Genomic DNA, 56829 nt, shown 5'->3' with positions numbered 1-56829 from the left:
CATCACTTACGGCGAAAACTACGGCGGCGGAAAGATGGGCGAGGGCACGGCCCGCTCCGGCATGGAACAGCCACTGCACCACTGGACACCGTCCATCGCCCCTTCGGGCATGGCGTTTCTGACCAGCACGCGCTACGGCACGGCGTGGCAGGGCAGTTTGTTCGTCGGGTCGCTCAAGTTTGGTACCCTGCACCGGCTGGAAGTGTCTGGCGGCAAGGTGCAAAAGGAGGAGCGGCTGTTGCAAGGCAATGGCGAGCGCATCCGCGACGTACGCCAGGGGCCAGACGGCTTGTTGTACCTGCTGACCGACAGCCCGCAGGGACGGTTGCTGCGCTTGCAGCCCGCTGCGGCCCCATGACCGGTTTTGCTTGATGCAGGTCAAGCAAGCCCGGAGATGGGTGACCGAACCGGCGGACCCGGGGTGATCCCGCAGGCTGGGCGCGTATTTTCGGTATAGGCTGGCGCGATGCATGCTGAGCCCACCACCTCTTCCCCTGCCACGCCCACCGCTCCTCCTGCGACCTCGGTCAATCCGGGCACCGCGCCCGACGATCTGGCGAGCACGCCCGCCCGGTCCCAGCTGGCCCTGCGCCGTGTGGCGATCGACACCTGGCGAGAAAACGTCGCCTATCTGCACCGCGACTGCGCCGTATACCGCGCCGAGGGCTTCCAGGCGCTTTCCAAGATCGAGGTGCGCGCCAACGGCCGCCGCATCCTGGCCACGGTGAACGTGGTGGACGACCCTGCCATCGTGGGCTGCCACGAGCTGGGCTTGTCGGAAGACGCGTTTGCCCAGCTCGGCGTGGACAACGGCCACACTGTGTCGGTGGCCCAGGCAGAGCCACCCGAGTCCATGGGCGCGCTGTTCCGCAAGATTGCCAGCGAGCGCCTCACGCGGGAGGACTTCGGCGCCATCGTGCGCGACATTGCCGACCACCGGTATTCCAAGATCGAACTCACCGCCTTTGTGGTGGCTTGCCACCGCAACGAGCTGGACCGGGAGGAGGTCTTCTTCCTGACCGATGCCATGGTGGCCAGCGGCCGGCGGCTGGACTGGCACGAACCGCTGGTGGTGGACAAGCACTGCATCGGCGGCATTCCGGGCAACCGCACCACCATGCTGGTCGTGCCCATCGTTGCGGCGCACGGCATGTTGTGCCCCAAGACGTCTTCGCGCGCCATCACCTCGCCCGCCGGCACGGCCGACACCATGGAGGTGCTGGCCAAGGTGGAGCTGCCGCTGGAGCAGCTGGCCGACATCGTGCGCGACTACCGGGGCTGCCTGGCCTGGGGCGGCACGGCCAACCTCTCGCCCGCTGACGATGTGCTGATCTCAGTAGAGCGGCCGCTGTCCATCGACTCTGCCGGGCAGATGGTGGCGTCCATCCTGTCCAAAAAGGTGGCGGCCGGTGCCACGCACCTGGTGCTTGACATTCCCATCGGCCCCACGGCCAAGGTGCGCTCCATGCCCGACGCACAGCGCCTGCGCCGCCTGTTTGAGTATGTGGCGCGGCGCATGGGCCTGTCGCTGGACGTGGTCATCACCGATGGCCGCCAGCCCGTGGGCAACGGTGTGGGCCCGGTGCTGGAGGCGCGCGACGTGATGCGCGTGCTGCAGAACGACCCGCGCGCGCCTGACGACCTGCGGCAGAAGGCGCTGCGCCTGGCCGGACGCCTGATCGAGTGCGACCCTGATGTGCGCGGCGGCGACGGCTACGCGATTGCGCGCGACATCCTTGACTCCGGCCGGGCGCTGGCGCGCATGAACGCCATCATTGCGGCCCAGGGCAGCACGGGGTTTGACCACAACCACCCGGCACTGGGTGTGCTGACGCTGGACGTGGTGGCGCCCGCCAGCGGCGTGGTGGCGGGCGTCGACAACTATCAGATCGCCCGCGTGGCCCGGCTGGCCGGGGCGCCCAAGGTGCCGGGCGCCGGGGTGGACCTGATGCACAAGCTGGGCGACACCGTGGCGGCGGGCGACCTGCTGTACCGCGTGCACGCCAGCTACCCGGCTGACCTCGAGTTTGCGCGCCACGCGTGCGAGCGGGACAGCGGCTACCGCTTGGGCACGGCCGACGAGGTGCCACGCGTGTTTGTGGAGTTCTGACCATGACACCGCCCGAAGCTCCCTGTGTGCTGTATTTCGATGACGAAGCCGCACCTGCGCTGCGCCTGGCACAGGCCGCCGGTTTGCCTGCCCAGGCCATCGAACGCCACCGTTTTCCCGATGGCGAACTCAAGCTGCGCCTGCCGGTGAACGAGACCACTGGCCGCCTCCCACGGCACGCCCTGCTGCTGCGCAGCCTGCACCAGCCCAATGAAAAGCTGGTGGAGCTGCTGCTGGCCGCGCGCACGGCCCGCAGCCTGGGTGTACACCACCTCACGCTGGTGGCGCCGTACCTGGCCTATATGCGGCAGGACTTCGCCTTCCACCCCGGCGAGGCCGTGAGCCAGCAGGTGGTGGGCGGGTTTCTGGCCGGGCTGTTCGACGCGGCGGTCACCGTGGACCCGCACCTGCACCGCATCGAACGGCTGGAGCAGGCCATCCCCGTGCCGCAGGCGGTGGTGCTCAGCGGCGCCGAGCCGCTGGCCGACCTGATTGCCCAGCGCCGCCCGAATGCTTTGCTGGTGGGGCCCGATGGCGAATCCGCCCAGTGGATTGCCCAGGCCGCCGCGCGCCACGGCTTTGACCATGCCGTGTGCACCAAGGTGCGCCATGGTGACCGCCATGTGGCCATCGAACTGCCCGCGCTCAACGCCCAGGGGAGGGCGGTGGTGCTGCTGGACGACATGGCCAGCACCGGCCGCACGCTGGCGCTGGCCGCGCGGCTGCTGCTGCAGGCGGGTGCCGCCTCGGTGGATGTGGCGGTGACGCATGCGCTGTTTGCGGGCGATGCGCTGCAGGTGTTGCATGAAGCCGGGGTGGAGGAGGTGTGGAGCACGGACTGCATCCCGCACCCGAGCAACGCCGTGGCCATGGCCGGGCCGCTGGCCACGGCGCTGCAGTCTGTCCTTCGCACCTGAAAACCCCGGGCTCGGGCTGCGACAATGCGCCATTGACTTCCTCGCTGCGCCCGCACAGCGATTCAACGAACACAGAAACGATCCCACCATGCTGCTTGACGCCACCGAATCCCAACTCGTCCTGGTTGATTACCAGGAGCGCCTGATGCCCGCCATCTTTGAGGGCCCCGCCGTGCTGGCCAACGCCCGCCGCCTGGCCGAGATCGCCCGCATGCTGGACGTGCCCGTGTGGGGCACCGAGCAAAACCCCTCGCGCCTGGGCGCCAACGACGCCGCGCTGCGCGCCCTGTGCCAGAAGACCCTGGCCAAGATGCACTTTAGCGCCGCCGAAGAAGGCCTGGGCGAATGGCTGCGCCCTCCCGCCAAGCCCCAGGGCGGCAACGCGCGCAGCCTGCCCAAGCACCTGCAAAAGCCTGCCCCGCTGGCGGCAGAGCGCGGCACCATCGTCATTGCCGGGTGCGAAGCCCATGTCTGCCTGCTGCAGACCGCGCTGGACCTGATTGACGACGAGTTTGAAGTGTGGGTGGTGACCGACGCCTGCGGCTCGCGCACCGAACGCAACCGCGACGCCGCCTTTGACCGCCTGGCCGGCGCAGGCGCCGAGTTGGTGACCACCGAGATGGTGGCGTTTGAATGGCTGGGCAGCTGCGAGCACCCGGCGTTCAAGGATGTGCTCGGGCTGATCAAATAGCGCTTTTCAAGCCAAATTGGCTGCTAGCGCATGATTTTCATGCGCTGGCAGCTATCAAAATAATAGTGACTGATGCAGGTTCCGGTCAGGCGAAGTAGGGCGTTGCCAGCTTGACTGCCAGGCCCACCAGGGCACAGCCGCCCAGCAGCGGCATGACGCCCAGCTTGAAGCGGAACAGTGCCACCAGCGCACCCACGGCGATCACCGCCGACACGGCATCGAAGTGGCCGCCAAATCCTTGTGGCCACAGCAGGTGGTAGGCAAAAAACAGCGCCAGGTTCAGGATCACGCCCACCACAGCAGCCGTGATGGCTGACAGTGGAGCGGTAAATCCCAGCTTGCCGTGCGTGGCCTCCACCAGCGGGCCGCCCGCCAGGATGAAGATGAACGAGGGCAAAAAGGTCACAAAGGTCACGACCGTGGCCGCAGCCACGGCGCCTGCAAAGAGGGCGTCCTGCCCCCACACCTGTTGCAGCCAGCCGCCCACAAAACCTACAAACGCCACCACCATGATCAACGGGCCAGGAGTGGTCTCGCCCAGGGCCAGGCCGTCAATCATCTGCGGGCCGCTGAGCCACTGGTAGTGCTCCACCGCGCCCTGGTACACATAGGGCAGCACGGCATAGGCGCCCCCAAAGGTGAGCATGGCTGCCTTGGTGAAGAACCATCCCATCTGCGTGAGCGTGCCTTGCCAGCCCTGGGTGGCCACCAGCAGGCCCATGGCGGCGAGCCACAGCGCCAGCCCCGCCGCCAGCACCTTGACCAGGTGGACGCGAGAAAAGCGCGCATGGACAGGCGTTGGCGTGTCGTCATCGATCAGCGCGGGGCCATAGCCCTTGTGGGCATTGGCATGGCCGCCCCCCAGTGCAAACACGGCGGGCCAGCGCTGCGCGCCAAAGTAGCCGATGAGCCCGGCCGCCAGCACGATGGCGGGGAAGGGCGTGTCGAACGCGAAGATCGCCACAAACGATGCGGCAGCGATGCCCCACATCCAGCCGTTCTTGAGCGCGCGGGTGCCGATGCGGTGCGCGGCATGCAGCACCAGTGCCGTTACGGCGGGCTTGATGCCGTAGAAGATGCCCGCCACCACCGGCACATCGCCAAAACGCAGATACACCCACGACAGCCCGATCAGGATGAACAACGAGGGCAGCACAAACAGCGCCCCCGCCACGATGCCGCCCCAGGTGCGGTGCATGAGCCAGCCGATGTAGGTGGCCAGCTGCTGCGCCTCAGGGCCAGGCAGCAGCATGCAGTAGTTGAGGGCGTGCAAGAAGCGGTTTTCGCTGATCCAGCGGCGGCGTTCCACCAGCTCGGCGTGCATGATGGCGATCTGGCCTGCAGGCCCACCGAAGCTGATGAACCCGAGCTTCAGCCAGAAAAGAAAGGCGTCGCGGAACGGGACAGACGTGGGGGCAGGGGACGGTGCTGGGTGCATGGTCCGGGAGTGTGACAGGCCGGTATGACGTTTGCCGACATATCAATATGCCTGCTGCATCTGGAGCCATGGATGACGAGGCAGAGGGTTGGCTGCGTCAGTTTGCCGCAAGCCCGTCATGAATAATTATGAATTCAAAACCTGCTGTCCTGGCAGGGCGAGAGAGATGCCGAGGAGACACCCACAATGACCGCACACAGCACCTACGCCGACTTCTACCGCCAGTCCATCGACCACCGAGACACCTTCTGGAGTGAGCAGGCGAAGTTGATCGACTGGAAGACGCCCCCGCAGCAGGTGTGCGACTACAGCAACCCGCCGTTTGCGAAATGGTTTGTGGGTGGCACCACCAACTTGTGCCACAACGCGGTAGACCGCCATCTGGCCACGCGCGCCAGCCAGGCCGCGCTGGTGGCGATCTCTACAGAAACCGACACCGAACGCAGCTACAGCTTTGCCGAATTGCATGCCGAGGTGCAGCGCATGGCGGCGGTGCTGCAAGGCCTGGGCGTGAAGAAGGGCGACCGCGTGCTCATCTACATGCCCATGATTGCCGAGGCCGCTTTTGCCATGCTGGCCTGTGTGCGCATCGGGGCGCTGCATTCGGTGGTGTTTGGCGGCTTTGCTTCGGGCTCGCTGGCCTCGCGCATCGAAGACGCAGAGCCCGTGGCGGTGGTCAGCGCCGATGCAGGGTCGCGCGGCGGCAAGGTGGTGCCCTACAAGCCGCTGCTGGACGAGGCCATTGCGCTGTCCAAACACAAGCCCGCCGCCGTGCTGATGGTGAACCGGGGCCTGGCGCCCATGCACCTGCAGGCGGGCCGCGACCATGAGTGGGCGCCGCTGCGCGAGCAGCACCTGAACACCGTGGTGCCTTGCGAGTGGGTCGAGTCCACCCACCCTAGCTACACGCTGTACACCAGCGGCACCACCGGCAAGCCCAAGGGCGTGCAGCGCGACACGGGCGGCTACACCGTGGCGCTGGCCGCGAGCATGAAGCACATCTTTGATGCCAAGGCGGGCGATGTGTACTTTGCGACCAGCGACATTGGCTGGGTGGTGGGCCACAGCTACATCGTCTACGGCCCACTGATCGCGGGCATGACCACCATCATGTACGAAGGCCTGCCCACGCGGCCCGACGCGGGCGTGTGGTGGAGCATTGTCGAGAAGTACCAGGTCACCCACATGTTCTCGGCCCCCACGGCGGTGCGGGTGCTGAAGAAGCAGGACCCGGCCTATCTGGCCAAGTACAACGTGAAAAGCCTCAAGGCCCTGTGGCTGGCGGGCGAGCCGCTGGACGAACCCACGGCCCAGTGGATCAGCGACGCGCTGGCCGTGCCCATCATCGACAACTACTGGCAGACCGAAACTGGCTGGCCCATCCTGACCCTGGCCAACGGCGTGCAGCAGCAGACCACACGCTTCGGCAGCCCCGGCAAGGCCATGTACGGCTACCACGTCAAGCTGATCGACGAAAGCAATGGCGAAGAACTGACCGGTGCCAACCAGAAGGGCGTGGTCGCCATCGAAGGCCCGCTGCCCCCCGGCTGCATGCAGACGGTGTGGCGCGATGACGCCCGCTTTGTGAACACCTATTGGAAGAGCATCCCCGGCCGCCTCATCTACAGCACGTTTGACTGGGGCATCCGCGATGCTGACGGCTACCACTTCATCCTGGGCCGCACGGACGATGTGATCAACGTGGCCGGCCACCGCCTGGGCACGCGCGAGATCGAGGAGAGCATTGCCTCCCACCCCAACATTGCCGAAGTGGCCGTGGTGGGCGTTGCCGACAGCCTGAAAGGCCAGGTGGCGATGGCGTTTGCCGTGGCGCGCGATGCGTCAGGGCTTACCGATGACGCTGCACGCCTGAAGCTCGAAGGCGAGGTGATGAAGCAGGTGGACCACCAGCTCGGCGCCGTGGCGCGGCCCTCGCGCGTGTACTTTGTGACCGTGCTGCCCAAGACCCGCAGCGGCAAGCTGCTGCGCCGCGCCCTGCAGGCCGTGGCCGAGCGGCGCGATCCAGGCGACCTGACAACGATGGAAGACCCGGCGGCGCTGCAGCAGGTGAAGGACCTGGTGGGCTGAGTTCAGGCCCGCCCGGGCCGGCGGGTCACTGCAGTGGCCTGGCAACAAATGCCTGTTTACCCTGCCGGTCGAACCCCGCCTGCTCGTAAAAGCGCAGGGTGTTTTCGTCCTTGCGGCCCGTCATCAGCATGACCTTGTAGCAGTGCTCCCGCCAGGCATGGGCCAGGGCGTGCTGCAGCAGCGTATGCCCCCAGCCCTGGCCGCGATGGGCCGAGTGCGTCACGACGTTCTCGATGACGCCGTAGGGACGGCATGCGCGCGTGAGGTTGGGGATGACGGTCAGCGTGCAGGACGAGACCAGCACACCCTCATCCCACCCACCAAAGTACCGAATGCGTGGGTTGGCGAGCGCCTCGGCCCACACAGTCTGCACCTCGGGGAGTGGGGGCAGCGGGTCGTCTAGCGCGTGCAGGTGGGTGTACAGACTGAGCAGGGGGGCCAGGTCTTCGGCGCTGAGTTCACGGATGTTCAAGGCCAGCCTCCAGGGGGCGAAGAGTATGCTTGTTTGCTACCAAACTCATAGCTGCTGACGCATACGATACTAGCGCCTGGCAAGGTTTTAATGCTACAAAACCGGCCGGTTCCGCTGCCACCCCGCAGGCGGCTGCCAGGTGGGCGTCCAGCCGATGAAATCCTCCAGCGGCATGGGCCGGGCAATGCAGTAGCCCTGCGCCTGCAGGCAGCCCAGCTGCAGCAGCATCTGTCCCTGTTCGACGGTTTCCACCCCTTCGGCGATCACCCGGTAGCCGAACGAGCGTGCCAGGCCGATCACACCCTGCACGATGGCCAGGTCCCCCGGGTCGCCCATCATGCCGTGCACAAAGCTCTGATCGATCTTGAGCGTGTCCATGGGCAGGCGGCGCAGGTAGGTCAGCGACGAATAGCCGGTGCCAAAGTCGTCCAGCGCCACCGTCACGCCCATGGCGCGCAAGGCGTTCAGGGTGTCGGCCACCGCGCTCAGGTCGTACAGGGCGGCGCTTTCGGTGATCTCGATCTCGACCAGGTGCGCGGGCACGCGGGGGTGCCGCGCCAGGCAAGCGGCCACCCAGTCGGCAAAACCCGGCTGCTGCAGGTGCTGGGCGGCAATGTTGATGCTCAGCGGCATGGGCATGCCCCGATCCTGCAACTGCTCCAGCACCGTGAGCGCCGCCTCCGCCACCCATTCGCCAAAGCCGATCTCCAGGTCGGTGCCCTCCAGCAGCGGCAGAAATTCGCCCGGTGGCACCAGGCCCCGCTCGGGGTGCAGCCAGCGCGAGAGCACTTCGGCTCCCACCACGGTGCCGCTGCGCATGTCCACCTTGGGTTGCAGGTACAGGGTGAACTGGGCTTGCGCCAGCGCCTCGCGCAGGTAGTGCCCCTGGGCGCGCAGCAGTTGCACGGCGCGTTCCTGGGCGGCGTCGAACTGGTGAAAACGGTTGCGCCCGGCCTGCTTGGCCGCATACATGGCCTGGTCGGCATGGCGCAGCAGGGTGTCGGCGTCGGCGTCGTCCTGCGGAAAGATGGTGTAGCCGATGCTGGCCGTGACGACCACGCGCTCGGTGTCCAGCGTGTAGGGGGCCGAGACGCTTTCCATCACGCGTTCCAGCATGCGTTCGCAGTCGCTCACCGAGCCGAGGCCAGGCATGAGGATCACGAACTCGTCGCCACCCAGCCGGGCCACCGTGTCCAGCGGCTGCAGTGCGCGCGTAAGCCGCCCGGCCACCACCACCAGCAGGCGGTCGCCCGCCCCGTGGCCCAGGCGGTCGTTGACCGGCTTGAAGCCGTCCAGGTCGAGGTAGGCCACACCCAGCTGCTTGCCGGTGTCACGGGCCTGGGCCATGCATTCCTGCAGCTTGCGCGCCAGCAACACCCGGTTGGGCAGGCCGGTGAGGGCGTCGTACAGCGCCAGGCGCTGCAGCATGACCTCCTGCTCGCGCTGGGGGGTCACGTCGATGGCTACACCGAGCATGCGGGCCGGGCGGCCTTGCTCGTCAAAGCCCACGATCTTGCCCAGGTTGCGCACCCAGCGCACCGGCTCGTTGGGCTGGTTCAGTCGCCAGGTGGCGTCAAACGGGGTGCCCAGGTGGGCGGTGTGGCGCGACAGCTCGGTGGTGATGCGGTCGATGTCGTCTGGCGCAATGGCCGTGGTCCATTGCACGGCCGCCGAGGTGTCGCCGGTCACCGGCAGCCCGCGCATGGCACGCCAGCGGCGGTCGCCCGTGACCAGGCCGGTCTGCAGGTCCCAGTCCCACAGTCCCAGCGATGCGGCGGAGATGGTGAGCGACAGCAGGGCCTCGCGTTCACGCACCTGCACCTCGTTGCGCTTGCGGTCAGTGATGTCGTGCACCGAAAACAACCAGCAGGGCTCGCCGTCGAACTCGGTGGCGCGCATGGACTGCAGCACGGTGCGCCGGGGACCATTGCGCACGTTCAGCGTCACTTCGTAGTCGCTGAGGTGGCCGGTCTGGCTGACCTGCTCCATCAGGCGCTGGCGGTCTTCGGCGGTGAAGATGCCCAGCTCCACTGCGGTGCGGCCAATGGCTTCCTCGCGGGGAATGCCCAGCATCTCGACCCAGGCAGGGTTGAGGTCCACATAGCGGCCATCGCTGCGGTGCGACAGGCCCATGGGGTAGGGCATGAGATGGAAGATGCGCGAGAAGCGCTCCTCGGACTGGCGCAGGCGCTGCTCGGCACGCTTGGCCTCGTCGATGTCCTGCATCACGCCGCGCACCCTGACCACGCGGCCGTTCTCGATCACCGGCTCGCCCCGGGCGCGCACCCAAAAAAGATGGCCGTCGGCGTGATAGACCTCCATCTCCATGCTCCACTCAGCGCGTGAACGGATGCTCTGGCGGAATTTTTCGCGCAGCGGCTCGCGGTACTGCGGGGCCACATGGCGGTCGATGTAGTCGCTGGGGGGCGGCTGGTTGGGTGACAGGCCGTGGATGTCAAAACACACGTCCGACCAGTACACCAGGCCACGGCCACGCTCGTCCTCCCATGCGCCCAGCCGGGCCAGTCGGCCGGCTTGCTGCAGCTGGTTGTAGAGCGCCCGAAGTTCGTCGCTGGTGCGTTGGGCTTCGGTCATGTCGTGGAAAACGAAAACAAAGCAGTTTTCGCCATTCACAAGCACAGAGCGTGCCGACATCAGGCCCGGAACCTGCACCCCCTTGCTTTGCGCGACCAGGGGCAACCGGTCCACCTTGCCTTCTCGCTGATAGGTGTCCAGCAGCCGCTTGCGCTCGTGCTCGTTGGCCCAGATGTGCAGCTCCGACGAGGTGCGGCCCAGGACCTCCTCGCGCGTGAAGCCCAGCAGCTCGCAGAACGCCGGGTTCACATCGATGTAGCGCCCGTCGGCTATGCGGGTGATGCCTGCCGGGTCGGGCAGCGTCTGGTAGAAGGTGGTGTATTTGGCCTCAGCGGACAGCAGGGCCTCCTCGGTCTCGCGGTGGGCGGTGATGTCCACGTCCATGCCGATCAGGCTGGCCGGGCGCCCCTGCGCATCGCGCCGGGCGACGGTGCCGCGGGACATCAGCCAGCGCCACCGCCCCTGGGTGTCCATCACGCGGAACTCGGCCTCGTAGCTTTCCTCCAGCCCGTCCATGGCACGGGCCAGCTTGGCGGCATTGCGTTCAGCGTCCAGCGGGTGGCGCCGGGCGTACCAGCGCTGCCAGAGGTCGGGCGACTGCAAGTCGGCACTGGTAATACCATAGGCCTCGTAAAACCGGCCATCACACAAAAACCGGCGTTCGACCACGTCCCATTCCCAGCGGCCGCCGCCCAGGGCATCCAGCGCCAGGCGCAGCTGGTGCTCCTGCTGGCCCAGCGTCTGCTGGATCTCGTTGCGCGCCAGCTCGGCGCGGGCCCGGCTGGCAATCACCAGCCAGCCAATCCCGAGCATCAGCACGCCGGCGCCGTGGTGCCAGTGCATGTTGCTGGTGCCTTCGGGGGCCGCGCTGGTGGCCGTTGTGACCAGCGAAACCACGAGCGGCAGTGTGAGGGTCAGTCCGGCCAGTGGCGCCCAGTCGGGCCAGGCCCAGCGCTGTCCCAGGCGGCGCCACGCCCAGCCGGTAGCCAGCGCGCCACCCAGAACGGTGGTGGCGGGCCAGACGGCCGAGGTGTCTGTCCAGAGCGCGGCCTGCAAGGCCAGCACGGCGGTGATGGCCGCCGCCGGCACGCCAAAAAACAGCGCCACGAACGCCGTGGCGGTGGGGTAGGCCACGATGTGGAGCTCCGGCGCATTCCAGCGCAGTGCCTCGAAAGCTGCGATGGAGACCAGCCCGCCCGCCACGCCGAGCAGGATCAGGGTGCGCCGGGACGGGTGCAGAGACTCCTGCGGCGACAGCCAGACCGGCACCAGCAGCAGTAGCATGAGTGCAGTGCCCGCCAGCAGCGTGTTGTTACCCATGGTGTTTTCCTTGGGTGGTCTGGTCGCTGAAGCGGGCGGCTGCGGGTCTGAAAAGTGGCGAACAAGCCAAAAGAAGGAGCGGGTGCATGTCGCGACCTGTGCCGCATGTGGCCTTGCTCAGAAGGCATGCACCCGATAAAAAAACCATCCGCCAAGTTTAGGCCTGTTCTGAGGTGGGCCGGGCGGGCCGCAGCGTCCTGATAAGTCCGGTTGACAACAAGGTGCCGCACACGATCACCAGCGCGCAGCCCACCATCCACGGCGTGATGGTCTCGCCCAGGAACAGCGTGCCATACAGCACGGCGAACACCGGGGTGATGAAGGTCACGGCAAGCGCGCGGCTGGGGCCCGCGTGCTCGATCAGGCGAAAGTACAGGATGTAGGCAATGCCGGTGCACAGCACGGCAATGGCCAGGATGGCCGCCCAGGCGCGTACACCGGGCATCTGCGCCGGCCACAGCCACAGCGTGGGCAAGGCCAGGCCCAGCGCGGCGCCCAGCTGGCTGCCGGCGGCCGTGGCCAGCGGCGGCAGCCCCGTGAGGTGGCGCCGCGCAAAACTGGCCGACACGCCATAGAACGCCGACGCGAGCAGGCAGGCCGCAATCGCCCAGTGGGCGTGGTCGGTCTTGAACCCGGTGCCGGCAGGTGCGCGCCAGGCCAGCAGGGCCACGCCCACAAAACCCAGTGCCAGCCCCACCCAGCGCAGGCGGTTGATGCGGTCGCCCAGCCACACCCAGGCGATGAGCGCACCAAACAGCGGCACCGTGGCGTTGAGGATAGAGGTCAGACCCGTGGCGATGTGCAGCACCGCCCAGGAAAACAGCGAGAACGGAATCGCCGAATTGATGACCCCCGCAAACAGGATGGGCCGCCAATGCTGGCGCAGCGCAGGCCAGTGGCCCTGGCGCAGCATGATGGGCCACAGGAACACCGTGGCCAACGCCACCCGCAGGCCGGCGGTGGGCAGGGGACCAAAGTCGGACGCACCCAGGCGCATGAACAGGAACGACGCGCCCCAGAGTGCGGCCAGCAGGATGAATTCGCCGATCCAGGTGGAGACGGGCCGGGTGGCGGGGCTGTTCATGCGGTGGCTTTCATGGGATGGGCTGCGGCGGCCAAAAGGGGTGCATTCTCCAGCGTCAGCAAAGCCCTCTTGCGATCGAGGCCGCCTGCATAGCCCGTCAGACTGCCGTCGGCACCCAGCACACGGTGGCAGGGCACCACCACGCTCAGCGGGTTGCGACCCACGGCGGCACCCACGGCCCGCACGGCGCTGGGGTTGCCCAGCTGGCGGCCCAGCGTGCCGTAGCTGATGGTCTGGCCCCGGCCAATCTGCAGCAGCGCGCGCCACACCGATTGCTGAAATGCCGTGCCCCCCGACAGGTCCAGCGGCAGGTCGAAATGTTGGCGCTGCCCGCCCAGGTATTGCTGCAGCTGGTGGGCGGCTTCTTGCAACACAGGGTGGTCGCCAGGGGCCAACGCCCAGGCCTCGGAACCGTGCAAGTGGGCGGTGGGCTCGTGGCGCTGGCCTTCAAACCAGACGCCCGACAAGCCGTTGGGGGAAGCGGCCAGCCGCATGGGCCCCAGCGGGGTGTCGGCCCGTGCCTGCACGGTGAGGGGGTGAAACTGCATGAGAAGAGGTCGTTAGAGGGTATTGAGGGAGGTTTTGATCCGAAATCGGCACCATGCGCTAGTGCCTATTGCCTGAGGTGCTATGGTTTTGATAGTTTCTGGGCGTCGGCAGGTGCAGGCGTGCCGGCACCGCTGTTGCCAGCAGCCCAGGCGCGCAGCACCGCGTAGCTGCGCCAGGGGCGCCAGGCCTGCGAGGCCTCTTGCGCGGCGCGTGCGGGGTTCTTGTGCTGCTGCACCCCCAGCGCCTTGTGCAGCGCCACGTCCCCCGCCGGAAAGGCGTCGGGCCAGCGCAGCACCCGCATGGCGATGTACTGCGCCGTCCAGTCACCAATGCCGGGCAGGGCGCACAGGGCGGCGGTGGTGCTCGGCACGTCGGCTCCCGCGTGCAGGGGCAGGGTGCCGCTGTCCACCGCGCGGGCCAGCGCCACGATGGCCGCTTGACGCTGGCGCACGATGCCCAGCTGGCCCAGCGTGTCGCCATCGGCGCGGGCCAGGGTGGCTGCGGTGGGAAACAGCCGGTGCAGCCCGGGCCAGGGCGTGGCGATGGGTTCACCCAGCCGCTCCACCAGCCGCTGGCCCAGCGTGCGCGCGGCCGCCACGGTGATCTGCTGGCCCAGCACGGCGCGCACGGCCAGCTCAAAGCCGTCAAACGCTCCGGGCACACGCAGGCCATCACCCTCCGGAAAGTGCGGGTGCAGCACGGCGTTGATGGCTGCGGGGTCGGCGTCCAGGTCGAGCATGGCGCGCACGCGGCGGATGACGAGCGGCAGCACGGGGTACAGGCTGTCGCTGGTCTGCAGCAGCACCTGGTGGCGCGCCAGGTCAAAACGGGCACTCAGCCAGCCGGTGGTCTCCTGCGGCAGGCCGGTGCAGGTCCTGGCCAGCCGCACGGTGCGGCGCAGGCCGGGGCCGTCCGCACCATGCACCACGCACTCCACGCCATGGAACTGCCGCTTTTCAAAAAAGGCCAGCAACGCCGCCACGTCCAGTGGCGGGCGCCACGCCAGGCGCACGGCGCTGGTGCGCCCCGCGCCCGATGCGGCGCTGCCACCGCCGTTGCGCCGCAGCTGGGTGGGGTTGAGCCCGTAATGCCCCACAAAGGCGGCATTGAAGCGGCGCACGCTGGCGAACCCGCTGGCCAGTGCGACCTGCGTCACGGGCATGGCGGTGTCGGTGAGCAGCTGCTTGGCCGTGAGCAACCGCCGTGTCTGCAGATATTGCAGCGGCGATACGCCCAGGGCCGCCTCAAAAATACGGCGCAGATGCCGGTCGCTCACGCCCAGCCGCTCGGCCAGGCGGGTCACGGTGGCGCTGCCCTCGCCGGGTGCGGCCGGTGCGGGCCAGAGGTCGGGCGCGTCCAGCAGGCGCACGGCTTGCTGCACCAGAATGCCGCTGGCGTCCTGCACCGACCACACCATCGCCTGGGGGGCCAGCTCCGGCCGGCAGCGCAGGCAGGGGCGAAATCCGGCGCTTTCGGCCTGAGCCGCCAGCGCAAAAAACCGGCAGTTCTCGCGCCGGGGTGTGCGCACGGCGCAGACGGGGCGGCAGTAGATGCCGGTGGAGGTCACTCCGGTGAAAAAATGCCCATCAAACCGCGCGTCGCGCGCCTGCAGCGCCAGGTAGCGGCCTTCGTCGGATGCCACATCCGTGGCGGTGTACGAGGGGGGGGCGGTCGGGGTCATGGGCCAGATCATAGGAGCCTGGCTTCGCACCACTGGCCGTTTTCGGACCTGTGCCTTTGGCAAGGGCAGGGCGCACGTCTGAGGCATCGACTGACAATCACCCCCAGGGCCGCCGCCTACAATGCAGCGGACTTTTCAACCCCATCACGAAAGGCCCCCCTGCGTGCAACCGACCCCCGCCATCTTCAAAGCCTATGACATCCGCGGCATCGTGCCGTCCACCCTGAACGAAGACGTGGCCCTGGGCCTGGGCCGGGCCTTTGGCACCGCAGCACGTGCGGAAGGGCAGACCACCGTGGCGGTGGGGCGCGATGGGCGCCTGTCCGGCCCGGCCATGTCGGCGGCGCTGATCCGGGGGCTGGTGGAGGCGGGCATCGAGGTGATCGACGTGGGCCTAGTCACCACGCCGCTGCTCTACTTTGCGGCCAGCACGCTGTGCTCCAGTGGTATCCAGGTCACCGGCAGCCACAACCCCAAGGACTACAACGGCTTCAAGATGGTGCTGAACGGCCGCGCCATCTATGGCGATGAGATTCAAGGCCTGCGCCGCACCATGGAGCAGGAAAGCTGGCAGCTGGTGGCCGGCGGCTCGGTCCGCCACGTGGATGTGCTGCCCGCGTACCGCGAACGCATTGTGGGTGACGTGAAGCTGGCCCGGCCGCTCAAGATCGTGGTGGACTGCGGCAACGGCATTGCCGGCGCGTCGGCCCCGGCCATCTTCCGTGCGCTGGGCTGCGAGGTGATCGAGCTGTTCTCGGAGGTGGACGGCAACTTCCCCAACCACCACCCCGACCCGAGCAAACCTGAAAACCTGCGTGACCTGATCGACGCCCTGAAGGCCAGCGATGCCGAACTGGGCTTGGCCTTTGACGGCGACGGCGACCGCCTGGGCATTGTGACCAAGGACGGCACCAACATCTTCCCCGACCGCCAGATGATGCTGTTTGCGCAAGACGTGCTTTCGCGCGTGCCCGGCGGCGAGATCATCTTTGACGTGAAGTGCACCCAGCGCCTGGCCCCCGCCATTGCAGCGGCCGGTGGCGTGCCGGTGATGTTCAAGACCGGCCACTCGCTGATCAAGGCGCGCATGAAGGAGACGAATTCTCCGCTGGGTGGCGAGATGAGCGGCCACATCTTCTTCAAGGAGCGCTGGTACGGCTTTGACGACGGCACCTATGCCGGCTGCCGCCTGCTGGAGATCTTGAGCCGCAGCAGCGACCCGAGCGCCGTGCTGAACGCGCTGCCCACCAGTTTTTCGACCCCCGAGTTGAACGTGGCCTGTGCGGAAGGCGAGCCACACCGCCTGACGGCCGAGCTGCAGGCCTTGGCCGCAGAAACCTTTGCCGCGCCCGCCGCCATCAGCAGCATCGACGGCTTGCGCGTGGACTGGCCCGATGGCTTTGGCCTGATCCGCGCCAGCAACACCACCCCCGTGCTGGTGCTGCGCTTTGAGGGCCACACGCCCGAAGCCCTGGCCCGCATCGAGGCCGCCATGCTGGCGCTGCTGCACCGGGTCAAGCCCGACGCCCATGTGGGCGCAGCCAGCCACTGACATTGCCTGCCGCACGCCCGATGCTGTCGCTCTCCACCCCCCTGTGTGTAGCTGCCGCCCAGACGCCGTCGGCGCCGGGCGACTTGGAGCGCAACCTGCAAACGCACCTGGCCTGCGTGCGGGCTGCCGCCCACCAGGGCGTGCAACTGCTGCAGTTCCCGGAGCTGTCGCTCATGGGCTACGAGCCCGCGCTCATGGCAGACCATGTACTGACGGCCGACCATCCCGTGCTGCTGGCCCTGCGCCAGGCCGCCCAAAGCCATGGCATGGCCCTGGTGGTGGGTGCTCCGGCTGAGCCTGCGGAGCAGGGCGCATTGCCCGCCATTGGTGCCTGGCTGCTGGGGCCTGACGGCAGCGTGGCGCTGTACCGCAAGCGCCATCTGCACGACAGCGAAGAGCAATTTGCCAGCGCGGGCACGGACGACGCGCAGGTGCAACTGGTGGCCGGCGAGCCCACGGCACTGGCCGTGTGCGCCGACATCACCCATCCCGAGCATGCCCAGGCGGCCCGCGGGGCGGGCGCGGCCCTGTATGCGGCGGGCGTGCTGATCTCCGAAAAGGCCTATGCGGCCGAATCGGCCATGCTGGAAGGCTACGCGCGCGACCACGACATGGCGGTGCTTGCCGCCAACTACAGCGGCACGTCCGGTGGCTACGTGAGTGCGGGGCGCAGCGCCTTCTGGGCGCCCGGTGGCCGCTGTGTGGTGGCTGCGCCGGGTGACGCGCCCTGCATCGTCTGGGCACAGCGCAGCGACAGCGGCTGGGCGGGTGGTGTGCTGAGCCTGTCTGTGCCCGCATGAACGCCGCGCGGGCCCTGTATTCGCTGCTGACCTGGAGCGCGCAGCCGCTGCTGCGCCGCAAGCTGCGCCGCCGTGCGGTGGCCGAGCCGGGCTACGCCTACGCGGTGGGAGAGCGCTTTGGCCGCTACCCGGCCCCCATCGACAGCCTGATGCCCCACAGCAGCACCGACCCGCTGGGGCGGTTTGTGTGGGTGCATGCCGTGTCGCTGGGCGAAACCCGGGCCGCCGCCATCTTGCTGGCCCAGTTGCGTGAACAGCTGCCAGGCATGCGCCTGTTGCTCACCCACGGCACCGCCACAGGGCGGGCCGAGGGCGAAAAGCTGCTGCTGCCGGGCGATGTGCAGGTGTGGCAGCCCTGGGACACGCCGGGCGCCGTGGGTCGGTTTTTGCGCAAGTTCTGCCCGGCCATCGGCATCCTGATGGAAACCGAGGTGTGGCCCAACCTGGTGGCGGGCTGCCGGCAGCGGCGCATTCCGCTGGTGCTGGCCAATGCGCGCTTCAACGAGATATCGCTGCGCAAGGCGCAGCGCCTGTCAGCCCTGGCGCGGCCTGCGTATGGCGGCCTGACGGCAGTCTGGGCCCAGACGCAGGAAGACGCCACGCGGCTCGCGGCCATGGGCGCGCCGGTGCGTGGTGTGCTGGGCAACCTCAAGTTTGACGTGGTGCCCGACGCTCAGCTGCTGGAGCGGGGCCGCGAGTGGCGCACCCGCACCGGCCGCCCGGTGGTCTTGCTGGCCAGCAGCCGCGAGGGCGAGGAGGCCATGTGGCTGGAGCAGATCCAGAAAATACGGCAAAAATCGCCTCAAGCGCTAGAGGGTCATGCCTTGGCAGCTATCAATAGTGAAGCATCTGGCGGTGATCTTTCCCCCGTGCAATGGCTCATCGTGCCGCGCCACCCGCAGCGGTTTGACGAGGTCCACCAGCTGCTGCAGCGGGCCGGCCTGTCGGTGTCGCGCCGCAGCACCTGGGCTGCGGCACCTGCGGCCGCTGACGTCTGGCTGGGGGACTCGATCGGCGAAATGGTGTTGTATTACGGCCTGGCCGATGTGGCCTTGCTGGGCGGGAGCTTCGCCCCACTGGGCGGCCAGAACCTGATCGAGGCCGCTGCCTGCGGTTGCCCCGTGGTGCTGGGCCCGCACACCTTCAACTTTGCCGAGGCGGCCGAACTGGCGTGCGCGGCGGGGGCAGCACAGCGGGTGCCCGACCTCGCACAAGGAATGGCACAGGCTGCAGCGCTGGCGGGGGACGCCCGCGCCCACGAACAGGCCAGCGAGCGGGCCACCCGGTTTGCCGCCACGCACCGAGGGGCTGCGCAGGCCACGGCGCGTGCGATTGTGGCACTGGTGCAGCCTGAGGGCGGCCTGCACTAGGCCTCAGCAATTCATGCACGGGATGCACCCCGGCGCGGGGTGCAAGGACCAATTACTTGGCCAGCAGTGCGTTGACCGCTTCGATGTCCTGCTGCGACAGCGTGCCTGCCGCCTGGCGCAGCTTGAGCCCGCCCAGCAGCACGTTGTAGCGGGCCTGGGCCAGGTCACGTTTGGTCTGGTAGAGCTGGCTTTGGGCGTTGAGCACGTCGATGTTGATGCGCACACCCACCTGGTAGCCCAGCTTGTTGGCGTCCAGCGCGCTCTGGCTGGAGGCTTCGGCCGCTTCCAGGGCCTGCACCTGGCCCTGGCCAGACTGCACACCGTAGAACGCGGCGCGCGTGGCCTGGGCCACATTGCGGCGGGCGGTTTCGAGGTCGGCCTCGGCCTTGGTTTCGAGGGCCAGGGTTTCCTTCACGCGGTTTTGCACGGCAAAGCCTGCAAACAGGGGGAGGTTCAGTGCCACGCCCACGCTGGCGGCATTGCTGCGGGCCGTGACGCCGGGCGAGGTGATGGTGCCGTGCAGGTTGCGCGTGACGTTGTAGCCCGCCTGCAGGTCCACCGTGGGCAGGTGACCGGTTTCGGCTTTTTTGGTCTCCAGCCGCGCAATGTCCAGCGCAATGGCGGCCTGGCGCACGCCGGGCTGCTGGTCGCGGGCGGTGTCCACCCAGGTGGCAAGGTTGTCCGGCACTACGCCGGGCAGTTGCACCGGCAGTGCCAGGGGCTGCGGCTTGGTGCCGGCGATGCCGACCAGCTGGTCCAGCGCCAGGCGCTTGACGCGCAGATCGTTCTCGGCGGCGATCTCCTGGGCAATCACCAGGTCGTAGCGGGCCTGGGCTTCACGCGAATCGGTCACCGTGGTGGTGCCGACCTCGAAATTGCGCTTGGCGGCGGCCAGTTGCTCGGACACGGCGGCCTTCTGGGCCTGCACAAAGGTGAGGGTGTCTTGCGCAGCCAGCACGTCGAAGTAGGCCTGGCTCACCCGCACCAGCAGGTCTTGGGTGGCGGCATCCAGCTGGGCCTGGGCCACGTCCACGCCGCGTTGGCCTTGTTCCAGCGTGATGCGATTGGCAGGCCGGTACAGCGGCTGGGAGGCATTGACCCCCACGGTCTGTGCCGTGCCGGTGTTCTCGATCTTGGGTTTGCTCAGCTCCACGTTGGAGCGGGTGAGGCCCCCGGTGAGTGCGGCGGAAGGCAGCAGGCCGGCGCGGGCCTGGTCGGCCTTGCGGGCTGCGGCGTCCAGTTGCGCACGCGCCGACTGCCAGGCCGTGTCATAGGTGCGGGCCGATTCCACCAGTTGCAGCAGGCTTTGGGCCTGGGCTGGCGCACACAGCGCTGCGCCCAGCGCCAGGGGCAGGATGGACAGGGACAGGGGCCTAAACGGTGTCATTGGGGGGTCCTTCGGAAGAGTCTGCGAATCGAATCGGGGTGAGCAGCGGCGGGCAGCACTGGGGCATGGGTGCGGCAAGTGCGGTCCATCAACAACGGTCCATCAACCACAAAGGGCGTCAGTAGCGCGGCACCGCCGGATCGCTTTCGTGCGACCAGGCGTCAATACCGCCGGTGATGTTGGCCAGATGCTCGAACCCGTGGTGCTGCAAGAACGAGGCCACGCGCAGGCTGCGGGCGCCGTGGTGGCACAGGCAGGCAATAGGGCGTTGCGCCTGGCGGGCGGGCTCCAGCTCGGCCAGCCGCGCGGGCAACTCGCCCATGGGGATGGCCACCAGCTCAAACCCGTCGGCGCGCACGCTGGCGGTCTGCAGCTCCCAGGGCTCACGCACGTCCAGCACCAGGGGCTGGCTGCCTTCAGGTGCAGCGGCAAACCAGGCAGACAGCTGGGCGGGGCGGACGTGATCGATCATGCAAAACTCCGAAGGCAACCGAAGGGCAGGGGGTCAGAACGTGAAGCCAGAGGGCTCGGGGAAGTTCACCAGGCGCGGCGCGATGGTGTCCCAGGGCGATGTGGTCTCAAAGCGGTCGCCGGTGCGGCGGGTCAGGGTGAAACGCATCACGGGCTCGCCACCCACGATGGCGCCCAGGCGGCCCCCATCGCGCAGCAGGGGCAGCAGGTGGCTGGGCACCTCGGCCACGGAGCCGCTGAGCACAATCACGTCGAACGGGCCGTCAGGGATGGCATCGCGGGCACCGTCGCCCTGGCGCACGTCGGCGTTCTGCACGCCCGCATCGCGCAGGTTCTCGCGGGCCATTTCAGCCAGCTCGGGGTGGATTTCGAGGGACACCACACGTTCGGCACGGGCGGCCAGCAGGGCGGCCATGTAGCCCGAGCCGGCGCCGATTTCGAGCACGCGGTCGGTGGGCAAAATGCGCAGGTCTTGCAGGATGCGCGCTTCCACGCGGGGCTGCAGCATGCTGTGGCCTTTGCGCACGGCTTCTTCAGCGTCATTGCCCAGCAGGGGGACTTCAATGTCCATGAAGGCCATGCTGCGGTAGGCCGGGGGCACAAAGTCTTCGCGGCGCACCACGGCCAGCAGGTCCAGCACGTCGGCATCGAGCACGTTCCAGGGGCGGATCTGCTGCTCGATCATGTTGTAGCGGGCCTGGGCGATGGGATCGCTGATGTTGGCGGACGTGTTCAGGGGCAGGTTCATGGGATTTCTCCGTGGGGCAGATGCAAGGCCGATCGGGGCGATCAGGACAAACCTTCGATTTTAGGCGCTGCCGGGGCGCGTCCCATCTTGCGAAGCGCCCACTGGGCCAAGTCATCCATGTAGCAATACACCACCGGCACCACCACCAGGGTCAACAGGGAGGAAGTAATCACGCCGCCAATCACCGCCTGGCCCATGGGCGCGCGCTGTTCCGAGCCTTCGGACAGCGCAAACGCCAGGGGCACCATGCCGAAGATCATGGCCAGCGTGGTCATGAGGATGGGGCGCAGCCGCACCCGGGCGGCCAGCAGCAGGGCATCGGCGCGGGGCAAGCCGGGCACGGTCTGGCCCTGGTCGTTCACGTGCTCCTCGCGGGCGCGGATCGCAAAGTCCACAAGCAAGATGGCGTTCTTGGTCACCAGGCCCATCAGCATCACCACGCCAATGATGGAGAACATCGACAGCGTGGAGCGGAACATCAGCAGCGCCAGCACCACACCGATCAGCGTGAGCGGCAGCGACGTCATGAGCGCGAGCGGCTGCAAAAAGCTCTTGAACTGGCTCGCCAGGATCATGTAGATGAAGATGATGGCCATGGCCAGTGCCGAGATGGCGTAGCCAAACGATTCGGCCATGTTCTTGGTGGAGCCGCCAAACTGGTAGCGGTAACCCGGCGGGAAGGTCACGGTCTCCAGCGCCTTCTTGATGTCGTTCGACACTTCACCGGCCGAGCGCTGGGACACGTTGGCGTTCACCGCCACTTCGCGGGTCAGGTCGCGGCGGTTGATCTGGTTGGCGCCGGTGGATTCGGTGACGCTGGCGACCTGGTTCAGGCGCACGATGCGAGTCGTACCGTCGGTGGCGGCCAGGGCAAAGGGCAGGCGCTCCAGGTCGGCCGGGGTGGTGCGCGCCTCGGGCGCCAGGCGCACATTCACGTCATAGGTCTGGTCGTCGGGCGCACGCCAGTTGCCCACCGTGGTGCCTGCCACCAGCGTGCGCAGCGAGGCCGCCATGGGCGCCACCGACAGGCCCAGGTCCGACGCCACTTCACGCTTCACATCCAGCGCAATCACGGGCTTGTCAGGCTTGGCGCTGGTGTCAAGGTCCACGAGGCCGGGGATGTCGCGGATCTTCTCGGTGACGATTTTGGTCAGGCGCTCCAGTTCGCGCAGGTCGGGCCCCTGCAGCGAGAACTCCACCTGCTTCTGGCCGCCCACCGCGTCCAGCAGGCCCACATGGGTCACGGTGATGCCGGGCACGGTCTTGAGGCGCTCGCGCAGCACGTCGGACATCTGGTCCACGCTGCGGCTGCGGTCCTTGCGGTCTACCAGCCGCACGTAGATGCTGGCGTACATCTTGCCCTGGGCGTTGCCGGTGTTGATGGTGGCCAGCGTGTAGCGCACTTCCGGCATCTCGCGCAGGATGCCTTCCACCTGCTTGGCCTTGGACTCGGTGGCCTCGAGCGACGAACCCACGGGGGTGTAGAAATTGAGGGAGGTCTCTGAAAAGTCGGCCTTGGGCACAAACTCGGTGCCCAGCAGCGGCACCATGACCACGCTCAGCACGAACACCGCCAGGGCGATGACCATGGTGGCCAGCTTGTGCACCAGCGACCACCGCAGGATGTGCTGATAGCCCTCTGCCAGCGCATCGGTGGCGCGGTCAAACCAGCCGGTGACGCGGCCAATGGTCTTGTCGTAGAAGGTGACGGGCGCCGTCTTTTGGCCGTGCGCATGGATGCTCGGGTCGTGCCAGATGCTCGACAGCATCGGGTCGAGCGTGAAGCTCACAAACATCGAAATCATCACCGCCGCGACGATGGTGATGCCGAACTCGTGGAAGAACTTGCCGATGATGCCGCCCATGAAGCCGATGGGCATGAACACTGCCACGATGGACAGCGTGGTGGCCAGCACCGCCAGGCCGATCTCCTGCGTGCCGTCCATGGCGGCCGCGTAGGCGCCTTTGCCCATCTGCACGTGGCGCACGATGTTTTCGCGCACCACGATGGCATCGTCGATCAGCAGCCCCACGCACAGGCTCAGCGCCATGAGCGTGATCATGTTGATGGTGAAGCCAAACATGTTCATGAACAGGAACGTGCCGATCAGCGCGATGGGCAGCGTCAACCCGGTGATCACGGTGGAGCGCCAGGAGTTCAGGAACAGAAAGACGATGAGCACCGTGAGGATGGCCCCCTCGATCAGCGTCTGGCGCACGTTGTTGACCGCCACGCGGATCGGGCGGGCGCTATCGCCAATGGTTTCGAGCCGCACCCCGGGTGGCAGCTGGTTCTTCAGTTCCACCACGGCGGCGTTCAGGCCATCGACCACCTCAATGGTGTTCTCGCCCTGCGACTTTTGCACCGACAGCAGCAGCGTGCGCTGGCCGTTGTAGAGCGCCAGGCTTTCCACTTCCTGCGCGCCGTCGTTGACGCGGGCCACCTGGTCCAGGCGCACGGGCGCCCCGTTCTTGCGGGCCACGATGATCTTGCCGAAATCCTCGGGCCGCTCCATGCGCGCGTCGATCTGCACCACACGCTCCTGCGCCAGCGAGCGGATCGCACCCACGGGCAGGTCCTGGTTCTCGTTGCGCACGGCATTGGCCACCTGGTCGGGGGTCACGCCAAAGGCTTCCAGGGCCTGCGGGTTGAGGTAGATGTTGATTTCGCGCTTGGTCGCACCCACCAGGTTCACCGCGCCCACGCCGCGCACGTTTTCCAGGCGCTTCTTTAGGATCTGCTCGGCCCAGGTGGTCAGTTCCACCGCGCTGCGACCCGATTTTTCGTCGGGCAACACGGCCAGCGACCATACGGCGCGGCTGGCGGGGTCAAAACGCAGCACGCGTGGCTCCTTGACCTCGGTGCGCAGCAAGGGGCGCACGGTGGCGACCTTTTCGCGCACATCCTCGGCGGCCTTGCGGCCGTCGATGTGGAGCTGGAACTCGATGATGACAACCGCCGTGCCCTCGTAGCTGCGCGAGGTGAGGGCGTTGATGCCCGCAATCGAGTTGACACCTTCCTCGATCTTCTTGGTGACCTCGCTCTCGACGATTTCAGGCGACGCACCGGGGTAGTCCACGGTGACCACCACCACCGGGAAGTCGATGTTGGGAAACTGATCGACCTTGAGGCGCTGGTACGAGAACAGGCCCAGCACGACGATGGCGAGCATCACCATCGTGGCGAACACGGGGTTTTTAAGACTGACTTTGGTGAACCACATGGCGCGTCAGCTGGTCAGGGCGCAGTGCGCGAGGCGGGAGCGGCTTGTGGCGCAGCAGCTGCCGCCGCCACGGGCGTGCCCTCGCGCAGCGAACCCATGCGGCCTGCAATGACCGTCGTGCCCACGGGTACGCCGTCCACCGCGACCAGGGTCTGCCCATTGACCACGGCGCGCGCTCCCGTCTGTACCGGCGCATAGGCCACGCGGCCCTCCTTGATCGTCTGGAGGTAGGGTGCCGGTTTGTCGGTGCGCACGGCATCCAATGGAACGGTCAGTACCTGCGCACTGCCCGTGGCCAGAAGGCCTTGCACAAACAGGCCCTGGCGCAGGCTGGCGTTGTGGGGGGCCTGGTCCACCCGCAAATAGACTGGCACGGTGCGGCTGCCCGCCTGGGCGCTGGGGTTGATGCGCACGACGGTGGCTTGTACCGGCGCCGAGGCGCCTTCGACCGTGAGCTGGGCCTTCTGACCCACACGCACGCCGACGGAGTCAGCCGGGGTGAGCAGGGCTTCGAGTTCCAGGCGGGAGAGGTCCACCACTTCGATGATGCGGGCGTCGATGGGCACCCGCTCTCCCGGCTGGGCCAGCCGCTGCGCCACCAGGCCGCTGATGGGGCTTTTGAGGACGGTGTCTTCCAGCGCCTTGCGGGCGACATCGGCGGCCGATACGGCGGCCTGGTAGCTGGATTGGGCCGCTTCCAGGCTGGCTTGCGAGGTGACCAGCGCCGTGGCAGAGATAAAGCCCTGGTCTACCAGTGCACGGTTGTTGTTGTACTGCCGCTGGTTGATGTCCACCTGCGATTTGGCTGCATCGGCCTGCTGCTGGGCCTGGCGCAGGCGTGCACGGGCTTCGGTCGGGTCGATGCGTGCCACTTCCTGTCCCGCCTTGACGCTGTCGCCTTCGCGCAAAGTCAGGCCCTGCAGCTCGCCGGCCACGCGTGCCTTGACCATGGCCGAGTCCACGGCACGCAACGAGCCTGATACCGGTACCCCCAGCGAGAGTTGGGACGATTGCACGGTGATCACTTCGTCGGCCGCCAGCTGCAGCGGTGCCTCGGCCCGTTGTGTGGACGCCTCGGCCAAAGCCTTTTGCTGCGCCTGCCGCGCCGCCATGGCACGCCAGACACCGCCACCGAGCAGCACGACAACGACGGCCGCAGCCATCCAGGGAATCCAGCGTTTCATGGTCAGGGTGTGCGCGAGCGCGCGAAAGAAGGGGGAGGGGACGGCTTGTCAGACAGCAATGTGCCTGCTGCGCCGGAAGCTGCAGGCGCCTCCGGGCGCACACACAGGCCGTGCAGGATGTTGTCGATCTGCGTCTCGATGTATTGCTCAGGTGTCAGCTCCTGGGCATCAGGCACGCAGGCGCCCACAGAGTGCTTCCACATCATGAGGAAGATCATGGGGGCCAGCACCAGGTACACGGCGTAGTCGAGGTTCACGGGGCGGAATTCGCCCCGCGCAATGCCACGCTCCAGGATGCGGCGAATCAGCGCCTGGCCGGGCAGGATGACTTCGTGCTGGTAGAACTGCGCGATCTCGGGGAAGTTCTGCGCCTCGCTGAGCATGAGCTTGGTAATGCCTGAGGCCTTGGTGCACCCGATGCGTTCCCACCAGACCTGGTAGCAATAGCGCAGGACCTCGCTGGTGGTTCCCACAAAGGTCTCCAGCTCGCTGTTCCACTCGGCAAAGCGGCCGGCGATGTTTTCGCGCACCACCGCCTTGAAGAGCTCTTCCTTGCTGGGGAAGTACAGAAACAGCGTGCCCTTGGATACCCCTGCGCGCGCCGCCACCTCATCCACCCGTGTGGCGGCAAACCCCTTCTCGACAAACAGGTCGAGGGCAGCCTCCAGCAGCTCTCCCGGGCGGGCTTCCTTGCGGCGCTCGCGTTTGGTGCTGGTCGTGGCAGAGGAGGGTGGGGGGGGAGTGGTCAAACCGGCTATTTTTAATGACTGACTGGTTAGTAATGTAGCCAGTGCCTGTGGGCGCGTCAATGCGGCCTTGTCACATGCCGCCAAAAAGCGCGCCGTTTCGCATTGCTGCGGTGCACATCTCTCCTTGCTGGCACGGTGGTTGCGTGCACTCGGTGCAGTGCACCGGTGCCGCAAATGTCTGCAGCAAGACAAATTTCGCTCCTAAATGTCTTATTGACAGGACATTAGAACTATTCCTAATATGACCTCCATGCCGTCCAACAACCTGCCGCTCCCCAAGTACCACCAGATCTATCTGGTGCTGCGGGAGCAGTTGCAAGAGGGTCGGTTTGCCGATGGTCTGCCGGGCGAACTGGCGCTGATGCGGCAGTTCGCGGTGGCGCGTGTCACGGTGCGCCGGGCGCTGGAGCTGCTGGAAGGTGAGGGCATGATCTCCCGCGAGCCCGGCCGGGGCACCCGCCCTGTGCCACCCGCCCCAGCTACCGCCAACGGCGCGGGCGGCGAGGGCGAGAGCAGCCGCGCGCATCTCACGGGTCTGCTGGAGAACCTGGTCAGCATGGGCCTGCGCACCTCCGTCAAGGTGCTGGATGTGGACACAGTCACAGCATCGCGTGCCGTGGCCGGCGCGCTGAACATCGCGGTGGGCGACGCCGTACAAAAGGCGGTCCGGGTGCGGAGCACCAAAGAGGGGCCGCTGTCGCACATCACCACCTATGTGCCCGCCGACATTGCCCGCCAGTTCGGACGGCGCGAGCTGGCGCGCAAGCCCATCCTGGTGCTGCTCGAAGAGTCGGGCGTCAAGGTGGGTCGCGCGCACCAAACCATCTCGGCCAAGCTGGCTGACGCTGTCGTGGCCCGCCACCTGGATGTCTCGGTGGGCTCGGCACTGCTGGCTGTGCGCCGTCTCATCTATGACGACCAGGAGCGCCCTGTGCAGTGGCTGCACGGCCTCTACCGGCCGGACCGCTACGAATACGAAATGCAGCTGTCCCGTGTGGGCAGCATCGACGCCAAGGTCTGGGTCAGCAAAGAGCTGTCGGCCCAGTTCCACTGAATCCGTTCCTCCAACCTCAACCCGACCCACCTGCCAGGAGAATGCCCATGAGTACTCGCCGCCATTTCATGTCCCAGTCGGCTGCCGCCGCGTCGGCGCTGGCCTTCCCACTGGTGGGCGGGGCGCAGGCCAAGTCCGTCAAGGTGGGGGTGCTGCACCCGGTGACCGGCGCACTGGCCTATTCGGGCCAGCAATGCCGCGAAGGCGCGATGATGGCCATTGAAGACATCAACAAGGCTGGTGGCATCAAGGCCCTGGGCGGCGCCAAGCTCGAAGTCCTGCTGGGCGATGCGCAGTCACAGCCTCAGGCCGGTGCCGCCGAGGTCGAGAAGATGAATGAAGCGGGCGTGTCCGCCGTGGTGGGGGCGTTTGCCTCGGCCATCTGCCTGGCCACCACGCAGGCCGCTGCCAAGTACAACCTGCCGCACATCGTGGATGTGGGCGTGGCCGACCAGATCGTGGAGCGCGGCCTCAAGAACACCTTCCGCTTTGGCCCCGGCTACAAGAAGTGCGCCGAGACCGCCGTGGCCAACCTGCATGTGCTGAACACGGCGGCAGGCAAGCCCGCCAAAACAGTGATGATCATCCATGAAGAATCGCTGTTTGGCACCGGCACTGCACAGCTGCTAGCGCGTGAGCTGCCCGGCTACGGCTATGAGGTCAAGGAAGTCGTCAAGCACGCCAACCCCACGCGCGACTTCAACAACATCGTGCTGCGCATGAAGGCGATCAACCCTGACATCGTCATCCCCGCCAACTATTACAACGAGTACGCGCTGCTGGTGCGCACCATGCAGCAGCAAAAGGTCACGCCCAAGGCGATCTACTCGGTGTTGGGTGGGGCGGCGTCGAGCTACAAGTTCGTCAAGGAGTTTCCGGACGCTGCCAACGGCATCATCGACTGCAACCACTGGTTCAACCCCAAGGACAAGCGCGCGCAGGACCTGAAGAAGCGGGTCGAGGCCAAGGGCCTGTTCTTCAGCTACGAGCTGTTCATGACCTACACCTCGATGTGGCTGCTGGCCGATGCGCTGGAGCGCGCCAAGTCAATGGACCGTGCCGCCCTCATCGACGCACTGGAAAAGAGCACCTTTGCCGATCACATCATGCCGTACGGCCCGACCAAATTCGTCAATGGACAGAACCAGGGTGCCCAGCCGCTCATGACCCAGGTGCTGAACAAGGACATCAAGGTCATCATCCCGCGCGACTATCGCGAAGCGGACCCGCTCTTCCCGCTGAAGGCCTGACACCCACCACTTTTCGGCCCTGAATGCAGGGGCTGCGGGGCGATCCCACGCGGAGCGCCAGGCCGCGCCTTTGCCTGAACGCCGGACTCCACACCCATGTTCGAGCTCAGCATCCTCTTTCCCTCCCTCCTGAACGGCCTGACGACGGGCGCGGTCTATGCCCTGATCGCCCTCGGGCTCACGCTGATCTACGGCGTGCTGCACATCATCAACTTCGCGCATGGCGCGTCGCTGATGTTGGCGCTGTACGCCGTGTACCTGCTCAAGCAGCACTTCGGGCTCGACCCCTACCTGGCGCTGCCCATCCTGGTGCCTGGCATGTTCGCCCTGGGCTATGGCCTGCAGCGCCTGGTGATCAACCGCGCCAGCCACGGCAAGGACGAGAACATCCTGCTGGTCACGCTGGGCATCTCCATCGTGATGGAGAACCTCGCCCTGTTGTTCTTCAAGTCCGACACGCGCACCATCGAAACGGCCTACACGCTGACCACCGTCGCTGTAGGCCCCGCCATGATTGCGCTCCCGAAGCTGGTGGCCTTTGCCGGGGCGCTGGTGGTGTCGGGCGTCTTGCTCTGGATCGTCGGCAAGACGGACCTGGGCCGCGCCATCCGTGCTGTGGCCAAGGAAAAGCATGGCGCCAAGCTCATGGGCATCAACGTGGACCACGTGTACGCGATGAGCTTTGGCATCGGCCTGGCTTGCCTGGGGGCGGCCGCGTGTTTTCTGCTGCCGGCTTACTACGTGAATCCACAGGTGGGCAGCGGCTTTGTGCTGGTGGCTTTCACCATCGTGGTGCTGGGCGGCATGGGCAGCTTTAGTGGCGCGCTGGTGGGAGGGCTGCTGATTGGGGTGGTGGAGTCGCTGGGCGGCCTGTATCTGGGCGAATCGCTGGGGCAGATCGGCATCTTTGCCATCTTCATCGCGGTGTTGCTGTTCCGCCCGCAGGGCTTGTTTGGAGCCAAGGCATGAAGCAACTCTGGACCATTGGAATGTTCGCGGCCATCGTGGCGGCCGTGACGGGCGTGTCGGACTCCGGCGTGCTGCTCAACTTCGTGATGATGGCGCTCTACGCTGCCTTGCTGGCCCAGGCATGGAACATCCTGGGCGGCTTTGGCGGGCAGTTCTCGTTCGGCCATGCACTGTTCTTTGGCACGGGAGCGTACATCCAGGCCATTGCGCAGATGCAAGGCGGCATCAACCCTTGGGTGGCTATGCCCATGGCCGTGGCGGGCAGTGCGCTGGTGGGGTTGTTCGTGGGCGGGCTGTCGTTCCGCTACGGGCTCAAGGGTTCGTACTTTGCGCTGGTCACGCTGGCCTTTGCCGAGGTGTTCCGCATCCTGGCGCTGTCGGTGCCGTTCACCGGGGCGGGTGTGGGCCTGATGCTGCCGCTCAAGGAGTCGCTGGGCAACATGCAGTTCGGATCGCGCAAGGGCTATGTGTTTCTCATCCTGGCGCTGGTCACGCTGGCGCTGCTCGTGAGCTGGTGGCTCAAGAACTCACGCTTTGGCGCCTGGCTGCAGGCCGTGCGCGACAACGAAGACGCGGCGCGCGCCATTGGCGTGAATCCTTTCAACGTGAAGATGGGCGCCATCGCACTGTCGGGCGGTTTCATGGGCGCAGCCGGTGCGTTTTATGTGCAGGTGTTCCAGTACATCGACCCGGGCATTGCCTACGGCTCCGTCACGTCGGTGGAAGCCCTGGTGGCCGCCATCGTGGGCGGCATCGGCACCGTTTGGGGGCCCGTGCTGGGCGCCCTGGTGCTGCACATCCTGGCCGACATCACGCGCAACCTGTTCGGGCAGCTGCCGGGCATCAACATGGTGATCTACGGCGTGGTGCTGGTGCTCATCGTGATGTTCCTGCCGCGTGGTATCGCAGGCATTGGGCAGTCGGTGGTGGCGATGTGGAAACGTTCGGGAGGCCGCCATGGCCAATGACCTGTTGCAGCTCAGTGGCCTGAGCAAATCCTTCGGCGGCCTGAAAGCCGTGCAAAACGTGAGCCTGGCGGTGCCAGAAGGTTCTTTAACGGCGCTGATCGGACCCAATGGCGCAGGCAAGACCACGCTGTTTGCACTGATGTCGGGCTTTGTACGGCCCGACGCAGGCACGGTGCGCTTCGCAGGCCAGGACATCACCGGTCAGGCGCCCCATCTCAATGCCCGGCTGGGCATGACGCGCACCTTCCAGATCGTGCAGCCGTTTGCGGCACAAACCGTGCGTGAAAACATTGCCGTGGGCGCGCACCTGAAGGAGCCCAACCGCCGCGCGGCGCTGGCATTGGCGAGCGACGTGGCCGCCCGCGTGGGCCTTTCGCCCCAGCTGGACAAGCCTGCAGCCGACCTCACGGTGGCGGGCCGCAAGCGGCTGGAGCTGGCGCGCGCGCTGGCGACACAACCGCGCCTGCTGCTGCTCGATGAAGTGCTGGCGGGCCTCAACCCCCAGGAGATTGCCGAGATGATTCCCGTGGTGCGCGGCATCGCCGATGGTGGCGTGACCGTGTTGATGATCGAGCACGTGATGCAGGCCGTGATGAACCTGGCCGAGCATGTGTGGGTGCTGGCGCAGGGCCAGTTGATTGCCGAGGGCAGCCCGGGCGTGGTGACGTCCGACGAGCGCGTGATCGAGGCCTACCTGGGCCACGGCACGGCGGCGCGCCTGCGTGCCGCTGCAGCGAAGGAGGCCGCATGAGCAGCGCCGTCCCATCGTCCGCATCCAGCCCCTTGCTCAGCGTGGCGGGCTTGCGCGGCGGCTACGGCCGCGTCGAGGTCCTGCGGGGTGTGGACCTGCAGGTCCAGCCCGGCGAGACCGTGGCCCTGCTGGGCAGCAACGGTGCGGGCAAATCCACCTTCAACAACGTCGTGTGTGGCATTTATAAGGCCTGGGACGGTACTGTCGCTTTTGGTGGCGCGGACCTGAGCGGCGCGCACTACACCGAGGTCGTCAAGGCCGGGCTGATCCAGGTGCCCGAAGGGCGCAAGATTTTCCCGAACCTCAGCGTGCTCGAAAACCTCTCGCTGGGCAGCTTCACCCGCGCGCGGGAGCGCCGGGCCGACAACATCGACAAGGTGTTTGCCACCTTTCCGCGCCTGAAGGAGCGCACCACCCAGCTCGCGGGCACCATGAGCGGCGGCGAGCAGCAGATGCTGGCCATTGGCCGGGGCCTGATGGCCGAACCCCGTCTGCTGATCCTGGATGAGCCATCTTTGGGCCTGTCGCCCCTGCTGGTCGAGGAGATGTTCGGCCTGATTCGCCAGCTGCGTGCCACCGGGCTGGCGGTGTTGCTGGTCGAGCAGAACGTGGGCCAGTCGCTGGAGATTGCGGACCGTGCCTACGTGATGGAAAACGGCAGCATTCGCTTTTCTGGCGCGCCCGACGAACTGCTGCGCAGCGACGACCTGCGCCGCGCCTATCTGGGCCTTTGAATCCCATGCTCCTCGCCCATGCCATCCCGTTTGACCAAGGCACGGTGATGCCTGCTCTGTGACCGAAGAAGGAGACACCACACCATGATCCAACGCCGCAGAATCCTCCAAGCGCTTGCCCCTGTGCCGGCCGTGCTGATGGGCGGGCGGGCCTTTGCCCAGTCCGCGCCCATCCGCATCCTGGTTGGCGCACCGGCCGGCGGCTCCACCGACACCCTGGCGCGCACCCTGTCCATCGAAATGGGCCGCCTGCTGGGCCGCACCGTGATTGTCGAGAACCGGCCCGGTGCGGGCGGCAACATTGCCGCCGACGCGGTGGCCAAAGCCGCACCCGACGGCAACACGCTGCTCATGAGCTTCACCAGCCATGCCATCAACGCCAGCCTCTACCCCTCGCTGCCGTTCGACCCTGTCAAGGACTTCACCCCGCTGACCTGTGTGGCCACCTCACCCTCGGTGCTGGTGGCTCACCCCTCGCTGCCTGCCAAAGATGTGCGTGAGCTGATCGCGCTGGCCAAGGCCAAGCCAGGCAAGCTCAACTTTGCGATTGGCGCGGTGGGTTCATCGCTGCACCTGGCGGGCGATGCCTTCAAGATGCAGTCGGGCGCCTACATCGTCAACATTCCGTACAGGGGCACTGCGCCCGCGTTGCAGGATGTGCTGGCCGGGCAGGTCGACCTGATGTTCGCCGCCGTGGGCAATGCACAGGCGCAGATCCGCGCGGGCAAGCTCAAGGCGTTGGGCGTGACCAGTGCCAAGCGCCTGCCCGCCTTTCCGGATGTGCCTGCGATTGCCGAGGTGCTGCCGGGCTACGAATCCAGCGCATGGTTTGGCCTGTTTGGCCCGGGGCAGATGAACCCCGAGCTGGCCAAGCGCCTGAGCGATGCCGCACGCCAGGCCATTGCCACCCCCGACGTGAAAAAGCGCCTGGAGCTGGAGGGCGCCGTGCCCGTGGGCAACAGCCCGGACGAGTTTGCGCGCTTTGTGCAGGCCGAAATCCCGCGCTGGGCCAAGGTGGTGAAGTTTGCCGGAGCCAAACCCGAATGACCGCCACCCCAGATGTTGTGGCTAGCACCCTGGCCCAGAAGCTGGTGGCCCGCGCCAGCGGCCGCGCCAGCGTCACACCCGGTGAAATCGTCAACTGCAGCGTGGACCTGGCCATGTTTCACGACTCGTCCGGCCCCCGGCGCCTCAAGCCCATGCTCGACGAACTGGGCGCGCAGATCTGGGACAAATCGCGCGTGGTCCTTGTCATGGACCACTACCTGCCCGAGCGCGACGAAGAATCCCGCCGCATCGTGCGCATCGCCCGCGACTGGGCGCGCGAGCAGGCTTTGCCCCATGTGTATGACGGCCAGGGCATCTGCCATGTTGTGGTGCCCCAGCACGGACATATCCGCCCCGGCATGTTCTGCGTGGGCGGCGACTCGCATTCGCCCACAGGCGGTGCATTCGGTGCCTACATGTTTGGCATCGGCAGCACCGAAATGCTGGGCGTGGTGGTGACCGGCGAAATCTGGCTGCGCGTGCCCCACACCCTGCAGATGCATTGGAGCGGACAGCTGGCCCAGGGCGTGACGGCCAAAGACATGATGCTGCACATGATTGGCCGCTTTGGCATGAACGGCGGCCAGTACCAGGCCGTGGAGTTTGCCGGCCCCGCCGTGCAGGCGCTGGGCATGCAGGAACGCATGACGCTCTCGAACATGAGCGCCGAGCTGGGCGCCCAGGCCGGTCTGATTGCCCCCGACGCCACCACACGCGAGTGGTTGCGGGCGGCGGGCGTGCCCGACGCAGACCTGCAGGGGCTGGATGCCTGGCGCACGGATGAAGGCGCAGCCCTCACGCGCCACACCTTCGACGCCACCACGCTCACGCCGCAGGTCGCCGCGCCCCACAGCCCGGCCAACGCCGCCCCCGTGGCGCAGCACGCAGGGCGGGGCATCGACGTGGCCTACATCGGCGCCTGCACGGGCGCCAAGCTGGACGACCTGCGCGCAGCCGCCTCGGTACTGCGTGGCAAACGCGTGGCCAGTGGAGTGCGCCTGATGGTGGCCCCTGCCAGCCAGCAGGACCAGGCCGCTGCGCGCGATGAGGGTGTGCTGCAGGTGCTGCAGGACGCGGGGGCCGAACTGTTCCCTACCACTTGCGGTGCCTGCGCAGGCTATGGCGACACGGTGGGCGATAACACCACCGTCATCTCCAGCACCGCCCGCAACTTCAAGGGCCGCATGGGCTCGGCCACCGCGCAGGTGTATCTGGCGTCGCCGTACACCGTGGCGGCATCGGCCGTGCGCGGTTGCATCACCGACCCCCGCGAGGTACTGGTATGACAAACACCCACAGGGTCTGGAAACTGGGCGCTGACATCGACACCGATGTACTCGCCCCCGGCCATGCCATGAAGCACGGCCTGGACGTGCTGGCGCGCCACTGCCTCGAATCGGTGCGGCCCGACTTCGTGGGCGGCGTGCGCAAGGGCGACGTGATCGTGGCCGGGCCCAACTTCGGCATTGGCTCCTCGCGCGAGCAGGCGGCCGCCGTGCTGGTGCGGCTGGGCATCGTTGCGGTCATCGCGCCGTCGTTCAGCGGCCTGTACTTTCGCAACGCCTTCAACCTGGGCCTGCTGCTGCTGACCTGCGCCGAGGCCGATGCACTGGGTGCGCTGGGTGACGGCGATGCCGTCACGCTCGACTGGCAGGCGCCCGCTGTCATCACCTCCCAGGGCCGCGCGCTGGCCTGCGATCCGATTCCACCGTTTCTCATGGACATGGTGCGCGCTGGCGGTCTGCTGAACCAGCTGCGCACCCGCTTTGGCAAGGAGGCCGTCAATGGCTGAACACAACAACACCACCACCGCACCGCCCGCTATGGACCCCGTCACCCTGGCCGTCTTGCGCGGCCGCCTGGAACAGATCGCCGACGAGATGGACGCCACGCTGTACCGCAGCGCGTTCAACCCCATCATTGCCGAGGCGCACGATGCCTGCCACGGCCTGTACGACGCCGTCAGTGGCGACACGCTGGTGCAGGGCAAATCGGGCCTGCCCGTGTTTGTGGGGGCGATGGCTTTCGCCGTGCGCGCTGCCATGCGCGCAGCGGGCGAGCGCGGTGGCATCACGGCCGGCGACACCTGGTTGTTCAACGACCCCTACGAGGGTGGCACGCACGCCAACGACTTCAAGCTGGTGCGGCCCTTCTTTCGCGGTGGCAAGCTGTACTGCTTTCTGGCATCGGCCGCGCACTGGCACGATGTGGGCGGCAACGTGCCCGGCAACTACAACCCGGCCGCCACCGAATGCTGGCAGGAGGCCGTGCAGATCCCGCCCGTGCGCATCGTGCGCGGCGGCGTGTTCGACGACGACGTGCTCGCCATCCTCAAGGCCAACACCCGCCTGCCCGACAGCCTGTGGGGCGACCTGAACGGTCAGCTGGCCGCGCTGGACCTGGGCGAACGTCGCCTGCACGACCTGTTGGATCAATACGGTGACGCCGTGGTGCAGCAGGCAATGGGCGAGCTGCGCACGCGCGCCGTCAAGCTCATGCAATCGCACATCGCGGCGCTGCCCGACGGGCGCTATAGCTTCAGCGACATCCTGGACAACGACGGCGTGAAGGATGAGGCGTTGACCATCGCGCTCGACATGACGGTGCAGGGCGAGCGCCTCACGCTCGATTTCTCGCGCACCTCGCCGCAGTGCGCCGGACCCGTGAACATCTCGCGCGCCACGGCGATTGCGGCGTGCTATGTGGCGCTCAAGCATTTATTCCCTGATGTACCCGCCAACGCGGGCGTGCTCGACGCGGTGGACTTCGTGCTGCCCGAGGGGCTGGTCATCAGCGCCGCGCGGCCCCGCCCCGTGGGCGGCTACACCGAAACCATCCTGCGCATGATCGATGTGATCTTCAGCGCCACCGCACAGACCGACCCGAAGCGTGCCATGGCCCAGGCCTACGGCACCATCAATGCGCTGTCCATCGCGGGCCACCGCACCGACGCGGCCCGCAAGGGCCAGCGCTGGGTCATGTTCAGCTTCTTTGGCGGCGGCCACGGCGGGCACAGCGATGGCGACGGCCTGAGCCACGGCAACGCGCCCATCTCCACGGCCACCATCCCGCCGCTCGAAATTCTGGAGGCTGCGTACCCCGTGCGCTTCACGCAATGGGCGCTGCGCCCCGATTCGGGCGGCGATGGTGAGCACCGGGGCGGCCTGGGTGCGATATATGAAATCGAGCTGCTGGAGCAGGACGCCGAGGTGTTCATCTTTGGCGAGCGCGGCAAGGCCGCACCCCAAGGCATTTCGGGCGGTAGCGCCGGTTCCATGAACGTCTTCAGCTATGAAAACAATAGTGAATGGAAGCAGCCACCCATGCGCTCCAAGATGATCGGCATCCGCTTGAAGCAGGGCGAGCGCGTGCGGCTGGAAACCCCCGGTGGCGGTGGCTACGGTGTACCGGCCGCACGGGCCGCAGCAGCGCGTGATAAGGATTTGGCGATGGGCTACGTCATTGCCCCCGCCACAGCGAAAGGCAAGGCATGAGCAGCGGCAAGGTTTCGGATCAGGCTTCGTATGTGGTGGGTGTGGACGTGGGTGGCACGTTCACCGACCTGTTCGTATTGGACGAGCGCGATGGCAGCGCCCGCATCGTCAAGGTGCCCAGCACCCGGGGTGAGGAGGCGCGCGGCTTCATGAATGGCGTGGCGCGTGTGGCTGACTCGGCTGCGCAGATCGCCACCATCGTGCACGGCACCACCGTGGGCACCAATGCGCTGCTGGAGCGCAAGGTGGCACGCACCGGCATCATCACCACCCGCGGCTTTCGCGATGTGCTGGAGATGCGCCGCCGCGACCGGCCGCAGACCTGGGGCCTGCGCGGCAGCTTCGAGCCCATCGTGCCGCGCAACCTGCGCCTGGAGGTGGATGAGCGCGTATTGGCCGATGGCACTGTGCACACGCCCGTGGACATCGAGCAGGTCAAGGCCCAGGCGCGCGCGCTGCTGGAGGCGGGCTGCGAGGCCGTCTGCGTGTTCTTCATCAACACCTACGCCAACCCCACCAACGAGCAGGCCGCCGTGGCCGCCGTGCGCAGCGTGTGGCCCAACCCACATGTGACGGCCGCCAGCGAGGTGCTGCCCGAAATCCGCGAGTTCGAGCGCTGCTCCACCGCCACGCTCAACGCCGCCCTCCAGCCCGTGGTGGGCAGCTACCTGGAGCGGCTGGAGGGCGACCTGCGCACGCAGGGCTTTGGCGGCGAGCTGCTCATCGTGCAAAGCAACGGCGGCGTGATGTCGCGCCAGACGGCCTGCGATGTGCCCGTGCGCACCGCGCTCTCGGGCCCGGCGGCGGGCGTGATTGCCTGCGCGGCGATTGCGCGTGCGGCAGGTTTCCCCGATGTGATCACGGGCGACATGGGCGGCACCTCGTTCGACGTGTCGCTGGTGGCCAAGGGCGAGGCGGCGTTGGCCGCACAGACGGCCATTGAATTTGGCATGGTGGTGCGCTCGCCCATGATCCAGATTGAGACCATTGGCGCGGGTGGTGGCTCGATTGCCTCGGTGGACGCCAGCGGCATGCTGCAGGTGGGCCCCGAGTCGGCGGGCAGCATCCCCGGCCCGGCCTGCTATGGCCGGGGCAACACCCGGCCCACGGTCACCGATGCCAACGTGCTGCTGGGCCGTATCGCCGCCGACCGGCCCCTGGGCGGTGGCCTGCTGGCCGCCATGGACGCGCAAAAGTCGCGTGACGCCATCGAGACCCATGTGGCCCAACCCTTGGGCCTGGATGTGATGGCAGCCGCCGAAGCCATCCTCACGGTGGCCAACGCCAAGATGGCGGGCGCCGTGCGCGTGGTGTCCATCGAGCGCGGGCACGACCCGCGCCAGTTTGCCTACATGCCGTTTGGCGGCGGCGGCGCACTGCATGTGTGCGCCATGATGCGCGAGGTGGGCGTGGGCACGGGCATCGTGCCGCGCTACCCCGGCGTCACCTCCGCCCTGGGCTGTGTGATGGCTGACATGCGCCACGACGCGGTGCAGACGCTGAACAAGCCCCTGGCCGACCTGGACGTGGCCGACCTGCGCCAGCGGGTGGCCACACTCGCAGCCACCTGCCAGCAGCGCCTGGATTCGGCGGGCGTGAAGTTTGTCGAAGTGCAGGAAATCATTGCGCTCGACATGCTCTATGCCGGTCAAACCCACACCGTGCAGGTGCCCGTGGCGGCTGATGCGCTGAGCCACGAGGGCATCCGCGCAGCGTTCGAGGCCGCCTACCGCGCCGCTTTTGGCCGTGTGCTTGACGGCATTGCCGTGCGGGTGATGAACCTGCGCTATGCCCGCGTGGGCGTGCGCCCCAAGTTCGACCTGACGGTGCTGGCACCGCAGACCACTACCGTGAACCCGTCGCTGGGCGTGCAGCGCGTGTTCCACGCCGGCCGCTGGTGGGACGCCGCGCGCCACGCACGGCTGGACCTGCCCGTTGGCACCCGCATCGACGGCCCCGCCATCCTGGAGCAGCCCGACACCACGGTGTGGCTGGAGCCTGGCTTCAGCGCCACGGTGGACCCGCTGGGCAATCTGCTGGTGCGGGCCGGCGGGGAGGGCGCAGCATGAGCCACGGCGCACCTAACCTGAGCATCAACCCGCGCCACACGGCGCTGGTCATCATCGACCTGCAAAACGACTTTTTGGCCCCGGACGGCGCCTACGCGCGCGGTGGCGCGGTGAGCGCTGCCGCCCAGGCCTTGCCACCCCGGGTGGCAGCGGTGGCCAAGGCACTCAAGGCGGCGGGCGGCATGGTGGTGGGCAGCCAGTTCACCCTGTGGCCCGACGCGCAGGGCGAGCCCATGGTCTCGCCCCACCTCAAGGCCTTGCGCCCGTTCCTGCGCCGTGGTGACTTTGCCCCGGGCAGCACGGGCCAGGCTCATGTGGCTGAGATCGCACCGTGGGTGGACGTGTCGGTGTGCAAGGTGGCGTATTCGGCTTTCTTCAACACCCAGCTCGACTGGGTGCTGCGCCGCGCGGGCATCACCACCGTGGCGGTGTGTGGGATTGTCACGAACGGGGGCGTGGCCAGCACGGTGCGAGATGCGCACATGCGCGACTACCAGACCCTGGTGCTGTCCGACGGCTGCGCGGCTTTCAAGCAGGCAGTGCACGACACCTCGGTGGCCGACATGGCCAACGTGGCCCAGGTGCTGACCTGCGCCGACTTTGCGACCGCCGTGACTGCCGCTGTGGCGGCCCCTTCCGCATGAATTCGCCCATGAGCACCCCCCGCATCTGCCATGCCGAGCACCTGCCCGGCACGGTGGCGCAGGACGCCCATGTGCCGGTGCTCATCGTGGGCGGCGGTGCCTGTGGCCTCACGGCGGCGCTGATGCTGCACGACGCCGGTGTGGACTGCGCCGTGCTGGAGCGCGACGCCACGCCGCTGGGCTCGTCGGCCCTCTCATCCGGCTTTATCCCCGCGCCCGGCACGCAGGCGCAGCGCGCGGCGGGCATTGATGACAGCCCGGAGCGGTTTGCCGCCGACATCAGCGCCAAGGCCAAGGGCAGGGCAGCGCCCCATTTGGTGCAGGCCTATGCCCAGGCCATCGGCCCGGCGCTCGACGCACTGCAAGCACGCCGTGGCCTGCAGTGGCAGGTGCTCGATGGATTCTTGTACCCCGGCCACAGCGTGCGCCGCATGCACGCCACGCCCGAGAAAACCGGCGCGGGCCTGATGGGCCGCCTGGCCAACGCGGTGACGGCGGTGGACATTCCCCTCATTACCGAAGCCACCGTGCGCGAGCTGTGGGTCAATGCCCAGCAGCGCGTGATCGGCGTGGGCTACGAGCGGCCTGATGGCACCCTGGAGCACCTGGCCTGCGACGCACTCATCCTGGCCTGCAACGGCTTTGGCGGCAACCCGTCCATGGTGCGCGAGCTGCTGCCCGAGATGCGCGATGCGCTGTTCGCCGGCCACACCGGCAACGACGGTAGCGCCATCGCCTGGGGCCAGGCGCTGGGCGCACGGCTGGCTGACCTGGGCGGCTACCAGGGCCACGGCTCCTGGGCCATTCCGCAGGGCGCGCTGATTTCGTGGGCGCTGATGATGGAAGGCGGTATCCAGGTCAATGCGCTGGGCGAGCGCTTTCACGACGAGACGCAGGGCTACTCCGAAGCCTCGGTGCATGTGCTGGCACAGCCGGGCGGCGTGGCGTGGAATGTGTTTGACGCGCCCATTCTCGCACTGGCGCGTGGCTTTCCGGACTTTGTCGATGCCGAGGCAGCCGGTGCTGTGAAGCACTGTGACAGCGTGCAGGCGCTGGCGGCAGTGATCGGCTGTGAAGAATCAAAATTGATAGCTACTCTGGCAAGCCTGCCAAGCGCCAGCGGCCAAAAAGAGTCAATTCGCCGTACTTTTGCCCGCCCACTGCAGGCCCCGTTCTGCGCGGTCAAGGTCACGGGCGCGCTGTTCCACACCCAGGGCGGTCTCGACATCGACGCCCAGTGCCGCGTGCTGGGGCAAGACGGCCAGCCGTTTGCCAACCTGCTGGCGGCAGGCGGCGCGGCCCGTGGCGTGTCGGGCGACGCGGTGTGGGGCTATCTCTCCGGCAACGGCCTGCTCAGCGCCGTGGCCGGCGGGTACATCGCGGCGCACACGGCGGCCGAACTGGTGACGCACTCGGAAGATTGAAACCATGACCACCCCATCCTCCCCTCCATCGTTGCAGCAACGCCTTCACGAACCCCGCGCAATCCTCGCCCCTGGCGTGTACGACGCCCTGAGCGCTCTGGTGGCCGAGCAGGCGGGCTTCGAGGCGCTGTACCTCTCGGGCGCATCGATCGCCTACACGCGCCTGGGCCGCTCCGACGTGGGCCTGACCACCTACACCGAGGTGGAAGACACCCTGGCACGCATCACCGAGCGCGTGCGCACGCCGGTCATCGTCGATGCCGACACCGGCTTTGGCAACGCACTCAACACCCAGCGCACCGTGCGCGGCTTTGAGCGTGCGGGCGCCGCCATGGTGCAGATCGAGGACCAAGGTTTTCCCAAGCGCTGCGGCCACCTGGACGGCAAGTCGGTGGTGCCGGTGGGCGAGATGTGCGGCAAGCTCAAGGCCGCGCTGGACGCACGCCGCAGCGCCCACACCCTGATCCTGGCCCGCACCGACGCGCTGGCCGTGGAGGGCATCGACGCCGCATTTGACCGCGCCGAGGCGTACCTGGAATGTGGTGTGGATGCACTCTTCATCGAAGCCCTGCGCACCCCCGAGCAGATGGACGCGGCCTGCCAGCGCTTTGCCCACCGCATCCCGCTGCTGGCCAACATGGTCGAAGGCGGCAAGACACCGATCCAGAGCGCGGCCGAGCTGCAGCAGCGCGGCTTTCGCATCGTGATCTTCCCCGGCGGCACCGCCCGCGCCGTGGCGCACACGCTGCAGGGCTACTACGCCAGCCTGCACACGCACCAGACCACAGCGCCATTCAAGGACCGGATGATGGACTTTGACGGCCTGAATGCGCTGATCGGCACGCCCGAACTGATGGCACAGGGTCGCCAGTACGAGTAGCCCCCCAAGGGGTAAAGGCCAATGCCCCCGCCCGCACTGCGGCGGGTGAGGGCGCGTACCATGCCGTGAACGTTTTTCCCCCGAAACTGCATGGAGACCTCCCACATGGCCCACAACCCACAAACCATCACCCTGGGCGGCGGCTGCTTCTGGTGCACCGAAGCCGTGTTCGACCGCGTGCGCGGCATCACAGATGTGGAAAGCGGCTACACCAACGGCCACACCATCAACCCCAGCTATGAGCAGATCTGCCAGGGCGACACCGGCCACGCCGAGGTGGTGCGACTGACGTTCGATGCCGACGAGATCAGCCTGGAGGAGATCCTGGAAATCTTCTTCCACACCCACGACCCGACCACGCTCAACCGCCAGGGCAATGATGTGGGCACGCAGTACCGCAGCGGCATCTACTACGACAACCCCGAGCACGGCGAGATCGCCAACGCCATGATCCGCCAGATGTCGCAAGACAAGCTGTTTGGCGCATCCATCACCACCGAGGTGAAGCCGCTCTCGAACTACAGCACGGCCGAGGCCTACCACCAGGACTACTTTGCCAACCACCCCAATGCAGGGTACTGCGCGTTTGTGGTGGGGCCGAAGGTGGAGAAGTTTCGCAAGACGTTTGCGCGGTATTTGAAGGGCTGACGTTGACGCGCTGGCGGCTGCCAGAGGGGCGGGATCCGGGTCTTGCGCTCTGGGTTCAATGCTTGGAGGGAGTAAATTCGTTCAGAGCGAGGCTGCAGGCAGGCATAATGCAACCCGATTGCGTTATGCGCAGTTCATCCGCACCACCCATGTCTTCCCCGCCCCCTCAACGTCTCCAGCCTTGGTCGCTTCCCCCCGGCATGCGCGCCACCCGCGCCACACGGGCGTTGGCGGCCCTGTACGAGGCCCGGCCCGATGCGGCGCTGTCCGAGCCCGAGGTCGAGGCGGCCCTGGCTGCAGCGGGTGTTGCGGTCAACAAGGTCACGGTCTACCGCATGCTCGACCGTTTTGCCGCCGCCGGCCTGCTGCACAAGCAGGTGGATGCCGCCCGCGTGACGCGGTATGCGCTGGCGCCGCAAGGGGAGGAGGGCGCTGCACCGCGGTTTGAATGCGACGACTGCCACCGCCAGTTCCGCATGTCGCAGGGTTCTGCCAAGGTGCAAAAAGCCCTCCAGCAGGTGCTGCAGGCGCTGGCCACCGCAGGACACGAAAGCCTGGCGGTGGACATTGCAGTGCACGGGCGCTGTGCCGACTGCGCGCACCCGGCAGAGGGCGCTGCCGCATGATCCGCACCCGGGGGCTTTCCTACACCTATGCCACGGGTGGCGCCGCGCCGCTGCGCTTTCCGGATGTGGACCTGCGCCAGGGCGGCACGCTGCTGCTGCGCGGGCGCTCGGGCACCGGCAAGTCCACCTGGCTGGCGCTGATGGCCGGCCTGCGCGGTGCCAGTGGCGGCGACCTGTTTGTGGCGGGCACCCAGCTGGGCACGCAGCGGGGGGCCGAGATCGATGCCTGGCGCGCGCGCACCATTGGGTTCTTGCCGCAAAAGCTGTACCTCAGCAGCGCACTCACCGTGGCGGACAACCTGGCGCTGGCGTACTTTGCTGCCGGGCTGCCGCGTGACGATGCGGCCATCCACCGCGCACTCGCCCAAGTGGGTGTGGCAGAGCTGGCCGCGCGCAAGCCGCATCAGCTCTCCGGCGGGCAGGCGCAGCGCGTGGCGCTGGCGCGGGCCGTGCTGCTGGCGCCACAGGTGCTGCTGGCTGACGAGCCCACGGCCAGTCTGGACGACGAGGCGGCGGCCGATGCATTGGCCCTGCTGCAGCACAGCGCCGCTGCCTGTGATGCCAGCCTGGTGATTGCCACGCATGACCAGCGTGTGGTGTCCGCCCTGGCAGGTGTCCAGACCCTCAATTTGAATGAAATCGGCACGGAGCGCTGGTTGAATATGCCTGAGCAGCTATGAATTCAGGAGTATTCAAACTCGCCCGCCTGTCCTGGCGCTACCTCTGGTCCCGCCCGCTGGCGGCCGTGCTCAACCTGCTGGTGCTCACGCTGGGTCTCGCCGCCATCACGCTGGTGCTGCTGGTGGCCACGCAGCTCGACAAGGCGTTTGAGCGCGACCTGAGCGGCATCGACCTGGTGGTGGGCGCCAAGGGCAGCCCGCTGCAGCTCATCCTGGCGGGTGTGTTCCACATCGACGTGCCCACGGGCAACATCCCGCTGCAAGAGGTGCAGGAGCTGCAGAAGAACCCGCTGGTGGCGCAGGTCATCCCGCTCAGCCTGGGCGACAGCTACCAGGGCTTTCGCATCGTGGGCACCACGCCCGACTACGTGGCGCACTATGAGGCCCAGTTGGCCGAAGGCGCGCTGTGGCAGCAGCCCATGGACGCGGTGCTGGGCGCGAGCGTGGCACGGGGTATTGTCAAAGCCAGCCACCAAGGCGCACCGCTGGTCGGCGCCACCTTCATCGGTAGCCACGGCCTGGGTGGAGGAGGGCACGCCCATGGCAACCACCCCTACCGTGTGAGCGGGGTGCTGGCGCCCTGCGGCTGTGTTCTGGACCGGCTGATACTGACCAGCACTGAATCCGTCTGGATGGTGCACGAGACCGCCACGGCCAACGATGCCGAGGACCTGGAAATCATGAAGGAAGAGCGTGAGGTGACCGTAGCCCTGGTGCGCTACCGCACGCCCATGGCGGCCATCACGCTGCCACGCCTGATCAACGGCGGCACCTCGATGCAGGCGGCGGCGCCCGCCATCGAGGTCACGCGCCTGCTGCGCCTGCTGGGCGTGGGTGCCGATGTACTGCGCGCCTTTGGCGGCGTGCTGCTGGCCGTGGCCGCGCTCAGCGTGTTCATCGCGCTGTGGAATGCCGTGCGCGAGCGCCGCGCCGACCTGGCCATGCTGCGCATGCTGGGCGCGCCGCCGGGCCGCGTGGCCGGGCTGGTGCTGTGGGAGGCGCTGTGGCTGGCCGCGCTCGCGTCCATCCTGGGACTGCTGCTGGGCCACGGCCTGGCGCAGGCCTTGGGCTGGGCATTGCAGGCGCAGGGCTTGCTGCCGGTGACGGGCTGGATCTGGCTGCCCGCCGAAGCCGGGGTGCCGTTGCTGGCCGCAGGCGTTGCGGCCTTGGCGGCGCTGCTGCCGGCCATGCAGGCCTACCGCACCGATGTGGCCGACTTGTTGAGCCAGCCCTGATGCGGCCCCCGAGTTCTGACCTCCATAAACCCTCTAGCCACTCAACCTGAAAGTCTTTCCATGAAAAAACTTTTCGCTGCTCTCGCCCTGGCGCCCATGCTGCTAGCCGGTGCCCTGGCCCACGCGCAAGCCCACAACGACAAGGACACCCAGGAAGACGTCGCCCGCCACCGTGCCATGGCTGCCGCCCACGAGGCCGCCGCCAAGTGCCTGGAGTCCGGCAAGGGCCACGACCAATGCCAGAAAGACCTGCAGGCGGCGTGCAAGAACCTGGCCATTGGAAAATACTGCGGCATGAAACACGCACACTGAGCGCCTGTTTTTTTGATGCTTGTTCGCCCGGAGTCCCCGCCATGTCCTGCACCTTGAAACCCTTGCCCATCCCCGGCCTGATGGCTCGCGTGGCTTGTCTGGCCGCCACGCTGGTTCTGGCAAGCGGTGCGCACGCGCAGCAAGGCAGCGCCACCAAGCCCGCGCCGGGCGCTTTTGAGCGCGCCAAGGAAGGCGCGGCCGCAGCGCCAGTGCTGTCGTCGCCCCTGCCTGCGGGCGCTGGCACCGTCGTGCCATCGGGGTCGGGTGCGGGCTACCACAGCCCCAACAGCCCGATTGCCCCGCTGCCCCAGCGCAACGACGTGGTGCCCTGGTCGGTGCTGACCGACCTGAGCAAAAAGACCACCAAGGACGGCATCCTGCCCGTGTTCAACGATGCCCAGAAGGGCATGGACAAGACCACGCAGCGCATTCAGGGCTTCATGGTGCCGCTGGACGCCAAGCCGACGCAGACGCACTTCATCCTCACCTCCGTGCCGCTGACCTGCTCGTTTTGCACGCCGGGCGGGCCCGAGAGCATGGTCGAGGTGAAAGCCAAGACACCCGTGCGCTATTCGCTGGAGCCCGTGGTGGTGGAAGGCAGGTTCACCGTGCTTCCCAATGATCAATATGGCCTGTACTACCGCGTGGTGGACGCGGTGCCGGTGAAATAATCCACGGCTTTTGCCGCTGCAGCCTCTGCCGCAATCCTTTCCCTTTTTGCCTGACGTGACCCGCGCCTTCCTTCGCCCTTTGCACCTGCCGTCCGCCGCCCTGCGCGGCGCAGCGGTGCGGCGCATGGCGTTGGCGTGGCTGCTGCTGGCATTGGTGGTGGTGCCCACGCTGGGTCGGCTGCACCAGGTGGTGCACGGCGGCGCGCTGGACCAGGCGCATGCCGGGGTGCTGGCCGCGCCCTCTTCGTTGCCCGGGCAGCCGGCGTGGGACCTGGCCCCCACTGCGCGCCCCGCTGCCACACCCGGCCACGGTCTGTGGCTGCCCTATCTGCTGGCCCACCACGCGCCGGTGGACTGCCTGTTGCTCGACCAGCTGGCGCTGGGCGACGCATTGCATGCCGCCCCGCTGGCGCTGCCTGCGGCCCATGCGCCGCCGCCGCCGGCCGTGCATGCGGCAGGGCGGGCGAGCACACCCCACATTGCGCTGTTCCACGCGCGCGGCCCACCGGCCGCCTGACACGCAGCGCACCTCCAGCCCCACCTTCTCAGCCGGCGTCCCCGCTGTGTGCCTTGCAGGGCAACGCGGCGGTGTTGTGCCTGCTGGCGCAGGGCGCGGTATGCAAGCCGCTGTATGCAGGCCGATTTGGCGGCTGTCAGCGGCCGTACCACGGCGCGCCGTCCATCATTACTCCTGTTTTCATAGCTGCTAGCGCATATTTCATTAGCGCTTGCAGCGGTTTTATTCATCAACCCGCGCCCAGGGCGCGGGTCGGCATGCGCAGGTGCGTTGGCACCGCCAGCGCCGCGCATGCCTTGTTGCAGGCCACCACCATGACCCACACCTTTTCTACCCACCGCTTTGCTTCCCGCCGTGCACGCCCGGCGCTCCACCCTGTGGCCCTGGCGACCCTGCTGGCGCTGTCTGGCACCAGCGTTGCCACCCAGGCGCAGACTGCACCCGCGCCCGCTGCAGCGGCTGACGCTGCACCCAGTCTGCCCGCAGTCACCGTGTCGGCCAGCGGCCTGCAACTGGGCGCCAGCGACATGACCACCCCCGCCACCGTGCTGGAAGGGGATGAACTGGTGCGCCGCCGCGAGGCCACGCTGGGCGAAACGCTGAACAGCGAGCCCGGCATCACCAGCAGCCACTTTGGTGCGGGCGCCAGCCGGCCCATCATCCGCGGCATGGACGGCCCGCGCGTCAAGGTGCTGAGCGATGGCGCCGAGCTGCACGACGCCTCCACCATCAGCCCCGACCACGCCGTGGTGTCCGAGCCGCTGCTGGCCACGCAGATCGAGGTGCTGCGCGGCCCCTCGGCCCTGGTTTATGGCAACGGCGCCGTGGGCGGCGTGGTCAACGTGCTGGACGGCAAGGTGCCCACCGCCATCCCGCAAAAGGGTTACGAAGGCAGTGCCGAGCTGCGCGCCAACTCGGGGGCGGGCGAGGGCGCCGGGGCCTTTTCGCTGACGGGTGGGGCGGGCAACCTGGCCGTGCATGTGGAGGGTGTGGCGCGGGATGCGGGCGACTACCGCGTGGGCAAGGGCTGGTCGGGCGGCAGCAAGGTGCTGGGCAGCTTCAACCGCACGGACACTGGCAGCGTGGGCCTGTCGTGGGTGGGCGACCAGGGCTACCTGGGTGCGGCCTACACCCGCCAGACCGCCAAGTACGGTCTGCCCGGCCACAACCACAGCTTTGACGGCTGCCACACCCATGGCGACCACCTGCACTGCGGTGCCCACGCGGACGACGAAGCCGACGGCCATGACCACGACGCCGCCGCAGGCGATGTGCCGGTGGTGGACCTGCGCAGCGAGCGCTTTGACGTGCGGGGCGAGCTGCGCAACCCGTTTGCGGGCTTCTCGGCACTGCGGCTGCGCGCGGGTGTCACCGACTACAAACACGACGAGGTCGAAGACGGCGCCATCAGCACCACCTTCAAGAACAAGGCCTACGACACGCGCGTCGAGCTGCAGCACGAGCCCATCGGCGGCTTCAAGGGCGTGATCGGCCTGCAGACCTCGCAGCGCAAGTTCAGCGCCGAGGGCGAGGAGGCCTATGTGCAGCCCACTGTGACCCGCAAGACGGGCCTTTTCGTGCTGGAAGAGTACCGCTGGAACGACTGGCGCTTTGAAGCCGCCCTGCGCCATGACCGTCAGACGGCCGAGGCTCAGACCAGTGGTATAGAGCGCAGCCACAACGGTACCTCGGCGTCGCTGGGCGCGGTGTGGAAGTTCACGCCGGGCTACCAGGTGGGCACCTCTTTCACCCGCGCCAGCCGCGCCCCGTCGGCCGAAGAGCTGTACGCCCAGGGCCTGCACATGGCCACCAGCACGTACGAACGGGGCAATGCCGACCTGCGCTCCGAAATCTCGCAGAACATCGATGTGAGCCTGAAGAAGACCAGCGGCGACACCACCTTCGGCGTGAGCGTGTTCCGCAACCGCATCCAGAACTACATCTATGGCCGCACGCTCGACGCGCTGGACGGCCTGCAACTGCTGCAGTACAGCCAGGCCGACGCCACCTTCACCGGCATCGAAGGCCAAGTACGCCAGCGCCTCACACGCAATCTGGGCATCACCCTGTTTGGCGACACCGTGCGCGCCAAGCTGGACGGCGGTGGATTGCTGCCGCGCATCCCGGCCACCCGCGCCGGTGTGCGGCTGGATGCCAACTGGCAGGCCTGGGAAGGCCTGGTGGAATGGGTGCAGGTGGCCCGCCAGAACCGCGTGGCCGACTTTGAAACCGCCACGCCCGGCTACGGCATGCTGAACTTGGGCGTGAGCTACAACGGCCAGTTCAGCAGCGGCACCCCCTGGCAGGTGTACCTGAAGGCCAACAACCTGACGGACCGCCTGGCGTACGCGCACACCTCGTTCATCAAGAACGCAGCGCCGCTGATGGGGCGCAATCTGACGGTGGGGGTGAAGGTGGCGTTCTGACGGGTGATGCCGTTGTGATGTGAGCGAGCCAGCGGCGGGGGAGAGCGTTGCTGGCTCGCCCACCTCCCGGCCCCAAACCACCCAATCCACCGAGTCCAAAGGTGACCTGGATGCATGCCATACTCGCTTTGACGTGGTTGATTTTTCGATCCGTCAAGGCGACGCTGCCGCAGTCCCGGTGATGGCGCGCACCCGATTCGGAAATGGGATTGGCACCGCAGCAGGCCGCCCAACGCCGGGTTGCGCGACGCGCGAAGGACTTGTTCGGCACGGCCCTGCATGAATCTGATCCATTTGCAATAGCCCTGCATGCCCATCACTCCCACGCCGTCCGCAAACCTGTTGCAACTGCTTCCTGAGGCGGTGGTGCAGACCGATGCGCTGTGGGAGATCACGTATCTGAACCCGGCGTGGCACAAGCTCACCGGCCATTCGGTGGCGGTGGCGCTCGGCAGGTCTTTGCTGGAGTTCGTGCATCCCGACGACATCGGCACCATGCGCTCGGGCATGCCGGTGTTCCGCTTGCGCTTTGCCGATGCGGACTACCGCTGGGTGCGTCTGCAGTTCCACCCGGAGACGGATGCGGCAGAGCGGGTGATCAGCCGCCAGGGTGTCCTGATCGAGATCACCGAGGTCACCGAGCAGGTGCTGGTGGAAATTCGCCAGCGCTTTCTGCGCTTGCTGGAAACCATTGATGGCGTGGTGTGGGAGGCTGAAATCGGCGTGGGCAATACCTTTCTGAGCCCACAGGTCGAACGCTTGTTCGGCTACTCCGTCGAGGAGTGGCGGGCTGACCCGGGCTTCTGGAGGGCGCATGTGCATCCCGATGATCTGGAGGAGGCCTTGGTGATCGACGATGCCGCCTACAACGCCACGCACAGCCATGCCTACGAGATGAGCTACCGGCTGATTTCCAAGTCGGGCAAGGTCGTGTGGGTGCGTGATCTGTGCCGCGCAGTGGTCGAGCCGGGTCGGCCGAACCGCATGATCGGCCTGATGATCGATGTCACCCAGCAGAAGAACACCGAACTCGATCTGTTGCGCTCCGAAAACCGCTACTCGCTGGCGACCCGCGGATCCAATGACGGCATCTGGTATTGGGACTTGCGAACGGACGCCCTGCATGTGTCCGGGCGCTTTCTCCAGATCGTCGGGCTGGGTAGCCGCGATCATGTGTACGACGGAGGCTGGCGCTTTCTCGAGCAACTGATCGATCGCGAGGATCGCGCTCGCGTGCAGGAGGCCTACCGCAGGCACCTGTCCGGAAACAGCGCGAACTTTTCGGTGGACTTCCGTGCGTTCCACGGAGCGGGGCGGCTGGTGTGGGTCAATTGGCGCGGGCTTGCCGAGTTTGAAGACGGTGTTCCCGTGCGCATGGCGGGATCGTTGAGTGATCTGGCCGAGCGTGGCAGCTCCTATGACGCGCTGACCAACTTGCCCGGTCGGCCGTTGTTCCGCGATCGCCTCGCGCAACTCATCGCACTGCACCAGAACGACGGGGTGAACGGTGATGGCGAGCCAATACGCGCTGGGGCCACGATGTTTGCCGTGCTGCTGCTGGACCTCAACGGGTTCAAGGCCGTCAATGACTGCTACGGACACCATGTGGGCGACCAGCTATTGCAACATGTAGCGCGGCGGCTCGAATCCTGCGTGCGGGCGGTGGATCTGGTCGCCCGCATGAGTGGCGACGAGTTCAATGTGCTGCTGGAGTCCATTGACCCCGCTGAAGCCAGCCAACGGGCAGAGCAGATCGCCGCCGCCCTTGCCGCACCCTATGTGATCGGCGAACACACCGTGATCAGTGGCGCGAGTGTTGGCTTGGCCACCAGCGCATCCAGGCTGGCGACGGTCGACGACTACCTGCGCGCGGCAGACACCGCCATGTACCAGGCCAAAAGTCAGTCACTGGGCGTGTGCGTGGCCCCATAGGGCGTCGTGGCCACGCCCTGCGAGGGCGTGCGGATCCAGGCTGGAGGGCCGCAGTTGGGCGCCTCAAGGAACAATCGCCACCGATTTGACCTGGGCCCACACCGCGCTGCCGGGCACCACCCTCAGCGCATGCAGGGACCGGTGGGTGACCCGCGCGAGCAAAAAAGACTCCCCACAGCGCAGCCGCACGAGCGCCTGCGAGGGGTGGGCGTCGGGCGCGACCGAGTCGATCACGCAGGGCAGGTGGTTCTGGATGCTGGTCTGCATGGGCTCCTGCACCGTCAGGCTCACGTCGCGGGCCAGCACCCGCAGCCGCACCGCCTGGCCCACCGGCAGGCCGCTGTCGCGCAGCCACATGGCGCCACCGGCAAAACCCACGCGCGCCAGGTGCCAGGCGGTGTCCCGCTCCAACACCTGGCCGCGCAGCAGCGCGCCCGCGTCGTCGCCCAGCACCATGGGCAGGTGCACCGACGACAGCACTTGGTCCACCGGCCCGGCGGCCTTGACCTGACCGCCCTCCAGCACCACCAGGTGGTCGGCCAGCCGTGCCAGTTCGTCGGCAGAGTGCGTGACATACAGCATGGGGATGTGCAGCTCATCGCGCAGGCGCTCCAGCCAGGGCATGATCTCCTGGCGCCGCGCCAGGTCGAGTGCGGCCATGGGCTCGTCCAGCAGCAGCAGGCGGGGGGAAGTTGCCAAGGCACGGGCAATGGCCACCCGCTGGCGCTCGCCGCCCGAGAGCTGGCCGGGCCGGCGCTGCAACAGGCGGCCGATGCCCAGCAATTCGATGGCCGTCTGCAGCGTGGCCTCGGCCTGCGCAGACCGGGCGCGCTTCAGGCCATACCGCAGGTTGCCCAGCACGTCCAGGTGTTCGAACAGGCTGGCCTCCTGGAACACGTAGCCCAGCGCCCGCTGATGGGTGGGCAGAAACACCTGGGTGGCATCGTCCTGCCACACCTCGCCCGCCACCACCACCAGGCCGGGGTGCGCGCGCTCCAGCCCCGCCACGCAGCGCAGCACGCTGGTCTTGCCCGAGCCCGATGCGCCGAACAGCACCGTGATGCCGCTGCCGGGCAGGTGCAGGTCCACATCCAGTTCAAAGTCGGCACGCGGCAGCTCGAGCCGGATGCGCAGGTCGCAGGGCGCACTCACGGCAGCACCCGCGAGCCACGGTTCTTGAGCAGCGCGAGGCACAGCAGCACCACGAACGAGAACAGCACCATGCCGCCCGCCAGCCAGTGCGCCTGGGCGTATTCCATGGCTTCCACATGGCCGTAGATCTGGGTGGAGACCACCCGTGTCTTGCCCGGGATGTTGCCGCCAATCATCAGCACCACACCAAACTCGCCCACGGTGTGGGCAAAACTCAGGATGGCTGCGGTGAGCAGACCGGTGCGGGCCTGCGGCAAGGCCACCGTGAAAAACGCATCCACCGGGCTGGCCCGCAGGGTGGCGGCCACTTCCATCGGGCGGCGGCCCATCGACTCGAAGGCATGCTGCAGCGGCTGCACCGCAAACGGCATGGAGAACACCACCGACCCGATCACCAAGCCCGTGAAGGTGAACGACAGCAGGCCCCAGCCCATGGCCTGCGTGAACTGCCCCAGCGGCCCTGCGGGCCCCATGGCCACCAGCAGGTAAAAGCCGAGCACCGAGGGCGGCAGCACCAGCGGCAGGGTCACAAAGGCGCCCACGGGTCCCTTCCACCACGACTCGGTTTGCGACAGCCACCAAGCCAGTGGCGTGGCGATCAACAGCAGCACGAGCGTGGTGAGGGTGGCAAGCTGCAGGGTCAGCCAGATGGCTTGCAGTGCTTCAGGGCCCAGGGGCATAAAGGAAAAGGGCGGTGGCGTGGATGGGGTGTGAGTATCTCAGTGCTCGTAGCCAAAGCCGCGGATGACCGCCCGCGCCTTGTCGCCCTTAAGGTATTGCAGCAATGCCGCCGCTGCCGCGTTGCCCTGGCCTTTGTTCAGCAGCACGGCGTCCTGGCGCAGCGGTGTGTAGAGCGCTGCAGGGACGGCCCACACCGAGCCCTCCACCAGGCGACCATCGGTCATCACCTGCGACAAGGCGACAAAGCCAAGCTGGGCATTCTGGGTGGCAACGAACTGGTGGGTCTGGGCAATGTTCTCGCCTTGCACAAATTTGGGCCGCAAGGTGTTCAGCACGCCCAGATGGGTCATTACCTCCACTGCGGCGGCTCCGTAAGGGGCGAGCTTGGGGTCGGCCACCGCGATCTTGTCGAAGGTGCCGGATTGGAGCACCTGGCCTTGGGCATCCACCAGTCCGGGCTGCTTGCTCCACAGGGCCAGCTTGCCAATGGCATAGGTGAAACGGCTGGCATCGACCGCCAGGCCTTCCTTGGCGAGCCTGGCCGGGGTTTCATCGTCGGCGGACAGCAACAGGTCAAACGGCGCACCGTTCTTGATCTGCGCATAGAACCGCCCGGTGGAGCCAAAAGCCAGCGTGGCCTTGTGGCCGGTGTCCTGCTCGAACAGGCGGGCCATCTTTTGCATCGGGGCTGTGAAGTTGGCGGCCACGGCCACCGACACCTCACCCGCTTGGGCCGAAACCGCCATCGCCAACGAGGCGGCCAGGGACAACAGGAAACGCTTCACGACAATCTCGCTATTCTTCATTTGAATAGCGGGACTGTAGCATGTCAGTCGCATCGCTATTCCGTTGATGAACAGCGATGCCTCAAGCGTCTGTACCACCCAGTTAACATGCCCGCATGAGCAATTCTTCACTGCCACTGGCCGAGGTGCTGGGCCACGAGGCCACGGACAAGCGCATCGACATCCTGCGCCGCATTGGCGAGGTGGGCTCCATTTCCGAGGCGGCGCGGGGCGCGGGCGTGAGCTACAAGGCCGCCTGGCAGGCACTGGAGACGCTGACCAACCTGGCCGGGGTGCCACTGGTGGAGAAGGTGGTGGGCGGCAGCGGCGGCGGCGGGGCCGCGCTCACCCCAGCCGGCCAGCGGGTGCTGCAGGCGGCCCATGCGCTGGCGGATGCACGCCAGCAGGTGCTGGGCCGATTGAAGAGCGACGACGACGCAGCGACCGGCCGCGCCGCACTGGCGCTGCGCACCAGCATGCGCAACCAGTTTCCTTGCACCGTGGGCCAGGTGCGGGCCGTGGGAGGGCAGGTGCGTGTGCAGCTGCTGCTGGCGGATGGGCAGGCGTTGCATGCGTCCATCACGCGGGTCAGCGCGCAGTTGCTGGGTTTGAAGGCAGGGGTTGGTCTGCTGGCGCTGTGCAAGGCGACGGCGGTTCAGGTGGCCCCTGCCCCTGGCAGTCCCCCAGGCAATGCCATGGCCGGGGTGGTGCGTAGCATCGCTCGCGGCGCCGCCCCCGAGGTGGTGCTGCAGCTGCCCAGCGGCATCCAGCTGGTGGGCTTCGCCGCTGAAGGAGCCAAGGTCCGAGCGGGCCAGCAAGCCACGGCGGTTGTTGACGAATCCAGCATCGTCATCGCCGCGGCTTCCTGAGGGTTGAGGGCCTTCCAGCGCATTGGACAGGCGGGCCAGCGGGCCCCGCTACCTGCTGCGATCGCCGTCGCGCACGGATTCGATCGTGCCGTTGTAGATGCGAACCACCCCCAGGAAGGTGCCCGGCCCCCGGTCGTACGTCCACTCTTCCATGGGCACACACTGGTTGGCCAGCACCGCTGCGGGACTGCCCTGGCGGTAGGGCGTCACCACCCAGCCCAGCTGCAGCATGGAAACGCACACGCCCTGGCGGTAGATGGGGTCGCCACATTTTTGCAGCAGCGTCACGGGAGAGTCGCCTTTGCCCACCAGTGATCCATTGCAGCGCAGGGACTGCGATGCCTGGGCCGGCAGCACCGTGCACAGGGCCAGTGCGGTTGCCACCAGCTGCAAGGTCCTTCGATAAAGGCCTGGCAGCGCTGTCTGGTTCCGGAGGTATCTCATGGAGGCGGTTTCGAAAATACTGCGCATTACTGTACAGCGGCACAGCCGTGGAGGGGTGTGCACCGCCTTTCGCTTCGCTTTCATCGCCTGTCCGTAGAAGCACAGTGGCCCCAGCCCGCCACAGGCGGCATGATCGGGGGATGAAACTGCTGTTGGTCGAAGACGATTTTGATCTGGCCGGGGCCCTGAGCCGCAGTCTGGTGGCCCGTGGGTTCGAGGTGTTGTGCTGCGCAGATGGCAAGGAGGCCCTGGCGGCTGCGCGGCGCACCGCGTTTGACGTGATCACGCTCGACCTGTCGCTGCCGGGCCTGGACGGGCTGGAGGTGCTGCGGCGCCTGCGCGATGGCGGCAGCACCACACCGGTACTGGCGTTGACGGCCCGCGCTGCCGTCACGGACCGGGTGGCAGGACTGGAGGCCGGGGCCGATGACTACCTGGCCAAGCCCTTTGACCTGGATGAGCTGGTGGCGCGGCTGCGGGCCCTGACGCGCCGCGTGGGGCGCGACGGGCAGTTGCGCTGCGGGGCGCTGTACCGCGAGCCGGGCAGTGGCGTGTTCTACAACGACGCATTGCCGCTGGAGCTGTCGCAGCGGGAGTCCGAACTGCTGCGGCTGCTGATGTCGCGCGTGGACAGGGTGGTGAGTAAGGAAGAGTTGCGCACCCAGGTGTTTGCCAACACGGACGAGCAGGTGCAAGCCGACGCGGTGGAAGTGGTGGTGCACCGGCTGCGCAAGAAGCTGGTGGGCACCAAAGCCGAGATCGTGACCTTGCGCGGCGTGGGTTACCTGCTGTGCGACGCCGACAGCATGGCCGCCCACAAGACGGACAAAGCCGACAAGTCCGATAAGGGCGGGGTTGTCCGGTGACGCTGCGGTGGTGGCAGCGGCGGCCCTGGCGGCCGCGGGGCGGCTCATTGCAGCGGGTGCTGCTGGTGGGCTGGCTGGTGCCGCTGTGGGGGCTGGTGGCCGTGATCTGCGTGGTGCAATGGACCTATCAGGCGCAGCATGACGCCACCGCGCAAGATGAGGCCCTGCGCCAGGCGTTGGCGCACTGGCCTGCAGATCTGTCAGCAGAGCCTGCCGCATCCCTGCCTGCCCAACAAGTGCCCGGTGTCTGGTACCGCGAGAGCAATCTGGACGGCGAACGCCTGGCGGGCAGCGCCGACCTGCCGCGCGTGCCTCCCACCGAGGTGGTGCGTGACCCCGGTGCCGTGCACTTCTACCTGGCGCAGGTCGGAGACCAACTGGTGCGGGTGGCCGTGACCCTGTACCAGCCCACCGGGGTGAAGGAGGGGCAAGCCGTGGCTGCGCCCGTGTTGCGCCAGGCGGCGCGCCCGCTGGGCGAGCGCCTGCCGGGTGCGCGCCGCCTGCTGGGCGGTGCGTCGGGCCTGTGGTGGGTGGTCCTGCTGGCACTGGCGATGACCACCGTGGCGGTGCTGCTGGCGCGGGCGGCATCGGGCTGGTTGCGGCATGCAGATGTGTCGCTGATGCGGCCGCCCAGCGGCGACGTTGTGGGCACTGCAGAGCGCATCTACGAAGGCCCGTCGGAACTCTCGCCCGCCGTGCAGCACTTTGCCGAGCTGCAACACAGCCAGAGCCGCTGGATCGAGGAGCAGCGGCGCTTTCTGGCCGATGCCACCCACCAGCTGCGCACCCCCATGGCCGTGCTGCGCACCCAGCTGCAGGCCGCCATGGCAGGCGACATGCTGGTGGGCGATGCGCTGCAGCAGATGCTGCACACCGTGGACCGCGCCTCGGGCCTGGCCAACCAGTTGCTCAGCCTGAGCAAGGTGGAGCAGCTCAAGCGCATGGGCGAGCTGCCCAACGTGGACCTGAACGCGATTGCCCGCGAGGCCGTGATGGAGCTGGCACCGCTGATTGCGGCCAAACGGCTCGACTTTGCGCTGGAGGGCCCTGACACGCTGTGGGCACCCGGCGACGCAGCGCTGCTGGGCGAACTGATGCGCAACCTGCTGGCCAACGCCATCCACCACACGCCCACCCATGGGCGGCTGGGTGTGCTGCTGCGCGACAGCACCGGGCGGCGCGAGGTGCTGGTGTGGGACGAGGGCCCCGGCATCGACGACGCCGTGCGGCAGCGACTGTTCCAGCCGTTTTCGGCGGGGAAGGGCGGGGTG

50 protein-coding genes (1 of these 50 only partly in view) are annotated in these 56829 nt (G+C 67.3%); 34 read left to right on the top strand and 16 right to left on the bottom strand.

Annotated features, from left to right (window positions below; all coding sequences use genetic code 11):
- From AC07X4_RS00250 to AC07X4_RS00235, 4 genes are all read left to right on the top strand, one after another.
- Positions 1 to 358 carry the end of a PQQ-dependent sugar dehydrogenase gene (locus AC07X4_RS00250; protein WP_494738875.1) on the top strand. The gene continues 815 nt to the left of window position 1, outside the view, so the window shows 358 of its 1173 coding nt (coding positions 816–1173); the start codon falls outside the window, past its left edge; the stop codon is at positions 356 to 358.
- Between the two features lie 222 nt (positions 359 to 580).
- Entirely contained in the window at positions 581 to 2110 is a 1530-nt protein-coding gene (locus AC07X4_RS00245; protein WP_436077519.1) for a thymidine phosphorylase family protein, read from the top strand.
- Positions 2111 to 2112: 2 nt separating this feature from the next.
- A complete protein-coding gene (locus tag AC07X4_RS00240; RefSeq protein ID WP_494738874.1) occupies positions 2113 to 3027 on the top strand; it encodes a ribose-phosphate diphosphokinase in 915 nt (304 codons plus the stop codon).
- A gap of 88 nt (positions 3028 to 3115) precedes the next feature.
- A complete protein-coding gene (locus tag AC07X4_RS00235; protein WP_063460222.1) occupies positions 3116 to 3718 on the top strand; it encodes an isochorismatase family protein in 603 nt (200 codons plus the stop codon).
- 85 nt (positions 3719 to 3803) lie between these two features.
- Here the strand turns inward: AC07X4_RS00235 and chrA are convergent, their stop codons facing one another.
- Complete coding sequence (chrA, locus tag AC07X4_RS00230; protein ID WP_494738873.1) at positions 3804 to 5156, bottom strand: chromate efflux transporter; 1353 nt, start codon at positions 5154 to 5156, stop codon at positions 3804 to 3806.
- Between the two features lie 186 nt (positions 5157 to 5342).
- On the opposite strand from chrA, the gene AC07X4_RS00225 reads away from it, so the two are divergent.
- Entirely contained in the window at positions 5343 to 7244 is a 1902-nt protein-coding gene (locus tag AC07X4_RS00225; RefSeq protein WP_494738872.1) for a propionate--CoA ligase, read from the top strand.
- A gap of 25 nt (positions 7245 to 7269) precedes the next feature.
- Here the strand turns inward: AC07X4_RS00225 and AC07X4_RS00220 are convergent, their stop codons facing one another.
- The 5 genes from AC07X4_RS00220 to AC07X4_RS00200 form a co-directional block, all read right to left on the bottom strand.
- Positions 7270 to 7716 carry a GNAT family N-acetyltransferase gene (locus AC07X4_RS00220; protein WP_494738871.1) on the bottom strand — a complete coding sequence of 149 codons (447 nt, stop codon included), beginning with the start codon at positions 7714 to 7716 and terminating at the stop codon, positions 7270 to 7272.
- A gap of 93 nt (positions 7717 to 7809) precedes the next feature.
- Positions 7810 to 11631 carry an EAL domain-containing protein gene (locus AC07X4_RS00215; protein WP_494738870.1) on the bottom strand — a complete coding sequence of 1274 codons (3822 nt, stop codon included), beginning with the start codon at positions 11629 to 11631 and terminating at the stop codon, positions 7810 to 7812.
- Between the two features lie 157 nt (positions 11632 to 11788).
- Positions 11789 to 12715: a DMT family transporter gene (locus AC07X4_RS00210; RefSeq protein ID WP_099730309.1), complete on the bottom strand. Its 927-nt coding sequence runs from the start codon at positions 12713 to 12715 to the stop codon at positions 11789 to 11791.
- The gene (locus AC07X4_RS00205) at positions 12712 to 13263 is read right to left on the bottom strand and encodes a methylated-DNA--[protein]-cysteine S-methyltransferase (protein WP_494738869.1); all 552 of its coding nucleotides are present in this window, start codon (positions 13261 to 13263) and stop codon (positions 12712 to 12714) included. The genes AC07X4_RS00210 and AC07X4_RS00205 overlap by 4 nt, the downstream gene beginning before the upstream one ends.
- Before the next feature lie 80 nt (positions 13264 to 13343).
- Positions 13344 to 14945 carry a DNA-3-methyladenine glycosylase 2 family protein gene (locus tag AC07X4_RS00200; RefSeq protein WP_494738868.1) on the bottom strand — a complete coding sequence of 534 codons (1602 nt, stop codon included), beginning with the start codon at positions 14943 to 14945 and terminating at the stop codon, positions 13344 to 13346.
- A gap of 163 nt (positions 14946 to 15108) precedes the next feature.
- Between AC07X4_RS00200 and AC07X4_RS00195 the strand changes: the two genes are divergently transcribed.
- Genes AC07X4_RS00195 through AC07X4_RS00185 form a run of 3 tightly spaced genes read left to right on the top strand, consistent with a single transcriptional unit; the run spans position 15109 to position 18667 of the window.
- Positions 15109 to 16497 (top strand): phosphomannomutase/phosphoglucomutase, encoded by a 1389-nt coding sequence (locus AC07X4_RS00195; RefSeq protein ID WP_056744767.1) that lies wholly within the window; start codon positions 15109 to 15111, stop codon positions 16495 to 16497.
- Positions 16498 to 16517: 20 nt separating this feature from the next.
- A complete protein-coding gene (locus AC07X4_RS00190) occupies positions 16518 to 17297 on the top strand; it encodes a carbon-nitrogen hydrolase family protein (RefSeq protein ID WP_494738867.1) in 780 nt (259 codons plus the stop codon).
- Positions 17294 to 18667 carry a 3-deoxy-D-manno-octulosonic acid transferase gene (locus tag AC07X4_RS00185; protein ID WP_494738866.1) on the top strand — a complete coding sequence of 458 codons (1374 nt, stop codon included), beginning with the start codon at positions 17294 to 17296 and terminating at the stop codon, positions 18665 to 18667. Before AC07X4_RS00190 ends, AC07X4_RS00185 begins: the two co-directional genes overlap by 4 nt.
- A gap of 52 nt (positions 18668 to 18719) precedes the next feature.
- Here the strand turns inward: AC07X4_RS00185 and AC07X4_RS00180 are convergent, their stop codons facing one another.
- From AC07X4_RS00180 to AC07X4_RS00155, 6 genes are all read right to left on the bottom strand, one after another.
- A complete protein-coding gene (locus tag AC07X4_RS00180) occupies positions 18720 to 20054 on the bottom strand; it encodes a TolC family outer membrane protein (RefSeq protein WP_099730303.1) in 1335 nt (444 codons plus the stop codon).
- Between the two features lie 118 nt (positions 20055 to 20172).
- Complete coding sequence (locus tag AC07X4_RS00175) at positions 20173 to 20526, bottom strand: rhodanese-like domain-containing protein (RefSeq protein ID WP_055401749.1); 354 nt, start codon at positions 20524 to 20526, stop codon at positions 20173 to 20175.
- Between the two features lie 33 nt (positions 20527 to 20559).
- The gene (locus AC07X4_RS00170; RefSeq protein ID WP_099730302.1) at positions 20560 to 21273 is read right to left on the bottom strand and encodes a protein-L-isoaspartate O-methyltransferase family protein; all 714 of its coding nucleotides are present in this window, start codon (positions 21271 to 21273) and stop codon (positions 20560 to 20562) included.
- Positions 21274 to 21314: 41 nt separating this feature from the next.
- Positions 21315 to 24497: an efflux RND transporter permease subunit gene (locus AC07X4_RS00165; protein ID WP_494738865.1), complete on the bottom strand. Its 3183-nt coding sequence runs from the start codon at positions 24495 to 24497 to the stop codon at positions 21315 to 21317.
- A 14-nt stretch (positions 24498 to 24511) separates the two neighbouring features.
- Positions 24512 to 25681: an efflux RND transporter periplasmic adaptor subunit gene (locus tag AC07X4_RS00160; protein WP_494738864.1), complete on the bottom strand. Its 1170-nt coding sequence runs from the start codon at positions 25679 to 25681 to the stop codon at positions 24512 to 24514.
- Between the two features lie 2 nt (positions 25682 to 25683).
- On the bottom strand, positions 25684 to 26430 hold the full coding sequence (locus AC07X4_RS00155; protein ID WP_395454575.1) for a TetR/AcrR family transcriptional regulator: 747 nt from the start codon (positions 26428 to 26430) through the stop codon (positions 25684 to 25686).
- 241 nt (positions 26431 to 26671) lie between these two features.
- On the opposite strand from AC07X4_RS00155, the gene AC07X4_RS00150 reads away from it, so the two are divergent.
- From AC07X4_RS00150 to AC07X4_RS00040, 23 genes are all read left to right on the top strand, one after another.
- Entirely contained in the window at positions 26672 to 27484 is an 813-nt protein-coding gene (locus AC07X4_RS00150; RefSeq protein ID WP_199170813.1) for a GntR family transcriptional regulator, read from the top strand.
- Positions 27485 to 27531: 47 nt separating this feature from the next.
- Positions 27532 to 28734, top strand: a complete 1203-nt coding sequence (locus tag AC07X4_RS00145; RefSeq protein WP_436075151.1) for an ABC transporter substrate-binding protein — start codon at positions 27532 to 27534, stop codon at positions 28732 to 28734.
- 96 nt (positions 28735 to 28830) lie between these two features.
- On the top strand, positions 28831 to 29703 hold the full coding sequence (locus tag AC07X4_RS00140) for a branched-chain amino acid ABC transporter permease (protein ID WP_056062878.1): 873 nt from the start codon (positions 28831 to 28833) through the stop codon (positions 29701 to 29703).
- A complete protein-coding gene (locus AC07X4_RS00135) occupies positions 29700 to 30671 on the top strand; it encodes a branched-chain amino acid ABC transporter permease (protein ID WP_494738863.1) in 972 nt (323 codons plus the stop codon). The genes AC07X4_RS00140 and AC07X4_RS00135 overlap by 4 nt, the downstream gene beginning before the upstream one ends.
- The gene (locus AC07X4_RS00130; RefSeq protein WP_121942897.1) at positions 30661 to 31422 is read left to right on the top strand and encodes an ABC transporter ATP-binding protein; all 762 of its coding nucleotides are present in this window, start codon (positions 30661 to 30663) and stop codon (positions 31420 to 31422) included. Before AC07X4_RS00135 ends, AC07X4_RS00130 begins: the two co-directional genes overlap by 11 nt.
- Positions 31419 to 32156: an ABC transporter ATP-binding protein gene (locus AC07X4_RS00125; protein WP_056062870.1), complete on the top strand. Its 738-nt coding sequence runs from the start codon at positions 31419 to 31421 to the stop codon at positions 32154 to 32156. The genes AC07X4_RS00130 and AC07X4_RS00125 overlap by 4 nt, the downstream gene beginning before the upstream one ends.
- Positions 32157 to 32240: 84 nt before the next feature.
- Positions 32241 to 33203, top strand: a complete 963-nt coding sequence (locus tag AC07X4_RS00120; RefSeq protein ID WP_494738862.1) for a Bug family tripartite tricarboxylate transporter substrate binding protein — start codon at positions 32241 to 32243, stop codon at positions 33201 to 33203.
- Positions 33200 to 34489 (top strand): 3-isopropylmalate dehydratase large subunit, encoded by a 1290-nt coding sequence (locus tag AC07X4_RS00115; protein WP_494738861.1) that lies wholly within the window; start codon positions 33200 to 33202, stop codon positions 34487 to 34489. Before AC07X4_RS00120 ends, AC07X4_RS00115 begins: the two co-directional genes overlap by 4 nt.
- Positions 34486 to 34995 (top strand): LeuD/DmdB family oxidoreductase small subunit, encoded by a 510-nt coding sequence (locus AC07X4_RS00110; RefSeq protein ID WP_494738860.1) that lies wholly within the window; start codon positions 34486 to 34488, stop codon positions 34993 to 34995. The genes AC07X4_RS00115 and AC07X4_RS00110 overlap by 4 nt, the downstream gene beginning before the upstream one ends.
- Positions 34988 to 36697, top strand: a complete 1710-nt coding sequence (locus AC07X4_RS00105; RefSeq protein WP_494738859.1) for a hydantoinase B/oxoprolinase family protein — start codon at positions 34988 to 34990, stop codon at positions 36695 to 36697. Before AC07X4_RS00110 ends, AC07X4_RS00105 begins: the two co-directional genes overlap by 8 nt.
- Positions 36694 to 38766 (top strand): hydantoinase/oxoprolinase family protein, encoded by a 2073-nt coding sequence (locus AC07X4_RS00100; protein WP_494738858.1) that lies wholly within the window; start codon positions 36694 to 36696, stop codon positions 38764 to 38766. The genes AC07X4_RS00105 and AC07X4_RS00100 overlap by 4 nt, the downstream gene beginning before the upstream one ends.
- On the top strand, positions 38763 to 39410 hold the full coding sequence (locus tag AC07X4_RS00095; RefSeq protein ID WP_494738857.1) for a cysteine hydrolase family protein: 648 nt from the start codon (positions 38763 to 38765) through the stop codon (positions 39408 to 39410). The genes AC07X4_RS00100 and AC07X4_RS00095 overlap by 4 nt, the downstream gene beginning before the upstream one ends.
- A gap of 8 nt (positions 39411 to 39418) precedes the next feature.
- On the top strand, positions 39419 to 40834 hold the full coding sequence (locus AC07X4_RS00090) for an FAD-dependent oxidoreductase (RefSeq protein ID WP_494738856.1): 1416 nt from the start codon (positions 39419 to 39421) through the stop codon (positions 40832 to 40834).
- Between the two features lie 4 nt (positions 40835 to 40838).
- Positions 40839 to 41714 carry an isocitrate lyase/PEP mutase family protein gene (locus AC07X4_RS00085; RefSeq protein WP_494738855.1) on the top strand — a complete coding sequence of 292 codons (876 nt, stop codon included), beginning with the start codon at positions 40839 to 40841 and terminating at the stop codon, positions 41712 to 41714.
- 105 nt (positions 41715 to 41819) lie between these two features.
- Complete coding sequence (gene msrA / locus AC07X4_RS00080; RefSeq protein ID WP_494739019.1) at positions 41820 to 42362, top strand: peptide-methionine (S)-S-oxide reductase MsrA; 543 nt, start codon at positions 41820 to 41822, stop codon at positions 42360 to 42362.
- Positions 42363 to 42562: 200 nt separating this feature from the next.
- Complete coding sequence (locus tag AC07X4_RS00075; protein ID WP_494739018.1) at positions 42563 to 42988, top strand: Fur family transcriptional regulator; 426 nt, start codon at positions 42563 to 42565, stop codon at positions 42986 to 42988.
- Positions 42985 to 43668, top strand: a complete 684-nt coding sequence (locus AC07X4_RS00070) for an ABC transporter ATP-binding protein (protein ID WP_494738854.1) — start codon at positions 42985 to 42987, stop codon at positions 43666 to 43668. The genes AC07X4_RS00075 and AC07X4_RS00070 overlap by 4 nt, the downstream gene beginning before the upstream one ends.
- Positions 43665 to 44903: an FtsX-like permease family protein gene (locus AC07X4_RS00065; RefSeq protein WP_494738853.1), complete on the top strand. Its 1239-nt coding sequence runs from the start codon at positions 43665 to 43667 to the stop codon at positions 44901 to 44903. Before AC07X4_RS00070 ends, AC07X4_RS00065 begins: the two co-directional genes overlap by 4 nt.
- A gap of 60 nt (positions 44904 to 44963) precedes the next feature.
- Positions 44964 to 45215, top strand: a complete 252-nt coding sequence (locus AC07X4_RS00060) for a hypothetical protein (protein WP_056062836.1) — start codon at positions 44964 to 44966, stop codon at positions 45213 to 45215.
- 41 nt (positions 45216 to 45256) lie between these two features.
- Positions 45257 to 45886: a DUF3299 domain-containing protein gene (locus tag AC07X4_RS00055; RefSeq protein ID WP_494738852.1), complete on the top strand. Its 630-nt coding sequence runs from the start codon at positions 45257 to 45259 to the stop codon at positions 45884 to 45886.
- A gap of 55 nt (positions 45887 to 45941) precedes the next feature.
- A complete protein-coding gene (locus AC07X4_RS00050; protein WP_494738851.1) occupies positions 45942 to 46403 on the top strand; it encodes a hypothetical protein in 462 nt (153 codons plus the stop codon).
- A 314-nt stretch (positions 46404 to 46717) separates the two neighbouring features.
- Positions 46718 to 48829 carry a TonB-dependent receptor domain-containing protein gene (locus AC07X4_RS00045; RefSeq protein ID WP_494738850.1) on the top strand — a complete coding sequence of 704 codons (2112 nt, stop codon included), beginning with the start codon at positions 46718 to 46720 and terminating at the stop codon, positions 48827 to 48829.
- A gap of 309 nt (positions 48830 to 49138) precedes the next feature.
- Positions 49139 to 50761: a PAS domain-containing protein gene (locus AC07X4_RS00040; protein WP_494738849.1), complete on the top strand. Its 1623-nt coding sequence runs from the start codon at positions 49139 to 49141 to the stop codon at positions 50759 to 50761.
- 63 nt (positions 50762 to 50824) lie between these two features.
- Here the strand turns inward: AC07X4_RS00040 and modC are convergent, their stop codons facing one another.
- From modC to modA, 3 genes are read right to left on the bottom strand one after another with little or no spacing between them, the layout of a single operon-like run.
- Positions 50825 to 51913 (bottom strand): molybdenum ABC transporter ATP-binding protein, encoded by a 1089-nt coding sequence (modC, locus tag AC07X4_RS00035; RefSeq protein WP_494738848.1) that lies wholly within the window; start codon positions 51911 to 51913, stop codon positions 50825 to 50827.
- On the bottom strand, positions 51910 to 52593 hold the full coding sequence (gene modB, locus AC07X4_RS00030; RefSeq protein WP_099730282.1) for a molybdate ABC transporter permease subunit: 684 nt from the start codon (positions 52591 to 52593) through the stop codon (positions 51910 to 51912). The genes modC and modB overlap by 4 nt, the downstream gene beginning before the upstream one ends.
- A gap of 39 nt (positions 52594 to 52632) precedes the next feature.
- On the bottom strand, positions 52633 to 53400 hold the full coding sequence (gene modA / locus AC07X4_RS00025) for a molybdate ABC transporter substrate-binding protein (protein WP_494738847.1): 768 nt from the start codon (positions 53398 to 53400) through the stop codon (positions 52633 to 52635).
- A 95-nt stretch (positions 53401 to 53495) separates the two neighbouring features.
- Between modA and AC07X4_RS00020 the strand changes: the two genes are divergently transcribed.
- Entirely contained in the window at positions 53496 to 54248 is a 753-nt protein-coding gene (locus AC07X4_RS00020; RefSeq protein ID WP_494738846.1) for a TOBE-like domain-containing protein, read from the top strand.
- Positions 54249 to 54296: 48 nt separating this feature from the next.
- On the opposite strand, the gene AC07X4_RS00015 is transcribed toward AC07X4_RS00020, so the two are convergent.
- Positions 54297 to 54632 carry a DUF2845 domain-containing protein gene (locus tag AC07X4_RS00015; protein WP_436077277.1) on the bottom strand — a complete coding sequence of 112 codons (336 nt, stop codon included), beginning with the start codon at positions 54630 to 54632 and terminating at the stop codon, positions 54297 to 54299.
- A gap of 200 nt (positions 54633 to 54832) precedes the next feature.
- Between AC07X4_RS00015 and AC07X4_RS00010 the strand changes: the two genes are divergently transcribed.
- Positions 54833 to 55558 (top strand): response regulator transcription factor, encoded by a 726-nt coding sequence (locus AC07X4_RS00010; protein ID WP_056062814.1) that lies wholly within the window; start codon positions 54833 to 54835, stop codon positions 55556 to 55558.
- Positions 55559 to 55614: 56 nt separating this feature from the next.
- On the top strand, positions 55615 to 56829 hold a 1215-nt coding region (locus tag AC07X4_RS00005), incomplete at its 3' end, for a sensor histidine kinase (RefSeq protein ID WP_494739017.1).

The sequence above is a fragment of the Acidovorax sp. GW460-11-11-14-LB4 genome (genome assembly GCF_059423685.1).
The sequence above is the reverse complement of the archived record's forward strand: the minus strand, read 5'-3'. Positions and strand labels throughout refer to the sequence as shown.

Bases quoted from the DNA above. Each gene is read 5' to 3' on its own strand.
- AC07X4_RS00240 (WP_494738874.1), top strand. From the start codon at position 2,113: ATGACACCGCCCGAAGCTCCCTGTGTGCTGTATTTCGATGACGAAGCC.
- AC07X4_RS00235 (WP_063460222.1), top strand. From the start codon at position 3,116: ATGCTGCTTGACGCCACCGAATCCCAACTCGTCCTGGTTGATTACCAG.
- chrA (WP_494738873.1), bottom strand. From the start codon at position 5,156: ATGCACCCAGCACCGTCCCCTGCCCCCACGTCTGTCCCGTTCCGCGAC.
- AC07X4_RS00225 (WP_494738872.1), top strand. From the start codon at position 5,343: ATGACCGCACACAGCACCTACGCCGACTTCTACCGCCAGTCCATCGAC.
- AC07X4_RS00215 (WP_494738870.1), bottom strand. From the start codon at position 11,631: ATGGGTAACAACACGCTGCTGGCGGGCACTGCACTCATGCTACTGCTG.
- AC07X4_RS00210 (WP_099730309.1), bottom strand. From the start codon at position 12,715: ATGAACAGCCCCGCCACCCGGCCCGTCTCCACCTGGATCGGCGAATTC.
- AC07X4_RS00205 (WP_494738869.1), bottom strand. From the start codon at position 13,263: ATGCAGTTTCACCCCCTCACCGTGCAGGCACGGGCCGACACCCCGCTG.
- AC07X4_RS00200 (WP_494738868.1), bottom strand. From the start codon at position 14,945: ATGACCCCGACCGCCCCCCCCTCGTACACCGCCACGGATGTGGCATCC.
- AC07X4_RS00190 (WP_494738867.1), top strand. From the start codon at position 16,518: ATGCTGTCGCTCTCCACCCCCCTGTGTGTAGCTGCCGCCCAGACGCCG.
- AC07X4_RS00185 (WP_494738866.1), top strand. From the start codon at position 17,294: ATGAACGCCGCGCGGGCCCTGTATTCGCTGCTGACCTGGAGCGCGCAG.
- AC07X4_RS00180 (WP_099730303.1), bottom strand. From the start codon at position 20,054: ATGACACCGTTTAGGCCCCTGTCCCTGTCCATCCTGCCCCTGGCGCTG.
- AC07X4_RS00175 (WP_055401749.1), bottom strand. From the start codon at position 20,526: ATGATCGATCACGTCCGCCCCGCCCAGCTGTCTGCCTGGTTTGCCGCT.
- AC07X4_RS00170 (WP_099730302.1), bottom strand. From the start codon at position 21,273: ATGAACCTGCCCCTGAACACGTCCGCCAACATCAGCGATCCCATCGCC.
- AC07X4_RS00165 (WP_494738865.1), bottom strand. From the start codon at position 24,497: ATGTGGTTCACCAAAGTCAGTCTTAAAAACCCCGTGTTCGCCACGATG.
- AC07X4_RS00160 (WP_494738864.1), bottom strand. From the start codon at position 25,681: ATGAAACGCTGGATTCCCTGGATGGCTGCGGCCGTCGTTGTCGTGCTG.
- AC07X4_RS00150 (WP_199170813.1), top strand. From the start codon at position 26,672: ATGACCTCCATGCCGTCCAACAACCTGCCGCTCCCCAAGTACCACCAG.
- AC07X4_RS00145 (WP_436075151.1), top strand. From the start codon at position 27,532: ATGAGTACTCGCCGCCATTTCATGTCCCAGTCGGCTGCCGCCGCGTCG.
- AC07X4_RS00140 (WP_056062878.1), top strand. From the start codon at position 28,831: ATGTTCGAGCTCAGCATCCTCTTTCCCTCCCTCCTGAACGGCCTGACG.
- AC07X4_RS00135 (WP_494738863.1), top strand. From the start codon at position 29,700: ATGAAGCAACTCTGGACCATTGGAATGTTCGCGGCCATCGTGGCGGCC.
- AC07X4_RS00130 (WP_121942897.1), top strand. From the start codon at position 30,661: ATGGCCAATGACCTGTTGCAGCTCAGTGGCCTGAGCAAATCCTTCGGC.
- AC07X4_RS00125 (WP_056062870.1), top strand. From the start codon at position 31,419: ATGAGCAGCGCCGTCCCATCGTCCGCATCCAGCCCCTTGCTCAGCGTG.
- AC07X4_RS00120 (WP_494738862.1), top strand. From the start codon at position 32,241: ATGATCCAACGCCGCAGAATCCTCCAAGCGCTTGCCCCTGTGCCGGCC.
- AC07X4_RS00115 (WP_494738861.1), top strand. From the start codon at position 33,200: ATGACCGCCACCCCAGATGTTGTGGCTAGCACCCTGGCCCAGAAGCTG.
- AC07X4_RS00110 (WP_494738860.1), top strand. From the start codon at position 34,486: ATGACAAACACCCACAGGGTCTGGAAACTGGGCGCTGACATCGACACC.
- AC07X4_RS00105 (WP_494738859.1), top strand. From the start codon at position 34,988: ATGGCTGAACACAACAACACCACCACCGCACCGCCCGCTATGGACCCC.
- AC07X4_RS00100 (WP_494738858.1), top strand. From the start codon at position 36,694: ATGAGCAGCGGCAAGGTTTCGGATCAGGCTTCGTATGTGGTGGGTGTG.
- AC07X4_RS00095 (WP_494738857.1), top strand. From the start codon at position 38,763: ATGAGCCACGGCGCACCTAACCTGAGCATCAACCCGCGCCACACGGCG.
- AC07X4_RS00090 (WP_494738856.1), top strand. From the start codon at position 39,419: ATGAGCACCCCCCGCATCTGCCATGCCGAGCACCTGCCCGGCACGGTG.
- AC07X4_RS00085 (WP_494738855.1), top strand. From the start codon at position 40,839: ATGACCACCCCATCCTCCCCTCCATCGTTGCAGCAACGCCTTCACGAA.
- msrA (WP_494739019.1), top strand. From the start codon at position 41,820: ATGGCCCACAACCCACAAACCATCACCCTGGGCGGCGGCTGCTTCTGG.
- AC07X4_RS00075 (WP_494739018.1), top strand. From the start codon at position 42,563: ATGCGCGCCACCCGCGCCACACGGGCGTTGGCGGCCCTGTACGAGGCC.
- AC07X4_RS00070 (WP_494738854.1), top strand. From the start codon at position 42,985: ATGATCCGCACCCGGGGGCTTTCCTACACCTATGCCACGGGTGGCGCC.
- AC07X4_RS00065 (WP_494738853.1), top strand. From the start codon at position 43,665: ATGAATTCAGGAGTATTCAAACTCGCCCGCCTGTCCTGGCGCTACCTC.
- AC07X4_RS00060 (WP_056062836.1), top strand. From the start codon at position 44,964: ATGAAAAAACTTTTCGCTGCTCTCGCCCTGGCGCCCATGCTGCTAGCC.
- AC07X4_RS00055 (WP_494738852.1), top strand. From the start codon at position 45,257: ATGTCCTGCACCTTGAAACCCTTGCCCATCCCCGGCCTGATGGCTCGC.
- AC07X4_RS00045 (WP_494738850.1), top strand. From the start codon at position 46,718: ATGACCCACACCTTTTCTACCCACCGCTTTGCTTCCCGCCGTGCACGC.
- AC07X4_RS00040 (WP_494738849.1), top strand. From the start codon at position 49,139: ATGCCCATCACTCCCACGCCGTCCGCAAACCTGTTGCAACTGCTTCCT.
- modB (WP_099730282.1), bottom strand. From the start codon at position 52,593: ATGCCCCTGGGCCCTGAAGCACTGCAAGCCATCTGGCTGACCCTGCAG.
- modA (WP_494738847.1), bottom strand. From the start codon at position 53,400: ATGAAGAATAGCGAGATTGTCGTGAAGCGTTTCCTGTTGTCCCTGGCC.
- AC07X4_RS00020 (WP_494738846.1), top strand. From the start codon at position 53,496: ATGAGCAATTCTTCACTGCCACTGGCCGAGGTGCTGGGCCACGAGGCC.
- AC07X4_RS00010 (WP_056062814.1), top strand. From the start codon at position 54,833: ATGAAACTGCTGTTGGTCGAAGACGATTTTGATCTGGCCGGGGCCCTG.